The sequence below is a fragment of the Pseudomonas sp. BTN1 genome (assembly GCF_001907715.1).
Lineage (GTDB): Bacteria > Pseudomonadota > Gammaproteobacteria > Pseudomonadales > Pseudomonadaceae > Aquipseudomonas > Aquipseudomonas paracarnis.
This window is the reverse complement of the sequence record NZ_MPBM01000006.1, coordinates 1-57502: the sequence shown is the minus strand read 5'-3', so window position 1 is coordinate 57502 and position 57502 is coordinate 1. Positions and strand designations below refer to the sequence as shown.

Sequence of the window (57502 nt, the reverse complement as noted above, 5' to 3'; positions counted from 1 at the left end):
GCCCCTATGCCAGCAGACGCTTACTCGTGTTCAGCGCTGTTTCGAAAGCAGCCGTTGTGTTTCGCACCTTCACTAACAGTGAAGCCCCAAGCCACAGTTGATACAACGATTCAGCCAATGTCTCGGCGTTCTGGGTCGACGTGATGGACCCGTCAGCCATCCCCTGTTCAATACACCGGGTGATCCTCTGGATAATCAGCGCGGTGCCCGCTTCAAGTACGCTGCGCATGTCCTCCGAGAGGTCGCACACTTCTGCGCCGAGTTTCACCACCAGGCATTTCTCCTCGGGATGATCGAACGCCTGTGTCTTCGCCCAGTAACTCAGGTAGCCAATCAGCCGCTCGGCGCCAGTCCCTTGCGCTGCCATGACGATGTCTACCCGACCGATATACTCTTGGAAATACTCTTCCAGTAGTGCCTGGCCGAACTCCTCCTTGGAGCGGAAGTAGTGATAAAACGAGCCCTTGGGCACGCCCGCCGTCGTCAATACTTCCATAAGACCGACGGCGGTATAGCCCTTGTGGGTCATCAGTGTCTTCGCTACATCGATGATGTGCTGTCGCATGTCCAGATTAGATTTTTTCATAATGACGAGAGTCTATCCAAAACTAGACCGGTCGTCTACAAAACATTAGCAATACCTGACGAATGACCTCCTGCGTTCTCGCCTATCGTTGCTCCTGCAAACGACTAGACCCGTGCGGCTGGATAATCCGTTGAAGGTCTGAGCTCGACCTTTTCCCACTTGGCGATGACTAACGGCGCAATGGCATTGCCCAACACGTTCAACGTAGTGGTACCACTGTCGATGATTCTGAAAATGCCAGCGATCAACGCGACGCCTTCCAGTGGAAGACCTGCTGAGGCCAATGTCGCTGACAAGATGATGATGGCGAAACCTGGCACCCCTGCTGCGCCCTTGGAAGTCAGCACCATGGTCACCACCAACAGGATCTGCTGGGATAACGACAGGTCGATGTCATGGAGTTGCGCGACAAAGATCGTCGCCACCCCAAGAAAAATCGACGCACCATCGAGGTTGAACGCATACCCCACCGGCACCACGAAACTGACGATCCGACGCGGCACGCCGTAACTTTCCATTTTTGTCATCAACTGCGGCATCACTGCGGCTGAGGCGGCACTTGAGAATGCGAGCATCAACTCATCGCGCAAGTACCGGATCAACTTGAAAATGTTTTCGCCTATCAAGTAACAGATACCGCCAAGTACCACCAACGCGAAAACAATCAGCGCCAGGTACACAACACCAATCAACTTGAGCAATGGCAACAAGGAAGCGAAACCAAACGTCGCCACGGTCGCGCCGATCATGCCGAACACACCCACAGGCGCATAAGCCATAACCATGGAGACAACCTTGAACATCGCATCGCAAACACTTTGAAGCAGTGCGATGACCGGTGCGTTTTTCTCTTTCGGTAAGGCGTTCAATGCCAGGCCGAACAGCACGGCAAAAAACAACACCGACAGCAACTTCCCCTCCGACATCGCAGCCAATACGTTATCGGGCACGATGTTCTGCAATATTACCAGCGCTCCTTTCGGCGGCTCCAGCGTGATGGATGCGGCACCGTGCGAAACACCGGAAATATCGGTACCTGTTCCCGGTTCGAAGAGATTTGCGAAACACAAGCCTATGACGACGGCCAGCGCGGTAATCGCAAAGAAATAACCGAGCGAGCGCACACCCATGCGGCCAAATGACTTGCTGTCTGGGCCACCTGCAATGCCCAGAATCATGCAGCAGAACACGATTGGCACAACGACCATCTTCATCATCTTGATAAAGATGTCACCAAGCGGTTTCAGAACCTGCACGCTGACCCATGCCTGATAGAGCGGATGGGTATTGAAGTACCAACCGACAAGCACGCCAAGCAACAGCCCGGCAACGATTTGCCACACCAAGGGAATACGTTTCATGTCTAGCCTTCTTGTTGGAATGAAAGGTCTGCGTTATCAGCAGTTGCTAGAGTCATGAGCTTGCAGCTCACGTGAGCCCCCATGGCACAGCTCAGCTGTGCCATGGGTGTTCTTATTTCGCGAAGAGCTGGCCCATATCCTTGAACGCCTTGAATTCAAGAGCATTGCCGCAAGGATCAAACAGGAACATGGTGGCTTGCTCGCCAACCTGACCTTTGAAACGAATGTACGGTTCGATCACAAATTCGGTACCAAACGACTTCAGTCGCTCGGCCAGCGCTTCCCATTGCTCCCAACCCAGAATGATGCCGAAGTGCGGAACAGGAACATCATGACCATCGACCGGATTGCTATGAACACTTTCTTGAGAGGCGGTTTTGGGATGCTCGTGAATCACCAGTTGATGACCATAGAAATTGAAATCGACCCATTGAGTGCTGGACCGCCCTTCTTCTAAACCAAAAACCTCACCGTAGAAGGTCCGTGTTGAAGCCAGGTCGTAAACAGGTATTGCGAGGTGGAATGGCGAGAGGCTCATCAGATCTCCAGTGCTTTTTTTGTGGGTTTGGCGAACATTCCCCCGTCATTGCCTCGCTTGGCTCAGCCGTTGCCGGGAATGGAAAACATCGTAGGACGGAAAACCCAACATAAAAATCAATATATATTTCTTAGAAACACAATTAATATTTATGAATGATCAAAGAACTCAAGACACTCATCGCTGTTGCGCGGGAAGGCACTTTTGCCGCTGCCGGCAACAGAATCGGCCTGACCCAGGCCGCTGTGAGCGCGCAAATCCAGCGCCTCGAAGCTGAACTGGGCGTTGAAATTTTCGACAGAAAAGGACGCTCTGCGCATCTCAATAGAATGGGCCACCAGGTACTCTTGCAAGCTCAGGAGTTGCTCAATCTTTACGACAACCTGGGTTCCTCGACGATGGGACAACCCACCAACGAGCGGGTGACTATCGGCGCAATCGCGTCGGTGCAGCGCTCATATTTGCCCGAATCGCTGGCCAGGTTTCACCAGCAATGCCCGCAATGTCGCACGCGAGTCATTCCAGGGCTGTCGATGGAATTGGTCAACCTCGTCGACGCTGGCGAGATCGACATGGCCACCATCATTCGCCCGCCCTTCTCGCTCCAGAGTGACCTGCACTGGACGACGCTGGCGCGGGAGCCCTACCGGCTAATAGTACCGAGCGAAGTGCCGGGTGAAGACTGGTCGGCGCTGCTGTCCAGCCATCCTTTCATTCGCTATGACCGCTCATCGTTCGGCGGCAGGCAGGTTGATCGTTTTGTGCGGCAGATGCATTTCACGCTGCATGAGGTGTGCGAACTGGATGAGCTGGAGGCCATCCTTCAATTAGTCAAAAAGGGCGTAGGCGTCGCATTGGTGCCGCAAACGTGCAGAGATCCGGAGTGGCCTATGGGTGTTCGAGCACTCGATCTGGGCATACACACCTTTCACCGGGATATCGGACTCATACACCGTTCTCGCCAAAGCCTTACCGAACCCGTGCGGATGCTGGCTGACCTGATCAGTGACCAGTTCATGCGTGGCTTGAACTAACCACCCTCTCGCTCATGGCCATCACTGCGCCACGCCAATGAAATAACTTCTGTAAACGGGACAAGGTGAAACGTATCAGCTGAATGAAAAACTCAAAAAATGCATAAATGCATTTTTATCCTTGACCCACAGATCCGAGTCTTTTAAATTCGAATCACTGTATATAAATACAGTGACTTGAATCCCTACATGGACGAGGTTTCCTATGAAAAACACCCCTTCGAAATTTGGAAAAACACCCCATCAACCCAGCCTGTGGACCCGAGCCGATGCGCTTAAAGTGCGTGCGGACGACCCCACCACCACCCAGCCACTGGTCAGTGCGAACTTCCCGGTATTGAGTGACGAGGTTTTTATCTGGGACACCATGCCGCTGCGTGATATCGACGGCAACATCACCTCCGTTGACGGCTGGTCGGTGATCTTCACCCTCACTGCGGATCGCCACCCGAACGACCCGCAATACCTCGATCAGAATGGCAACTACGACGTCATCCGCGACTGGAACGATCGCCATGGCCGGGCAAAGATGTACTACTGGTTTTCTCGCACTGGCAAAGACTGGAAGCTCGGCGGCCGAGTGATGGCTGAAGGGGTTTCACCCACCGTGCGCGAATGGGCTGGCACACCGATCCTGCTGAACGAACAAGGCGAAGTGGACCTGTACTACACCGCCGTCACGCCCGGCGCGACCATCGTCAAGGTGCGTGGCCGCGTGGTGACCACCGAGCATGGCGTCAGCCTGGTGGGCTTCGAAAAGGTCAAGCCGCTGTTCGAGGCGGACGGCAAGATGTACCAGACCGAAGCGCAAAACGCCTTCTGGGGCTTTCGCGATCCATGGCCGTTTCGCGACCCGAAAGACGGCAAGCTGTACATGCTGTTCGAAGGCAACGTGGCCGGCGAACGCGGCTCGCACAAGGTCGGTAACGCCGAAATCGGCGACGTACCACCCGGCTATGAAGAGGTCGGCAACTCGCGCTTCCAGACCGCCTGCGTCGGGATCGCCGTGGCCCGCGACGAAGACGGTGACGACTGGGAAATGCTGCCACCGCTGCTGACCGCGGTCGGCGTCAACGACCAGACCGAACGCCCGCACTTTGTGTTCCAGGACGGCAAGTACTACCTGTTCACCATCAGCCACACCTTCACCTACGCCGACGGTGTAACCGGCCCGGACGGGGTATACGGCTTCGTCGCCGATTCGCTGTTCGGCCCGTATGTGCCGTTGAACGGCTCTGGCCTGGTACTGGGCAACCCGTCCTCCCAACCGTTTCAGACCTACTCGCACTGCGTCATGCCCAACGGCCTGGTGACCTCCTTCATCGACAGCGTACCGACCGACGACACCGGCACGCAGATCCGTATCGGCGGCACCGAAGCACCGACGGTGGGCATCAAGATCAAAGGGCAGCAAACGTTCGTGGTCGCCGAGTATGACTACGGTTACATCCCGCCGATGCTCGACGTTACGCTCAAGTAACGGAGGCTATGAGGTAGCGGGTTTGAGCTCGATGACAAACCCGCGGTAGATATCCGCTGCTCCCGTAGCGGTCTGACAGCCGCCATCGCAGGCAAGCCAGCTCCCACATTTTGGTCCGTGGGGCGTCAGGTAGGTATGTGTCGGCTGAGGGGCCGTCACGGGAGCAAGCTCACTCGCCACAGGTTCAACAGCCCATTGTGTGGGTATTCAGGAAATATAAATGCCTGCACCATTGAGTTGAGTAATGTTCACGCCAACCAACGTCACCGAGTTGTCGCCAAAGGACAACAGCGCATTGTCCTCGAACATCGAGACATGGGAACGGTAATCGTATTGCTGGCCCAGGTCAGGAATCCCCATGAATACCAGCTTATCGCTGGCCTGGTAGCCCTCGACCCGATCATTGCCAAAGAGGCCGTTGAACAGGAAAGTGTTGCTGCCCCCGCCCGACACCATCAGGTCATTGCCCGCCCCGCCGACGAACACATTATTACCCTGCCCACCGATCAAATAATCGTCGCCGCCCAGACCGAACAACCATTCCCCCGCAGCATGAGCGGTGAGGACATTGTCCTGCGCATCGCCGTTGGCAGAGGCCGTGTAGGGCGTCAAGGCTGTGCCGGCCAGCAGGCCTTGGCCGGTTACGTTATAGGTTACATCGTGGGTACCCCAGGGGATTGAATTCCACATGATGTAGGACTGCTCTTGGCTCACCAATGCACCGATATCGCGGGTCATACTGATGCCGCCATAGGCGTCGTTGATATAGAGCGTGCCATCGCCATCATTGGCAAAGCCGAAGCTGGCCAGTGGCTTGTGCAGTTCGAAGACGTTATCGCCCTGCCCGCCCAGCAGGATGTTGTAGCCGCCATCATCGCGAAAACGATCATGACCGGCGCCGCCTTCCAGGAAGTCGTTGCCGACACCGCCCTTGAGCAGGTCGTTGCCCTCGGTGCCGAGGATGAAGGTATTGCCAGTGTGTTTTTCAGCGTAACGGTTCAGGTCTTGTACCCAGGTGGTTTCACGCGCAGCCTCGGTCAGGCTGGAGACCACGATGGTCGAATCCTTGCTGGTCAGGTCGTAGAACTCGGAGGACGCGATACGCCCCAAACCTTGGATGTAACCGTCCAGGGAGTGAGCCTTGGCCACGCCCCAATTCAGACTATTAGGTAAATGTGCCGAGAACGACGCGTAATTATCGGTAAAACTGACGAGGTTGTTGGCGGCCGCATCCCAGCCCCGGTCGTTGCCCCAGAAGAGTGCCGAGGTATTGATGCCTTTGCCATCAATGGCTTTGAACACCGGGTCATTTTCATAGCCAATATTCAACACCGGGGTATCACCCGAGCGTTGAGCGGGTGAGGCAAAGGTTACGTAGTTGGCATCCTGATAAAAGCCGCCCCAGTGATCGTGGCTCAAGGTCGCCAGGCTGTTGGCGCCCAGTGCGCCGAGGCTATGGCCGGTGACCAGGATATCCTTGCCGCTCAAGCCCTGGCTCGCGGCGTAACGAGCGACGTTTTCGAGCAAGGCGCTGAAGGCGAACTTGGCGTAATTGGCGGCGTATCCAGGCAGTGCTGCGGCCGCCAGGTCGCTGGCCACGTCGCCCGCGCCATCCCAGGTCAAGCCAAAGGACGTGCCACGAAAGGCAATCCCCATGGCGATCAGCCTGCCAAGCCCATCGTACTGCCCCAGAATCTCGACGTTGGCCGAAGGGGCCAAGGCTGTCTCGCCCCAGAAGGTGCCTTGCTTGTCCACATGCTGCGTCACGCCCAGGGCCTGCGCACCGATAGGCGCCCAGCCACCGGTTGCCAGGGGTTGGCCGGTGGAGTCATACGCGTACTCGGATAAAGCCAAGGCGTTGCTCAGCAGCGCCTTGGCGGGGTCGCCCTTCATGCCCTTGTAATCGAAAACGCCCATGCCCTTGGTCCCTTTTCAGATGACGTGCCAGATGGCCTCGATTCGGATGGCCGGGGTCGATTGAGTGCGGGTCACGGGGGACTGTCAAGGGTTACCTAGAAACTCAATAGTCCTCATTTTATTGAGCGCTAGCCCTCCCAGCATTGACGACATGGACAGAAGGCACCCGGACACGCAGCGCAATCAGCAACGCAGCCAGCAACATCAGCACCGCCGCCGCTATAAATACGCCCGCGCTGCCACCGAGGCTGAACACTGCACCGCCAGCGGCGGCGCCCATGGCGATGGCGGACTGCACAGAGGCCACCACCATACCCCCGGCGCTTTCCGCCTGGTCAGGTACCGCGCTGGCGACCCAGTTCGACCACGCCACCGGCACACCGCCAAAGGCCAAGCCCCAGATTGCCAGCAGTACCGCCTGCCCCGGCAACGAGGGTGGCAACAGCACCAACGCCAGTGCTGCAACCCCGACCAGCGCAGGCATTAACACCAGAGTCGCCAGCGGGCGGTGCTCCAGCAGCCTGCCAGCCAACAGCGTGCCGAAGAAGTTCGCCACACCGAACCCCAACAACATCAGCGACAGCCCTTGCGAGCCGATGCCGGTAGTACCTTCAAGAAATGGCCGAACGTAGGTGAACATCGCGAAGTGACCGCTATGCACCAGCACACAACCGAACATCCCCATGGCGATGCCTGGGCGCTGCAACACGTCGAAAACCGTGCGCAGACGTGCTGGCCGGCGCGGCGCGAGGCGCGGTAAAGTCAATGACTGAAACGTCAGGGTCACCATGCCTACCGCCGCCGCTGCAAAGAACGCGCTGCGCCAGCCGTATAGCCCGCCCAGATAACTGCCCAGTGGCACGGCAACGACCGTCCCGATGGCAATCCCACTGAAAATGATCGACAGCGCCCGAGGCAACAAAGCACTCGGCACCAAGCGCATCGCCACCGCCGCAGCCATGCTCCAGAACCCGCCCAGGGCAATCCCCAGCAAGATGCGCATCAACAGCAGCACCGCGAAGCTGGAAGAAACGGCGACCAACAGATTGGAGGCAACCATCAACGTTGAAAACCCCAACAACACCCAACGTCGGTCGATGCCGCGGGTCAGGCCTGGCACCAACAAACCGGCGAACAACGCTACCACTGCTGTCACCGTTACCGCCTGGCCAGCCAGCGCTTCGGACACGCCCAGATCAGTCGCCATCAGTGTTAACAAACTGGCCGGAAGGTACTCCGCAGTCAGTAATCCGAACACTCCCATTGCCAGTGAGAAGACGGCCATCCACGCGGGGGCCGCAGGCTCTGCATCCGAGAAGGCGCCGGGATGGCGGTTGGATACGGCGTCACATACACAGTCAGTCATTACAGCGATCTCCCAATCATCATTGCGACCCGCAGTCTAGGCGCGCGAATCTGGATGATCTATGATCCAAGATCTCTCATTTTTGACTAAAACACCTGAACAATGTCTGCAGAACAGTTTGCTCTTTCCTCGGATCTCATCAACGAACTGTTGCGCGGTATGCGCCTGCGTGGCGTCGAATACCGGCGTATACAAACGAGTCCGAGTTTCGGTTTGGGCTTCGCTGAAAAACCTGGGCATGCCTGGTTCCATTTCATGGCCGTCGGCAATGCGGTACTGCGAATGGAGGACGGCACCACCTACGCGCTGTCTGCCGGCAACGCCGTGTTCATCTCCCACGGCGCGGCCCATCAACTGTATTCCCATGCGGACGTACCCGTTCAGGACATCGACCGCCTAGACGGCGTCCCCCTCGGTGACACCGTGAGCGCGGTGCACACCGGAACCGATGCCAGCCCAACGCCGAGCACCATTTTGTTCAGTGGTTGTATGGAGTTTGAACTGGGCAGCATCCATGGCCTCGGCAAACTGATGCCGGGCCTGATGTTGATTGATGCCGACGGCCAGCGCTACCCTGGACTGGTGCCTATCCTGACCACCATGGAACGCGAGGTCAGCGCCGCACGTGTGGGCTTCGCCGGTATCCTCGCGCGGTTGGCCGACGTGGTGGCCGCCATGGTCGTTCGCGGCTGGGTAGAGTGTGCCTGCGGTAATGCCTCTGGCCTGGTCGCCGCCTTGCGCGATCCACGCTTGGCCGGTGCACTGCTCGCGCTCCATCAACAACCGGGCCGCGACTGGACCGTTGCGCAATTGGCAGAGCAATGCAATACCTCACGCTCAGCCTTCGCGGATCGCTTCCAGGTGACGATTGGCATGACGCCGCTGCGCTATGTCACCGAACTGCGAATGCGGCTCGCAAGCCAGTGGCTGACCCTGGAAAGGCTGCCGATCGAAGAGGTAGCACAACGCTTGGGCTATACATCCCAGGCCGCTTTCAGTCGCGCGTTCAAACGTGTTACGGGCAAGACACCGGGGTTAAGTCGCAAGGTGAGGCAGCCCATTGTTACTTGACGCTGAGCGCACGTACTCGACGGTCTGTGCCTCTGAATCATTTAATGAAACCGCTCGTGCTACCTGATCGAAAGCCAGCACTGGGACCTCTCAGGCACCGCATAGGACCCGATCCGCGGTAGCGTCCCCCTATCGCGTGTTTTCCACCGCCTTTGAAAGATCGCTCCTACACCTTCTCCAAACACTTCCGACGGCCCCATCTGAAATACCCAACAGTCACGAAAAACGACAAGCCCTTTTCTAAAATAAACGTTATGTATTCAGTTGTTCCGGGCAAGAAGCCCACGTCTCCATTCACCTCATGAAGAACTTGGATCATGCTAAATACCTCATTTTTTCCCTCATTGCGTACCGCCGTCAGTACAGCCCTGCGGTCCCGACAACTCAATCGAGAAGAAGAGCGCCTGGTCCACTACTACCGTTGCTTGTCGGAACAGGATCGTGAAGCGATGCGCTGCCTAATGTTTGCGGTCAGGGAAACCAGCGAGGCGAACACCCTCCCCCATAAAAAGTGATGCCGTCATGGGTCAGCGAACGATGGAAGTACCTGCGGGTTTGACATCTAGCCGGCAGCCTGTCACTAACACCCTCGCGATGGATTTTTCTACCCAGCTAGAGCATGCCTGCGAAAGCCCCATCGCCGTGGAGGATCTGCATATCCCCATGCCCACCTTCGTCACCCTTCAGCCTCGATTTTCCCTCGGTGGCCTGACCCTCTCCCGCTCGATTTCCGTCAGCTCCAACACGCTCCACCGTAGCCTCCGTCTCGATTTCCTCCAAGTGATTGTGGGGGTCTTTTACGCGCTCCTAGACTCCGCCGCCGTAGGGCAAATCCCTGTTCCCTCATGATTCCCACAGGCGGCACGCGCGCAATTTTCCTGCCGCCGCCACTCGCAAGGAGCCTCAACGATGACCAAGACCTCAACCGCCCTCCTCCTGCTTGCACTGGCCAGCCTGCTGGCGGGCTGCACCACCAACCCCAACGTACTGCAGATACACAAAGTCACCGCAGAGGCGATTGGCTTGGCCTCTACGGATGAGCTGACCATGGGCCCGGTCACCAAGAGCAAGGAGGACTTCCTGGGCGGCGCTGAACTGAACTTCAAAGCCACGACCGCCAAGGGCCGTGTGTTCAACTGCTCGACGGTCATGACTCCAGGCATCCTGCTTGAGCCGCCGAAGTACTCGCGCCTGACCTGCACGAAGTAACCCTGACAGCCGGTGCGGGCATCGCGCGCACCGGCCTATGGGAACGGCCGTCGGCGTGCCGGGCGCGCCACATGGCGGCGTTGCCGGCAAAGATGGTGTTCATGCTCAGCACGCTAAACCTGCGTCAGCGCTCAGCATTCGATAGATGGCCGTTTGAGGCATAAGAGTGCGCGCAGTCGGCTGCCGAGGGTGAAGGGCGCCCCCAACACTTAGACACCCATTCAATTTCTGGGGCGTTTTCAATGCTTGGATAAGTCACGCACAACGCTATTGAAAGACACCTCCTACAGACCCAGCGCATGGGTTCGCAGGACGCGTCCTGATTGCGCCCACATTATTGAATGGCACGGGCGACGCTGCCTAGGATGTGCCCGCTCGCTCATTTCGTTGAGCTCTAGCCCTCCCCGCGTCCACGACAGGAGTCGATTGACCATGTACAACAACATCCCCCTCGGTTTGCGAAAGCGCCTGCTCGCAGGTTCGACCTTCGCCCTCTTATCGCTAAGCGCAGCCCCCGCGCTGGCCACCGACTGGTGGATGATCTTTGGCACCGGCGACACGCCCAACAGAGACCTGTTCTTCGCCGATGCACAGTCGGTAAAAGCCACACAACAACACCCGCAAAACACACAGCTGACGGTCGTGCAGGGTATTCGAAAGCCCCAACAGCCCCAACTACGTGAGCTACGCGCTGGAGCTGCAATGCCCGGAGCGACAGCTCAGGGTGAACTCGGCCACCGCCTACCTGCGCGCCGGGGCCACCACGGTGCTGCCGGCGCCTGAACGCTGGGTGCCGGTGCCCAAGAGCTGGCTGGAGCGTGGCTATGACTTCGCCTGCGCACCAGGCAAACGCAAGTCCAACGCCATGATGCCAATGGGCGTCGGCTCCATCGACAACGCACAACTGGTAGCGATCACGCAGCAAGGCCTCTTCAATCAGTTGCCGGGTAATCAGCCGATCCGCATTGAATCCAGGAAGAGCAGCACCGAGGACGTGATGCGCGACCTCAACTTCCTCTTGGGCGCACCTGAGAAAAAATGACCTCCGGCGCCAACCGGCACGCTTGAATAATGAGTGATCAACATGAAATACACAGGTGCATTGGCCTTGGCCCTCGCGCTGCTGCAGACCGGCTGCGTCAGTTTTGACACCGTCCCGGAAATGTACGCGCGCAGCCAATGGAAAGGCCGCCCGGCGCAGGACGCCATCAATTTCTTTGGTCCACCCCAAAAAATGGATCGCACCGCGGACGACCAGCATGTGGTGATGCAGTGGTACCGCGACACGTCTTACAACAGCAATGAGGTGGTGGCACAAAGCGCGGAAAGGCAGGGCAATGTGATGGTGCACACCAACTATTGGGCAACCGTCAATAACCCGAATCGCTGCATCCTTTCCATCACCGTCGACCAGGACAGGAAGGTCGTCGGGTTTGAGGCCGATGAAGGCGAATTGCTGCTGTCCAGTGGCTGCCAGTCGGTCAAGTTTGGGCCGCCTTAGGCAACCGACGTTGAGACAGGCTAGTGGAAACACCTCCTACAAACGTCATGTTTTACTCTTGAAGGACCGCCCTCGACAATGAAATCCGTCATCGTCGCCATCGCCCTACCGCTCATTGCAGGCTGCGCAACGCCGAAATATTGGGGGGCCACCGGCGGCAACCCGTCCGACGGGCTTGTGCAACTCTTCTACGTCCATACGCCGTTTGAGTACGGCCAAATCCGGGCATCCCAAGGGTTGGCGATTGCCACGGGGCGTTGCCAATTTTGGAACTACGCGCGCGCTGAGCGCGCAGGCGCACAAAAATCCGTGTGCCGCACGATGGGGCAATTCCACTGCCTGGAAACCACCGTCACTTAGGATTATCGGTGCCAGAAGTGACGCCCTCCCCAAGCGTCGAGGCGCGTCGGGAAGTTGAGCGAACAGTAGTTCGCCTGGCGACCCAGGCGAACTGAGCGGATCTAGTAACAATACGAATTTGAGCGCGCGCCCTACGGTTGTGCGCACAAACAAAAAAAGACGCCTAAGCGTCCATTCCGTAAATCACACAGGCAAAAAAAAGCCACTCGTTAGAGTGGCTTTTTCATTAATGCTTGGAGCGGGAAACGAGACTCGAACTCGCGACCCCGACCTTGGCAAGGTCGTGCTCTACCAACTGAGCTATTCCCGCTTGGTGATGCGCATTCTATAGAATCCTCAGCACCCGTCAACCCCTTGATTCAAAAAAGTTTTATTTCTTTTCAACGGTGGTTCGCAGATGGGGCCAGGCCGCACGCAGATATTGCAGCATGGACCACAGGGTCAGGCCGGCCGCGACCAGCAGCAAGGCGTAGCCCGTGAGGACCCAGAACGAGAAGTCCGACGGGTTGGCCAGCAGGATCACCAGCGCGAGCATTTGCGCGGCGGTTTTCCATTTGCCCATGTTGGAGACGGCGACGTGGGCGCGGGCGCCGATTTCGGCCATCCATTCGCGCAGGGCCGAGACGACGATCTCGCGGCCGATGATGACGGCGGCCGGCAGGGTCAGCCACAGGTTGCCGTGTTCCTGTACCAGCAGGACCAGGGCGACGGCCACCATGAGTTTGTCGGCCACGGGGTCGAGGAACGCGCCGAAGGGCGTGCTCTGTTCCAGGCGGCGGGCCAGGTAGCCGTCGAGCCAGTCGGTGGCGGCTGCGAAGGCAAATACCGAACTGGACGCGACGTAGCTCCATTCATACGGCAAATAGAACAACAAAATGAAAATCGGGATAAGCAGGACGCGTAGTACGGTGATCAGATTAGGGATATTCATCGGCACAACTGGCTACGAGGTGAGAAGGCATTCTATTCGCTGTGCAGATTGGCATAAATCAATTCAGCGAGCTTTTTACTGATACCGGGTGCTTTGGCTATCTCGTCAATGCTGGCACGGGAGAGCTCCTGCAAGCCACCAAAATGTTTAAGCAAGTCGCGACGCCGCGTCGGGCCAACCCCTGCCACCCCTTCCAGGGTTGAAGTTCGCCGGGTTTTGCCACGGCGGGCGCGGTGGCCGGTAATGGCGAAACGGTGGGCTTCGTCGCGGATTTGTTGAATCAGGTGCAGTGCGGGTGAGTCGCCCTTCAACGTGAACTCATGGGCGGCATCATTTAAGTACAACGTCTCGAAGCCGGCCTTGCGCGTGGTGCCCTTGGCCACACCGAGCAGGATCAGGTCGGGCACCGCCAGTTCGTTGAGCACGTCACGGGCCATGGATAACTGGCCCTTGCCGCCGTCTACCAGCAGGATATCGGGGAGCTTGCCCTCCCCGTCCTTCAACTTGCTGAATCGCCGCGTGAGCGCCTGGTGCATGGCGGCGTAGTCATCGCCGGCGGTAACGCCTTCGATGTTGTAGCGCCGGTAGTCGGCCTTGATCGGCCCTTCCGGCCCGAATACCACGCAAGAGGCCACTGTGGCCTCGCCGCTGGAGTGGCTGATGTCGTAGCACTCCAGGCGCTGGGGCGGCTCGTCCAGGTTGAGGACCTCGGCCAAGGCGTCGAAGCGTGCAGCGACGTGCTGTCGGTTCGCCAGCCGCGCGCCCAGGGCCTGTTCGGCGTTAGTCACGGCCAACTGCTGCCAGCGAGCACGGGTGCCGCGTACGCGGTGGCTGATGTCCAGCTCGCGGCCGCGCAGCTCGTGGATGGCCTCGATCAAGGTGGGGAAGTCTTCGTGCACCACGTTGACGATCAGTTCAGACGGCAGGTCGCGCTCAGGGCTGCTGACGTAGTATTGGCCAAGGAATGCGGCCATGACCTCCGCCACGTCTTCGTCGATACCGGTCTGCGGGAAGAAGTTCTTGCTGCCTAATACCCGCCCGCCTCGTACGCTGATCAGGTGCACACAGGCGCCGCCCGGGTTGACGAACGCGGCGATCACGTCAACGTCACCGGTGCCGCCTTCCATGCTTTGCTGGTCCTGGACACGGCGCAGCAGGGAGATCTGGTCGCGCAGTTCGGCGGCCTTTTCGAAATCCAGGGTGCTGGCGGCCTGCTCCATGGCCCCGGACAACTCATCGGTGAGTGCGTTGCTGCGCCCTTCGAGGAACATCACCGAATGGCGCACATCCTCGGCGTACTCCGAAGGTTCCACCAGCCCCACGCAGGGCGCCTTGCAGCGCTTGATCTGGTATTGCAGGCACGGCCGGGTGCGGTTCTTGTAGAAGCTGTCTTCGCACTGACGCACAAAAAAGGTTTTTTGCAGCAGGCTCAGGCTTTCACGAATCGCCCCGGCGCTGGGGTAAGGCCCGAAGTACTTGCCCTTTTGCTTCTTTGCCCCGCGGTGAATGCTCAGGCGCGGAAAGTTGCCGTCGGATAAAAACACGTAAGGGTAGGATTTATCATCACGCAACAGGATGTTGTAAGGCGGCCGCCATTCCTTGATCAGCGTCTGCTCAAGCAGCAGCGCCTCGGTTTCATTGGCGGTGATGGTGGTTTCGACCTGGGCGATACGCGCCACCAGGGCGGCGGTTTTCGGCGCAAGGCCGGTCTTGCGAAAGTAGCTCGCCAGACGGTTCTTCAGGTTCTTGGCTTTGCCCACGTAAAGCAGGCGCGCCTCGCTGTCGAACATGCGGTACACGCCGGGGCGGCCACTGCAGGTGGAGAGAAAGGCACTCGGATCAAACGGTGTGGTCATGTCAGGCGCTGGCGTCCACCATGCCGTGGCGCACTGCGAGCAGGGTCAATTCAACATCACTGCTGATGGCAAGCTTCTCGAAGATACGATAACGGTAGGTATTGACGGTCTTGGGCGACAGGCACAGCTTGTCAGAGATGGTCTGCACCTTCTGGCAACCGACGATCATCAGGGCGATCTGGATTTCCCGCTCCGACAGCGCATCAAATGGCGAATCGCTGGTGGGCTGGAACGACTTGATCGCCAATTGCTGGGCAATCTGCGGGCTGATGTAACGCTGGCCGGCAAATACCAGGCGAATGGCTTGCACCATCTCGGCCAGGCCTGCGCCCTTGGTGAGGTAGCCGGCGGCACCGGCTTGCAGCAAACGGGTGGGAAACGGGTCTTCCTCGCACACCGTGACCACCACGACCTTGATGTCCGGATGGCTGCGCAATAACTTGGTCGTGGCACCAAGACCGCCAATCCCAGGCATCTTGACGTCCATCAGTACCACATCGGGCTTCAACTCCCGGGCCTTGATCAGGGATTCCTCCCCCGACTCCGCCTGGCCGACTACTTGCAGGCCGTCGATGTCAGCCAGCATTCGTGTAATGCCTGTACGAACGAGATCATGGTCATCGACTACTAGCACCCTAATCAAGCAGACACCTCGCGATATGGTCTTATAGGTTGCTGAACACCTTAGCAAAAAACCAAGGCGCAGACCTAGTTGCAAGTGTCATATATATAGAGATTAAACGTGCTGCGGCTGTTCGCCGGCTGGCGAACAGCCCTGTTTCCTGGGCTAAAGGTCAGGATTCCTGGGGGGGCGACTTGGCTTTTCCGTTCACCACGGATGAATGCTCAGCCAAGGTACTGGTCAAGCGACGGATTGCGTCCTGGTCTTCCTTGAACATCGCTCGGTAATTGCCCAGCACTTTCTCTTCGATCTTGCTCAGGTTATCCAGCTGGATCGGCGTTGGGCTGCCGGTCAACACGTACAGGATATCCACACCTTTTTCGGCGACGCGAGACAAATAGTCGGCCTTGGGTGCACGACCACCGCTTTCATATTTGCCTTGGGCGTTCGCTTCAACGCCTCCAATTTCTCCAAAAACTTTCTGCGACAGGCCAAGTCGCTCTCTTTCTTGCCTTAAGCGCGAACCGATTCCACTCATTTGGATGTATGATCCTAAATTGGCACACCCCAAGAGGTGTCACACCATCACTTCGTTAAACAAACTTGAACGGTTTTGAACTATGCCCGGAATCCGTACTGCTGCACAAGCCAAGGCCTGGCTGGAACATCAAGGAAAGTCAGTTCAAGCGTTCGCCCGGGAGCATGGCGTAGACCCGGCAACCACGTATCAAGTGCTCTCCGGGCGCAAAAAGGGACGGCGTGGAGAAGCCCATAAAGTGGCGGTACTTCTGGGCATGAAAGAGGGCGTTATCGTGGATGAGCCAAGAGCTCAATCCCACAACGAACAAAGCACTAACTGACAGCAGTATGCGCCTATTTGTAGGACGTGCATGTTTTAGTCCGATGTGAGTGCGCGACACTCACGCTCCATCCGCCAGAAGCCATCCTCTTCACCGACAATGCTCAACCCCAAGCGCTGATACAGCCTTCTTGCCGGGTTGGTCTTGAACACCGTCAAACGTAGAAACCCCAGGCCCTCGACGCGTGCCTTGAGCGCCATTTGCTCCAGCACCCATGTGCCCGCGCCCTGCTTGCGGCAGCATTCCAGCAGGTGCAGCTCGCGGATATACAGGGCCTTGCCATCGCGGCTCAGGCTGATAAAGCCCATGACGACGTCATCGTTGCAGATCAGCCAGTTCTCGCGGCCCGCCCAGGCCACGTCGAAGCCGTCGCTGGACCACAACAAGCCGTTCTGACGGTAGTAATGGCTCATGGCCTGCTGGGTCAGGGTGCGGGCAAACGGCAGGTCCTGCTCGATGGCCCGGCGCAAATGAAACCTCATTCAGAGGGCGACCACTTGGCCGGTCCACTGCCCGCCGTCGCGACGGGCGATCACCAACGCGTCGCCGACACTGGGGGCGGCAACAAGCAAGTTGCCATCGGCGGTCCAGATCGCACTGCGACCGGCACAAGCCCAGCCTCCAGATGGGCCACCGTGGTTAGCCATCAGTACCAACAGGCCATGCTCGGCCGCATAGCCTTCAAGCAAAGCACTGTCCGCCGCGTAGCCTGCCTCGCTGATCAGTACACTTGCGGCATAGACTGTGGCGCCCGCTGCCGCCGCTTGGCGTGGATGGCTGGCCTGGGAAAAGTCCGCACACACCGCCAGCGCGATGCGCTCCTCTGCCAATTCCAAGGGCTCGCCGCCCTGCCCCGCAGCAAATGCCAGCTCTTCGCCGGGGTGCAGATGCTGCTTGGTGTAGACGCCTACTGAACCGTCCGCCTCAAGCACCAGCGCGCCGATCAGCACACCTGTTTTTGGCGTCAAGCGCACCGGCATGCCCACCACGGCCGTCAACTGCAGCTCCCGCGCCAACTCACGCAACGGCGTCAACACGGCGTCTTGCGGGTCGATGGCCAAATCGGCCGCCAGGAACGGCTCGTAGCCTGTCAGTGACAGTTCTGGAAACACCAGGCATTGCACGCCCTGTTCAGCCGCGGCCCGCATCAACGCCAGGTGCCGCTGGATATTGGCAGCGATATCGCCCGGGATGGAAACGGTTTGCGCCGCAGCAAGGGTCAAGGCAGTCATGGTCGCGTCCTGGCAATCATTGTTTGAGAGCCGTCAGCATATCCACACTTGCCCCATAGCGGCATAGGTATCGCCGTTACCGCAGGAATGAATATGTACACGGTCCAACTGTGTTGACGGTCCGGCCGTCTTCGCAGGCAAGCCAGCTCCCACATTTGGATCGCGCTGCCTCAGCCAGATCAGCGCCGGCTGTCAGGCCGTCACGGGAGCAGGCTCCCTCGCCACAGGTCCAGCGTCGCAGCAAAGTTGTGTAGATACCTACGCCCATAGCGGTAAGTACTGCCACGCAATAGAAATTACTGATTGAATCCACCCGCACGCCTCTAGTAAGCTCCCCCCATCATTTGGAGAGCCCCATGTTGCCACTCACCCACACTCAGGTTTGCCCTGCTGCCAGCGCCTTGCGCTCGGTGTCGGCTACCAATGTGAATGGTTCGAGCGCACTGGCCGGCTTTTATTTTGGGTATTGGTTTAGCCACTGGCGCGCCTGATACCTGAAATCGGCGCCCACTACTCAAGGGGTCGCCTACCAGAGAAATCTAAACCCCCGGTCGGCTCCCCGACCGGGGGTTTTGTTTTTTCAGCGCCTGACAATTTGTTTTTCACGCTCACTTAAAGGAATCACACCATGAACTACGCCACCTATTACCGCTACGACACTTGCACTGCATGGCGATTTAGCCAGCTCCGTTCGGGACAGCCTGCCGCCTCCGACCGGTCACCCCGTGGTGGCAAGCCAACACACGTAGCCGATACGGCCAATTGTCGAACACCCCAGTAGGCCAAGCGTGCGGGAATCGCCCGCCGCTTGCCCAGGAAGCCTTGAATATGAACTCCTCCGTCGCCGCTTTGCCCGTCTCTTCCCTCAACAGCGCCAATGAAGCCCTGACCCAGCGTTTGCCCAGCGCTCTTGAACTCAAGCACCAACTCCCGCTCAGCCCGTTCCTCAACGAACAAGTCCACGCCCATCGCCAAGCCGTGCGCGCCATCCTCAATGGCGAAGATTCACGCTTGCTGGTGATTGTCGGCCCGTGCTCGATCCACGACCCGGAATCGGCCATGGAATACGCGCGCAATCTGAAGAAGCTTGCGCTTGAAGTCAGCGACCAGATGCTGCTGGTGATCCGTGCCTACGTCGAGAAACCGCGCACCACTGTGGGCTGGAAAGGCTTGGCCTACGATCCGCACTTGGACGGCAGCGATGACATGGCCGCCGGCCTGACCCTGTCCCGCCAACTGATGCGTGAAATGCTGCGCCTGGGCCTGCCGGTGGCCACCGAGTTGCTACAACCCATGGCCGCCGGCTACTTCGATGACCTGCTCACTTGGGTCGCCATTGGCGCACGCACGACCGAGTCGCAGATTCACCGCGAAATGGCCAGCGGCCTGGGCATGCCCGTGGGCTTCAAGAACGGCACCGACGGTGGCGTCGCCATTGCCTGCGATGCAATGCGCTCAGCCTCTCACCCGCATCGTCATTTCGGCGTCGACAGCCAGGGCCACCCGGCGATCATCCAGACGCCCGGCAACCCCGACACTCATTTGGTGCTGCGCGGCGGCCATCGTGGGCCCAACTACGATGCGCAAAGCGTGGCCGACGTAAAGCATGACCTGGCCAAGTCCAAAGTAGCGCCACGAATCATGGTCGATTGCAGCCATGCCAACAGCGGCAAGAACCCGCTGCGCCAACCGGCGGTATTCAATGACGTGCTGGAGCAGCGTTTGCAAGGTGATACCTCGCTGGTCGGCATGATGCTTGAGAGTCACCTGTTCGAAGGCTGCCAGCCGCTGAGCGCGTCGATGAAATACGGCGTTTCGGTGACCGATGGTTGCCTGGGTTGGGACGGGACCGAGCAGTTGTTACGCAGTGCCGCCGAGCGTTTGCGGGAACACGGCAAAGCCGACTGATCGGTGAAAAACATTAGATCGGCCTGGAATTTCTGTTTGGCAAACTCCTGCAGTGGGCGGGCATGGGCCGGTAGTGGCGTGTGCTCGATGCCTTCTCTTGCCTGCTTCTGCGAAGATTGAACTGGCCCGTAGATTTCGTGGCATACGGTAAACACGATGCACCCTTGAATCGCCTTCGTGCAGGAGCGAGCTTGCTCGCAAAAAAACGTCAACGATAACGCGTGCTTCCTGAATAAACGCAGCGCCTGCGAGTTTTTCGCGAGCGAGCTCCTACAAACAATGGCTGTGGACTAGGCCCGGGCCACCGGCATGCGGGACAGCTCTCGAAGCCACGGCAACACCCGCAGGCCGTTGGCAGTCTCGCAGGGGTCGACGATGTCCATGAAGTGTTCGAGGTTGACGTGGTCCGGCACACCCGGCAATCGCACTCGCACAGCCGGCGTTACGCCGCAAGGGGCGCCCAGGTCCAGATGCTCGTAGACGAGTACATGACGCACCTGGGGCAGAGGCTCATGGGCTTGGGCCATCAGCCCCGCATTGATTATCAGCACGTCGAAGGGTTCGGCAGGAATGGCAGTGAGAATCCGCACCTCTTCGAATGTTTGCACCGGCACGATCCGGTAATAACCCAACTGGTTGAGCATTTTCTCGATGTACAAGCGTTGCAGATGCTGTTCATCGGCAATCAGGATGGTCAGTGCTTTGTTCGGCATGGCAAACCCCTGGGCAGGCAGTGCTCGGCAGTGAGCGCAGCCCATTCTCCAGACATATGCCGACGACAAAATCAGGCATGTTCCCGGTTTGTGTAAGAGTTTTCCCAAATTTCCCGAATGGCGATCAACCGCAGTCAGGGCTGATTGCAATAAGCTTTCAAGCCACGATGCAAAACATCAAGCGCTTCGTTCACGCCGTCAACCGCGGGCCCCAATGCCTGACGGTCGCGCTGTTCACATGCGGCCTCCAATGCTTCACACCCACTGATCAATAGGTTTGCCTTGACCATTCGCGCGCCGCCCTTGGCACGGTGGGCCAGGTCGTGCAGCTTGGCAAAATCTGCCTGGCTTGCCAGGCGTGGCAGCAAGGCACGGTCCTCCCCCAGGCTTTTAAGCAACGGCGCCAACAATCCGACAAGCGCTGCGTGATCATCGCCGGTCAGCGCGACGAGTGTGCTCAAATCGAATGTCGGCACAGGCTGCGGGCCCGCGTCTGCCAAACGCGAGGCCAGCGCCGACCGCAAGTCGTCAAGCCCGGTTGGCTTGAACAGGCACCCATCCATGCCCGCCTGCCGGCAGCGCTCAGCTTCCTCCGGCTGGGCGTTGGCGGTGAACCCCAGCAACAGGCAGGGTTCAAGACCCTGCTCACGCTCTTGCGCGCGAATGTCCTGTGCTAGTTGATAGCCGTTCTTGAAGGGCATGTTGCAATCGGTAATGACGCCATCGAACTGCCCCGCTCGCCACTGCTCCAGCCCCTGCACACCGTCTTCGGCCGTGACGATACGGTGGCCCAGAAAGCTCAACTGTCGAGCCAGCAGCAAGCGATTGGCCGGGTAGTCGTCCACCACCAGAATGCTCAGCGCACGGCCCTCAGGCGCCGCCTCTTGCACAGGCTCAATCGGGGCCGGCAGCGTGGCGGTCATGGCCAGGGCCAACGTCACGTCCACCCGAGTGCCATGCCCCAGCACACTACTCAAGTGCAATTGGCCGCCCATCATTTCGCACAAGCTGCGGCTGATCACCAACCCCAGCCCAGACCCGCTGCGTGCCGACTGCTGATTGTTGCTGCCCTGGATAAACACGCTGAACAGCCGCTGCTGGTCGGCGACGCTAATTCCAATGCCGGTGTCTTGCACCCATAATTGCACGGCCAAGCGATCGCCCTCGACCACCGCCCGTGCAACCAGGCTGACCTGCCCATGGGGAGTGAACTTGATGGCATTGCTCAGCAGGTTCGACACCACTTGCTTGAATCGCAGCGGGTCGACCAGCACTGCCTGGTCAATCAGCGGGTCCAATTCAACCTGCAGCGCCAACCCCTTGGCTCGGGCCAGCCCCTCGAACACCCGTGCGACCGACGCCAACAGCTCATGCAGGTTGGCGGGCTCCAGGGTCAGCGACAAGTGCCCGGACTCGATCCGCACGATATCGAGAATATCGCCGATCAACTCCAGCATCCCCCGCGAAGCCACCGAGGCCACCTCCAGGGCGTCGCGGTCGACCCGCCCCTGTTCGGCATTTTTCAACGCCAGCTCAATCATGCCGATCACGGCATTCATGGGCGTGCGGATCTCGTGGCTCATGGTCGCCAGGAAGGTAGTCTTGGCGCGATTGGCGGCGTCGGCATCGTCCTTGGCTTCCTGTAGCTGGCCGAGCAAGCGGTGCCGCTCGCTCACGTCGACCCAACCGGCAATCATACCCACCACCTTGTCGTCGCCGTCGCGGTACGGCAGCATCCACTGGTAAATGGTCAGCACATCGCCGTTGGGCACCTTGAGTATTCGATCATGAATCTGCGGCTCGCCCCCAGCCATCAAGCGCAGGTAATCCTCATGAAACGACTGGGCCTGTGGCGGGTTTTCGACGTCGGTTTCCACCACCGTCCTGCCGATCACGTCTTCAAGCTTGTAGCCAAACACGTCGAGGTAGGCGTTATTGCAGGCCATCAGCCTCCCTTGGCGATCACGCACGTAAATCGGGTGCGGCGTGCCATCAATCAATACACTCATGAACCGCATCTGATCGCTCAGCGCCCGCTCGGCCTGCAGGCGCTTGCGAATCAGGCTGCGCAGGTAAATGGCCCAGCCCAGCGTGACGGCCAACAACAGCGCCGCCAACCCAAAGCCTTGAAGAATCACGTTGCGATAGCGCAACCAGTAACTGTCCTCGATGATGACCTCGCTGCGCCACTGGCCAATCAACTCGTCCATTTCCTGCGGGGTGATACTCAGCAGTGCCTTGTCGAGGATCGAATACAACTCCAATTGACTGCGGTTGACCCCAAAGGTCACGCGTGCAGGCTCGGTGCCGACCGTACTGGTGACACGCAAGCGGTCGCGGTAATACCGGTTGATCAGATAGCGTGCGCTGATCAATGAGTTGACCGCGCCATCGGCGTCACCATTGGCCACCAGCGCCATGGCTTGCTGGGGGGTCTCCACGTCGACAAAGATCACGCCTGGAAAATTCTGCGCTATCTCATCGTGCAGCCCATTGCCAACCACCATGGCCAGGCGTTTGCCGACCATGTCCTCCAGCGTGAGCGGGCTGTGCGGACCGTCGCGGGTAACCAGCACAAAGGGGTTGGTCAAGTAGGGCCGGGTAAAGCGCACTTTATCAGCCCGCTCCACGCTAGGCGTGACGACCGCCAGCATGTCCGCCGTGCCCGCGCTGACAATGTTGATCTGGCGCGGCAACGAACTGCCTGGCACCACATCGAACTTCAAGCCGGTACGCAAACTGATGCGCGACAGCACTTCGGCACTCAGCCCTTCGAATTGGCCTTGATCGCCGATAAACGATAAGGGAAGGAAATCATTGAGCACCGCGACCCTGACCCGTGGATTTTTCTGCACCCAGCGTTGTTCACTGGCGCTCAAGTGCAGCCGGTCAACGCCGATTATGCCCAGGTTACCCCCGCTCCAGCGGCGTAGAATTTCCATCTGCTCGCTGGCGGGAATCGCCTCCAGCGCAGCATTGAGGATGGGCAGTAAACGCGTATTTTCCCGGGTGACGGCAAACGCAAACGGATTGACTTCCAGGCCGGAAAAATCCGCCATGCGTACATTGTTGAGGTGGTTGCGATTGATCAGGTAGTTGCTACTGATGGCATCCCCCAGGTAGACGTCGGCACGACCAAACGCCACGGCACCAATGGCTTCGAAGGTCGAGGCAAACAGTTCCAGCTGGGCCTGGGGGTAAAACGCCCGTACGGCGTCGGGCTGCATATAGTGATACAGCATCGCCACGCGCTTGCCGGCCAGGTCATCATTCAACACCTGGCTGTCACCGCTGCGGGTCACCAGGGTCGGTTGATCGTTGGCATAAGAGCGAGACAACAGCAGTTGCGGATCGGCCGCTTCATAGCCATTGGCGGAACCGAGGAAATCCACCGCTCCCTGCTTCAGGGCCTCGATCACTTCATCGCGTGTGTCGTAACGCCGAACCTCGATGGAGATATGCAGGGCCTGGCCGACCAATGCGGCAAAATCGGCCGTGATACCTTCGAGCTCGTCGTTGTTGTTAGTCAAGTCAAAAGGTACGTAATCGGGCGCCGAGACGCCCATCAGTAATGAGCCCCGCTCACGCAGCCAACGCCAGTCGGCCTCGTCCAGCGTCACTTGCGGGGTTTCGATATGAGAGTGCCCCAACAGCCGCAAAGCGTGAGGCTCTTCGAGGGCCACCGCGATCAGGGGTAACAGGCTCATCCAAAGGACCGTGGCGAACCTCATCAACGCGGTGGTGACCATTTCAGTTCGGATCAGATCAGATGGTTGCGCTGGGCAAACTTGGATAAGTGCACTACCGAGGACATTCGTAACTTCTCCTTGAGTCGAGTCTTGTAGGTACTGATGGTCTTGTGGCTCAGCAGCATTTGCTCGGCGATTTCCTTGTTACCCAGCCCCAGGGCCAGCATCTGCAACACGGTCAATTCACGATCCGACAGGCAGTCGATCATCTGCCGTTCCGTTTCTTGCAGATCGTCGCGACGCACCGAACTGGTCGGCAAACTGGGGAAGCAACTGTAGCCCGACATGATGGCTTTGATAGCCTTTTGCAGCTCATCCAGTTCACCGGTCTTGGCGACGAACCCCATGGCACCGGAACGCATGCAGCGGGTAGAAAAAAACACCGCCAGGTAGGAGGTCAGTACCAGAATCTTGCATGGCAGGCCCAACGCCTTGATGCGGCTGATAACCTCCAACCCGCCTAATTTAGGCATTGCCAGGTCGAGGATAATCAGCTCGGGACGTTGCTCCCTCGCCAACTGCATGGCATCTGCGCCATCCCCTGCCTGAAAAATCTCATCAAACCCCTCCGCTTGCAGGAGGTATTTGACCGTCGCCCGGATAAACGGATGGTCATCCACAATTAATGCTTTGCTCATAAAACTTCCCTATGTGGACAAAATACCCTTACACATCACACCGGACCTGGGTACCTGTGAGAACTGACAGTTCCGACGAGCGGCGCTGCCCTCTGAGGACGGTAACGAGGCGGTGTCTGGCCCCTTCAATTAACTCAGCATAACCACGGACGCCGGACCTCAACGACCCAACAGCCGCAAGTGCCCAACCTTAGCAACGCAATGATGTTTCAACTGAAGGGATAATCCGGACTACATGTAGGATTTTTCCACAAACAAGCTTAGCCAATCCTGGCCAGCCCAAAGGGGATCAATCGGTGGTACTCGGGCTCCAGAAAGCCTGTACCACCAGGGTTGATGTTGAGAGGCGCGCCACCAGTGCATCCAGTTCATCGCCATCCACCGACGTGGCGGCCAGGATGGCCTCGATTTCCACTTCGTCGCTGCCGAACGGCCGCACATCGACATCACTGGCCGGGTAGTTGCAGCGGGCCAACTCGGCTTCCAGCAATGCCATCACCGCCTGTTGCTGACTGCGGCGCGCAATGACATAGAGGATATTGGTGACCTCTGCCGACACCACGTCCAAGGGTTGGCGGTTGATGTTATTGACGATCGGCCGCAGCAAGGTGTTGGCCGCCAGCACAAACAGCGTGCCCAGCAAAGCCTCGAGGATCAGGTCGGCCCCGGCGCAGGCGCCCACCGCCGCCGAAGCCCAGAGGGTGGCGGCAGTGTTAAGCCCGCGTACATTGCCCTCCTCCCGCATGATCACACCCGCCCCCAAAAAGCCGATGCCCGACACCACGTAAGCGACCACGCGCACCGCGCCTTCCGCACCGCCCAGGCGGTTGGCCATGTCGACAAAGATCGCCGCGCCTACCGCCACTAGCACATTGGTACGTAAGCCGGCGGTGCGTTGGCGGTACTGGCGCTCGAACCCGATCAGGCCACCGAGAATAAACGCAGCGCTGAGGCTGACCACGGTGTCGACCAGGGAGTTGAGGTTGATGTTGTTGATTGCCTGCATAAAAAATCTCCATGAATGCAGCGACAAATTGAAAAACACCGCAGGTCCCTGTGGGAGCTGGCTTGCCTGCGATAGCGGTACACCGACCCATGAGTCTGGCGACTGATACACCGCCATCACGGGCAAGCCCGGCTCCCACAGGGTTTGGCAATGTTGCATGGGACCTGTTACTGCCAGCCAAACCTGCGGATGTAGTAGCCCTTCACCGCCTGGGTCAGCGCCATGTACGCCAGCAAAATCACCGGCAGGAACACGAAGTACAGCGACGGCAGCGCCTGCAATTTGAAGTAGTGCGCCAAAGGCCCCATCGGCAGGAATATCCCCACGGCCATGATCACGCCGGTCATCAGCATCAACGGCAGCGCTGCACGGCTTTGCAGGAACGGGATTTTCGGCGTGCGGATCATGTGCACGATCAGGGTCTGGGTCAGCAGCCCCACCACGAACCAGCCGGACTGGAACAGCGTCTGGTGGTCTGGAGTGTTGGCATCGAACACATACCACATGAGTGCGAACGTGGTGATGTCGAAGATCGAACTGATCGGCCCGAAGAACAACATGAAACGTCCCACTTCCCCGGGCTGCCAGCGTTGCGGCGTGGCAAGCATCTCGTCATCGACGTTGTCGAACGGAATCGCAATTTGCGAGATGTCATACAGCAGGTTTTGCACCAGCAGGTGCATCGGCAGCATCGGCAGAAACGGAATGAAGGCACTGGCTACCAACACCGAAAACACGTTGCCGAAGTTGGAACTGGCGGTCATCTTGATGTACTTGAGCATGTTGGCGAAGGTGCGCCGGCCTTCCAGCACGCCCTCCTCCAGGATCATCAGGCTCTTCTCCAGCAGGATGATGTCAGCCGCTTCCTTGGCGATGTCCACCGCACTGTCCACCGAAATCCCGATATCCGCCGTGCGCAACGCCGGAGCGTCGTTGATGCCATCGCCCATAAAGCCCACCACATGTCCGTTGGCCTTGAGCAGCCGTACGATGCGTTCCTTGTGGCTGGGGGTGAGCTTGGCAAACACATTGGTGGTTTCCACCGCCAGGGCCAGTTCGGCGTCGCTCATCGCCTCGATGTCGTTACCCATCAGCAAGCCTTGTTGCGCAAGACCCACTTCGCGGCAGATCTTCGCCGTGACCAGTTCGTTGTCGCCGGTCAACACTTTCACCGCCACGCCGTGGGCCTTCAGGGCCTTGAGGGCGGGGGCGGTGCTTTCCTTGGGTGGGTCGAGAAATGCCACATAGCCGATCAGCGTCAGGTTGTTTTCATCGGCCAGGGTGTAGGTGTCGCGCCCCGCCGGCATCGGCTGCGCCGCTACCGCCACTACCCGCAACCCTTCTTCGTTAAAGGCCGCCGTCACCTGGCGAATGCGCGCCAGCAGTTCGTCGGTCAGCGCTTCATCGACGTCGCCATGGCGCACGCGGTTGCACACCGACAAAATTTCCTCCACCGCCCCTTTGCAGATCAACAAGTGCGGTTGATGCTGCTCGGCCACCACTACCGACATGCGGCGGCGGTTGAAGTCGAAGGGAATCTCGTCAATCTTGTTGAACGCGGTGCCGACTTTCAACTCGCGATGGATGTCCACATGCTCGAGCACGGCCACATCCAACAGGTTTTTCAAGCCGGTCTGGTAGTAGCTGTTGAGGTAGGCCATTTCCAGTACGTCGTCCGACTCCTGGCCCCACACGTCCACATGGCGCGCCAGGAAAATCTTGTCCTGGGTGAGCGTGCCGGTCTTGTCGGTGCACAGCACGTCCATGGCGCCAAAGTTCTGGATCGCGTCCAGGCGCTTGACGATGACCTTTTTGCGCGACAGAAACACCGCGCCCTTGGCCAAGGTCGAGGTGACGATCATGGGCAGCATTTCCGGGGTCAGGCCAACCGCAATCGACAGCGCGAACAGCAACGCCTCGGTCCAGTCGCCCTTGGTGAAGCCGTTGATGAACAGCACCAGCGGCGCCATCACGAACATAAAGCGAATCAGCAACCAACTGACCTTGTTGACCCCCTGCTGGAACGAGGTGGTCGCACGGTCCGTCGCCGTGACGCGTTGCGCCAATGCACCAAAATACGTGCTGTTGCCGGTGGCCAGGACCACCGCCGTGGCGGCGCCGGACACCACGTTGGTGCCCATGAACAGAATATTTTCCAGCTCCAGCGGGTTGCGCGTGTGGGCGTCCTGCTGGTGGGCAAACTTCTCCACCGGCATGGATTCACCGGTCATCGCCGCCTGGCTGACGAACAGGTCCTTGGCGCTGAGCACGCGGCAGTCCGCGGGGATCATGTCGCCGGCCGACAATACAATCAGATCGCCTGGCACCAGTTGTTTGATCGGCAGTTCAATGCGCTTGGCAGCATCGCGGCGCAGCACCGTCGCGGTGTTGCTCACCATGGCCTTCAAGGCGTCGGCGGCCTTGTTCGACTTGGCCTCCTGCCAGAAGCGCAACAAGGTCGAGAGCACCACCATGGAGAAAATCACCGTGGCGGCCTTCATGTCTTCGGTCAGCCAAGAGATCACCGCCAACAGAGTCAGCAGCAGGTTGAACGGGTTCTTGTAGCAATGCCACAGGTGCACCCACCACGGCAGCGGCTGCTCGTGTTCGACTTCATTGAGGCCGTACTGCACGCGCAGGGCGTCGGCCTCCTGAGTGTTCAGGCCCTCGGTGTGGCTGCCCAGCACGCCCAGCAATTGCACAGTGCTGCGGTTGGCAGACGCCACCAGTGTCTGCGCCAGGCTGGGCGGTACTTCGCGGCTGACACTGGCATCGGTCACGGTCTCCAGCATCGCCAGGCGGCGAAAATGCCGGGCGATATGCCGGGTCCGCAGGAAACCGGCGAAGAACTCTTTGAGCAAAGTGAGGTTCATGGTGTAACTCCTGCGCGAGGAAAAACCGTCGTGCAGGTACTGCCCGTCCACACCGCGCCCGTCACACAGGCACAGCCGAACCTGGCCCGCCCGCCGTAACAGGCAGGCGCGTCCGTAGCATCCAGGCGTTACCCAGGTGCTGGTCAGCGTCGATGAGAGGGAATCAGGCGGGTGCCAGGACTGGTCACCGCCGGGATGCCGCTTCTCGCTTTGTGAGGCGAGACAACGGCATCTGGAAAATGCGCGTTACCTTGCCAAGAGGCCGGTTACCGAAACCGGCCGACGACTGTCACTCGAACAAGTACCCACTGAGGGTCTCCGCTATTGATGAAAACGCGCGAAGCTTACGCCCCGATGTTGGCGGAGTAAACCGTAGGAAAGTGCCTGCATGGTGAATAAGAAAATTCTTCAGGATGGGTTCAGGTAACAACCGTAGGAGCGAGCTTGCTCGCGAAAAACGCCAACGATAACGCGTGCTTGCTGTGTGAACGCGGCGCCTGCGAGTTTTTCGCGAGCAAGCTCGCTCCTACAGAGGCGGAGTGCTGCTTTCACTCATGAGCCTGCCTGCTATCGGTCGGCGCTTGAACACGATCCTCGAGACTGTAATCGCGCACTACCTGGGCAATGCGCAGGTGGTAGTCAGCGAAAACCTGCCGACGGCCTGTTGATTGAGCGGCTCGATGTAGCTCAAGGCTGCGCCACTGCTGGATGGCTTCCTCGTCACGCCAGAATGATAGGGAGAGCAGCTTTCCAGGCTCACTCAGGCTCTGGAAACGCTCAACTGAAATGAATCCATCGATTTGAGCGAGCAAGGGCTTGAGTTCGGCAGCGAGGTCGAGATAACGCTGGTAGTGCTCCTCGTGTGGCCAGGCTTCAAAAATAACAGCGATCACTGTTGAGTCTCCTCATCACGGTAGAACCGCGGGATGCGGCCATTAAGGGAAGGCAAATAATCCCAGCGATAAGCACGGGCAAATAAGTCTGGCCGTCGATGCAAGAATGCCGAAATCACCTCTGAGGCAATAGCCAATGCCAATGGCTGGCCTGGGCATTGATGCCTGCCTGCGCCGAAGCTGAAGGTTCGTCGTTGAGTTCGGTTGATCAGGAAACTGTCGGGGTCTGGGTTGGCGCAGGGATCTCGGTTGGCAGCAGCAAGCAACAGTAAAACGGTATCGCCTGCCTCTAGAACGCTGCCGCCAATCGTGCAGCGTTGTGCAACGAAGCGTCGCGTGTTTTGTACCGGTGAGTCGTGGCGTGCCACCTCTGCCACCCACTCAGCGACGTACATAGGTGTGGCGTGCATGCCGTCAAACAGGTCAGGGTTTCGTTGGAGCGCTATGAGGGCGTTGCCGATCAGGCCTGCAGTGGCTTCGCAGGTCTGTGACAACAGGCCAATCAGATTCGCTATCAACGCATCATCGTCTTTCCAGGCTGAGGCTTGGTATTCGCCATAAAGACGGTCCAACAAGCCGCTACGCTTATCGTCGTTATTCAGCAGCGCTTGGAACATCTGCCTCAGCCGAGCCGCCCCGCAATGGGCTTCACTGAGTTGAGCTTCGTCGCTCAGTGGCGATAGACAGGCGACAAAATCTTGTGTCAGTTGCGCGACTTCCTGACACTGGCTGGGTGCGAAACCTATCAAAGTCGCAATGACCGAAACCGGTAACCTGAACATCCACTCGTTCGGGTTACCGACCGGGTCATCCAGTGTCTCGACAACCCGCGCCACGATACCTGCGATATTTTCGGTTCCCAGCGAGCCCAAGGCGGGTTCGATAACCCTCCGGGGACACCGGTGTTGCACGCCCTCGTTCATACGCATCAAACGACCAAAGATATCGCCTGCCGCGCCTTGTGCAATGGCCGCTGGAATCGGCTCGTGCGGTGGACGTACAAGGCAGTCGGGATGCTCCAGAATGGCCTCGACAACACTGGCGCCACTGGCAATCCATAAACCAAGATCTGCATCGAAGACCAGTTCACTTTGTCGCCTGAGGCGTGCGTAATAATCGTATGGGTCGGCATGGGTGGCGGCTTCAAACGGCGTCATGGTGGCAGTCCTTTTCGCTAAGAACAGCTACTATCGAACAATCGTCACTCCGACAATTCGTTCAGGAACGAAATATGGATTCCCAAAGCAATGACACTGCCATTTCGCGTGTCGCCGGCGCCATTGCCGAGCCCGCAAGGACGAAAATGCTATGTTCGCTGATGGACGGTCACGCCCGTACCAGTACTGAACTGGCCGTCATCGCCGACGTCAGTGCTTCTACGGCGAGCGCACACTTGGCAAGGCTTAAAGAGGACGGTTTGATAAAACTGCACACCCAGGGCAGGCACCGCTACTTCAGCCTGACAGATGCGCATGTGGCCCAAGCGATTGAAGCCCTTATGGTGATCAGCCGAAACGCTCAGACCTCGTTTGTTTCGACAACCCCCAGTCGGTTGCAGCTTGCGCGAACCTGTTATGACCACATGGCGGGGTCCTTGGCGGTACAACTGCACGACTATTTCCTCGACTCCGGCTGGCTGAGCATGTCGGACGCGAGTGACGGTACGTATCAGCTCAGCGTGGCGGGCGAAAAAGCGATGGCAGGGCTCGGTATCGAGGTAGATATCTTAAGGGTACAGAGGCGTCGTTTCGCTTGCGCATGCCTGGACTGGAGCATGCGCCGTCCTCACCTCGCCGGCGCACTGGGGGCCGCTGTGCTACAGGCCGTCATCAGCCGCAAATGGGTTATCCAGGACCTTGATAGTCGGGCGCTGGCCGTGACGCCCAAGGGGCGAAAGGAGCTGTCGGGCAAGTTTGGGATAAGGGTTGAAGAGCCAGAACTGAAGCGATCAGGCAGCGCCTGCGCATAAGGCCAAGCACCGTCCATGTTCAGCCACCTCAATCATCCCGCGTCAGCACTTCCAGCAATTCAATCTCGAAGCGCAGGTTACTGTTGGGTTTGATATGCGCGCCCATCGAGCGCTCGCCATAGGCCAGGTGCGCGGGTACATACAACGTGCGCACGCCGCCAACCTGCATGCCCATCAAGCCCTGGTCCCAACCCTTGATCACGCGGCCAGTGCCGATCACGCACTGAAACGGTTTGCCCCGTTCCCAGGAGGAATCGAACACCGTGCCATCTTCCAGGGTGCCTGTGTATTGGGTGGTGATCAGCGCGCCCTTGACCACGGCTTTGCCGTCGCCCAGGCGGATGTCTGTGACCTGCAGTTCATCGTGACTCATAGGGTTCTCATTGAAGGCGTGAAAAGGCTGGGGTTTTCCCAGAATCGGATGGGTTTGGCAAGTGCAGGGAAATGGCGAACGTGATGGTGGACCGTTCGCTGGAATGCATACAGCCGCGTCAGAATCCAATGTGGGAGCTGGCTTGCCTGCGAAGGCGGTGTGTCAGTCAATGCCCCTGTGACTGCACGACCGCTTTCGCAGGCAAGCCAGCTCCCACATTAAATCTGCATGCATTCAGAGGTCGCTGTGTCGACCCTTTACAACCAATGCCAGAACCGGCTCCAGAACCCGCGCCCCAACTCATCCTTGCACCCGGCATATTGGCGCGCATACATCTGCGAACGCGCCTGTACCTTGCTCGCTACCGGCGGCAGCCAGGCTTTGCTGGCGTAGGTGCGCTGGCGGTAGCCGCCCCAGCCTTCGTGGTAGTTCAGGTATTGGCCATAGGCGTCGTACTTGTAGACGCCATTGATGGTGTAGGTCTTGTCCATGTACCAGCCGATAAAGTCGATCGCGTCGTCGAAGTCTTCGCGATCAGCGCCGCTGCGGCCGGTGGCTTTGCGGTAGTCGTTCCATACTTCATCCTTGGCCTGGGCATAGCCGGAAGCGGTGGAGACGCGACCCCAAGGGATGATCCACAGCAGGTATTTACGCGGGGTCTTGGCGTCGTGGCGAAAGCCCGACTCCTGATACATGATGGCGAACGGCACCTGGATCGGTACGCCCCAGCGCTTTTGCGTGACCTTGGCGGCGTCGTACCAGTCGTCTTTTTCGCGCAAGATACCGCAGAGGTCGTTGGGCGTGCGTGGCGGCGAGGTGCCGCACGCCGCCAACAGGGAAGTGAGTAATAACAGTCCGACGGCTTTGCCTGCGCTCAAGGGTCACCTTTGTGGGATAAGGGTAAAATGCCAGCATTTTACCCCTTCACACAGGCGGCGTCCTTGCCGCAGACATCTTTAAGCCAAAGGCACGCGACGGGTAGTCAGCGCGATACGACCAATAAAGAAGCTCAACGCCGCACCCAACAGCAGCATGGCCAAGGTGCTCCAGGCGGCGCGGGACAGTTGCTTGGCAGCGACTTCACCGGCTTCACGGGCTTTCTGTTCAGCCTGTTTTTTCAGCTCATCGACTTTTTGCATGGCTTGCTGATAAGCCTGGGCATAGTTGTCGACGATCTGGGTGGCTTCTTCTTTGCTCTTGCCAGTGCGGGCCGCGACGATGTTGACCAGCGCCTCTTTATCCGCTGCATTCAATGCTGGCTCGCCGGACGCTTTCACACGTTCGAACCATTGCTTGAGCTCATCACCGGCCTGGGCAGGATTGGTCGCTGCATCGGTAGCCGACTGCTTGCCATCGGCAGCTGCCTGATCGGCTTTCTGCTCGACATTGGCAGGGTCCAGTTCAGCCTTGCCGCTCTGCTTGAGCAACGTATCCAGTTGGCCTTGCAGGCTGTTCCAGTCCAGCTCGATGCCCTGCTCATTCAACTGTTGCTTGATGCTATTGCCAATCCCCGGCGCGGCGGCAGCAATGCCACTGCCCGCAGCAGACAGACCTTTACCCACCACGTTGCCGGCCGTACCGACTACGCTGGAAGCCAGGCCCGCCAACAGCCAAGTGGTGAGCAAGGTGGTCAAGGTCCAGGTCAGCACCCCATGCAGACCGCCACGATCCGGCGCGGTGCGGCCGGCCACGAAGGCGCCCAACGCGATGGCGACCAGTGTCGATACAAACAGCCAGATACCCGCACCCGTGCCAAAACCGCTCAACGGGTTGCCCGCTTCCATCGGGTCAACGGCACTGGCGCCAATGGCGGTGCCCAACACGCTCAAAACCAGGTAGGTGACCAGTGCGATTGCACTACCGGCCAATACCGAGCTCCACGACACTCGAAACAGCGATCGATTGGTTTCATAGACAGTGGTCATACAAAGGTCCTTTTCAAATTGAGGAGCAAGGCAATGCGCCTTGATGGGTGTGAGTGTGGCGAAACGACATACGTTCAGTCCTGGCCCATATGCACCAGGCGCCCTGGTGCATTCGCACTGCCCCGTGGGCAATTACTCTGCACTATCCTGACGCCAGGATGTCGTAACCCAATGTGCCTTGCCCTGCCCTAATCGGAGACGTTATGACCCAGGATGTTCTCGCCAAAGAAACCAACCGCCGCCAACTGCAGACCATCATCTCGGGACTGTCCGACGGTGTGATTCTGGCCGAGGTCGACCAGACCATTCTGTGGGCCAATGAAGCGGCGTTGACCATGCATGGGGTCAGCGAGGTCAAGGAACTGGGCGCCAATACCGAGGCGTACGCCAAGCGCTTTGCCCTGCGCTATCGCAACAACCATCCCTTGCCACTGGACAGCTACCCCCTCAGCCGCGTGGCTGCCGGTGAAGAGTTCAGCGATGTTGTGGTGGAAGTCACGCCCGCCGACGACGAACACCGCAGTTGGGTACATCGCCTGCGCAGCCTGGTGCTGACCGATGCCCAGGGTGAGCCGGAGTTGCTGGTGCTGATCCTCAGCGACGCCACCGAATGGGCCAGCGCCGAGCAACGTTTTGAGAAAACCTTCAACGCCAACCCGGCGCCCGCCGTGATCTGTCGCCTCAGCGACCTGCGCTACATCAAGGTCAACCAGGGTTTTTTGGAGATGACCGGCTACAACCGCGACCAGGTCATCGGCAAATCCGTGTATGAACTGGATGTGCTGGAACAGGCCGAGCGCAAGGACCTGGCGATCCAGCGCCTGGGCGAAGGCGCGACCATCCCGCAGATGCAGGCCGAACTGAGACTGCCCGAAGGTGGCAGCAAACTGGTGATCGTCGCCGGCCAACCGTTGGACATGAACGAGGAAGACTGCATGCTGTTTTCCTTCACCGACCTGGAGCCACGGCGTAAAGCCGAGATCGCCCTGCGCCAGAGCGAAGAACGCTTCGCCAAATCCTTCCGCCTGACGCCCGTGCCGACCCTGGTATGCAGTGCCGACAACCGCCAGGTGGTAGACATCAACGAAGCCTTCATGAGCATCACCGGCTATATCAGCGAGGAACTGATCGGCAAATCCATCGAAGACATCAACTTCATCGACAGCCCCCAGGCCGGCGCGCAGTTGTTCGCCACCCTGGAAAAAGCCGGCAACCTTGAAGGCCAGGACCTCAAGGTGCGCAAGAAAGGCAACGAGGTGATCGACTGCGTGGTATCCGCCGACACCGTGATTATCCAGGACGTGCCCTGCTACCTGATGGTGCTGATGAACATCACCGAGCGCAAACGCTCGGAGCTGGAACTGGTGGCGGCCATCGAGGAAGTCATGCAGGACGCGTCCTGGTTCAGCCAGACCCTGATCGAGAAGCTGGCCAACGCCAAGAGCGTCAACAGCCCCAACCTGCCGAATGTTTCCTTCACCGACCTCACCGCCCGCGAGCGCGATGTATTGGGCCTGATCTGCGAGGGCCTGGCGGACAAAGAGATCGCCTCGCGCCTGAAACTGGCGCCCAACACCGTGCGTAACCATGTGGCCACGGTGTATTCCAAGCTGGGGGTGCACAGCCGTAGTGCAGCGATCGTCTGGGCTCGTGAACGCGGGCTGTTTGCCGGTGATTTGCGCCTGAAAAACAAGCCCTGACCCTGCAAATGCACTAGTGCGTCTAGTGCGAATTCGCCTTATTGAGCGGCGGTGCAAGCAATAACCTTCAAGGGATCGTATTTATGCCTAGAAGGAACCCGCATGTTTACCCTCTCTCAGCTGCGCAACTGCATCGAAGAAGGCCTGTCACCGCTGACGTGCGAATTCACCCTGTGCCGGGACGCGTCCTTGACCCTCAAGGTCTACGATGCCGAGACCGGCCGCGTCGACCTGGTGGTCACTGGCATCAGCACCAACCGCCTGCAGACCCCGCAGGAAGTAGCGAAAATGGTGGATGAATTGCGCTACGAGCTGCAAAGCAACAACGTCGGCAAGCTCACGCTGGATGATTTGCCTTTATCGCCGCTCCCATGAAATAAAACACCCCACCTGCGACGATAAACGCCCCCAGCATGTAGAACATGTAATGGGCCGGCAGGCTGGCCAACACCAGCCCACACAGCACCGGCCCCAGCGCGGCACCGAGGTTGGACAGGTTTTGCGCCCCGTAATACATGCCCCGCAGGTGGTCCGGGGCAATTCGGTCGATAAACATGTACTCGGCCGGGAACACGATGATCTCCCCGACGGTGAACACCGCCATCGCCAGCACCCAGCCCACCACGCTGGTGGACAGCCCGAAGCCGATCAACCCCAGCATGAACATGCTCAAACCAGCGCTCAGCCACTGGCTCAGGTAACGGTGCGAGATGCGCCGGCCAATCAAGTACTGCAAGGCAATCACTAGCACGGCGTTGGTGGTCAGCACCGCGCTGATCACCGTGTAGGTGTATTCGGCGGTCGTGGTGGTCACCAGGTACTGCGACAGGTAGGCCGTGAACTGGCCGAACACCACCGCGCTGAGTAAACCGCCGAGGGTGAAGCACACCAGGCGACGGTCCTGCAGCAGCACGCGGGCGACGGCGAGAAACGGCACCGGCTTTTGCGCAGTGTCCACAGTGGCCAGGTTACGGTCACCCCAGCGCCCATACAGCAGAAAAAACCCCAGCCCCAACAGCGCTGACAGAATAAACGGCAGGCTGATATCCAGCTTGGCCACCATCGCGCCAAAGAACGGCCCTACGGCATAGCCGATATTGGTGAGGGTGTACTTGATGGAAAATACTTCGCTGCGCGCGTCTTCGGGCAGCAGGCTGGCGAAGCCGGCTTTCACCGCAATATCAATGACGGCGTAGGCCAGGTTAATCAGGATCAGGCAGCCATAGAACGCCCAGATATTCTGCGCCAGCACCGTGCCGATAAACCCCAGCACAAACACCAGGCTCAAGCCGAGCAACAGGCGATAGCTGTTGATGCGGTCGACCAGGAAACCGCCGTAGACACTGAGTAGCGAACCGACGATCAACGAACTGCCGATCACCAGGCCGACCTGGGTAATGTCCAGGGCGAAATGGCTGGTGAGGTAGATCACGAGGTAGGGAAAGGTGATGGCCTTGGCCAACGTCAGCAACAACGTGGCGCACAGCAACAGGTTCACGGTGCGGGGGTAGTTTCTGATGATGGTAAGCATCCTGCTCTCTTTTTGTAAAGGTAACGCGACCATTGCGGTCGGTTACCTTAACGCAAGAAACATGAAACGAGCAGGTGCCCCGGCGGGATTATTTCTTGACTGGCGTAATCTCGAGGATGGTGCCGTTCGTGGTCTTGAGCAGGACGTACTTGTCACCTACACGCGCCCATTGGCTTTCTTCTTCGGGCTGTTTGAGCCCGCGTTTTTTCCAGTCTTTAATCGCTGATTCCTCGCGCATCAAAATGTCCGGGGCGCGATCACCCTCTTTCAAGTCACGGGCGTTGATGTTTGAAGGTTGCACGGTTTCCTGAGGGGTATCGCCGGCCTGCACGACAGCGCTGACGGAGGAAAAGCTGGCAGCGACCAGCAGGCAAGCGGCTAAGGTTTTCGACTTCATGGGTGCTCCTTCAATTAATGGTGCGTACCCAGGTTCCGACCGCGGCGGCGCGCAATCATTCAGCCGGGTTTCCCTGTGGCCAAAGATTGCCTTCGTGAAATTTATCGTGTAATTTTTCATGAAATTATTCGATATAAATTTCATGACCCCACAAGAAGAACTCGCCACCCTCGCGGCGCTGATCCACGACCTGCGCAAGCACAAGAAGCTCACCCTGGCCCAACTTGCGCAAAAAATCGAAAGGTCGGTGGGATTTCTGTCCCAGGTCGAACGTGGCCTGTCGCGCCCGACCGTGGCCGATTTAACCGCCATCAGCCACGCCCTCGATGTGCCCACCACCTATTTCTACAGCCTGCCCAAACCCAAGGCGGTGGATTGGGTCACACGCCCCAACGAGCGGCGCACGGTGTATTACGCCAACGGCATCACCGACATCCTGGTGTCGCCGAGCATGAACGGTGCGTTCTCGATGCTTGACAGCCTGTTGGCCCCCGGTGCCAACAGCGGCGAACAGAGCATGAGCGACCGTGCCGAACAGGCCGGATTTGTGCTCGAAGGCGAGTTGACCCTGTGGGTGGATGACGAAGCCGAGCCAGTCACCCTCGGCCCCGGCGACAGCTTCCACCTCGCCAGTTTCGCCCACTGCCGCTACGCCAACCTGACCGACCTGCCCGCCCGCGTCTTGTGGGTTTACAACTAGGAGCTGCACCCGTGAAAAGCCATTCCTCCACGTTGCTGGCCGAAGTACGGAGCTTTCGCCAGAACCACCCCGACGTGCGCTATGTCGACCTGATCGCCCTGGACATTCCCGGGCATTTCTACGGCAAGCGCTACCCAGTGGAGATGCTTGAAAAAATCGCCGCCGGCAGCCCGCTGAAGCTGCCGCAGAATGCGGTGCTACTGGGAGCCCAGGGTGGGCTGTTCAAGATTGGCGACTACTGCTTCAACGATGGCGACCCGGACGCCAATCGCCGATTGGTGCCCGGCACGCTCAAACCGGTGAACTGGGAGTCGCAGCCATTGGGGCAAATGCTCATCACCTCGGACGGCACCGAAGCGCCCATCGAGTTCGAACCCCGCGAAGTCCTGGCCAAGGTGCTGGAACGCTTGCAGCATCAGGGCATTCATCCCGTGGTGGCGTTTGAGCTGGAGTTCTACCTGTTTGATAAACAGCTGGAAAACGGCCTGCCGCAATTTGCCCGCGACCCGCTCAGTGGGGATGCCGACGACCAGCCCAACCTGCATATCGAACGGCTGTCGCGTTTCAGCGACGTGCTCGACGACATGGCGCAAACCGCCAAGGACCAAGGCATCGACATCACGGTGATCACCGCCGAGATCGGCCCCGGCCAGTTCGAGATCAACTTCGGCCACTGCGATGACGGCCTGCGCGCCGCCGACTGGGCCGCCCTGTTCTGCCGTAGCACCCGTGGCGTCGCGCTCAAGCATGGTTACCGCGCCAGCTTCATGGCCAAACCCTACCTGCAATTTCCCGGCAGCGGCATGCACGTGCATGTCAGCCTTTACGACGCAGCGGGCAATAACTTGCTAGCGGCCCATCAGCAGCAGCCATTGCGCCACGCCGTAGCCGGTTGCCTGGAGTTACTGCCCCACTGCATGCCGATTTTCTCGCCCAACCACAATGCCTTCCGCCGCCTGGGCGGCACGGTTAACGCTGCGACGCGGGCGAGCTGGGGCTTTGAAGACCGCGATGCCTGTGTGCGCATCCCCGAGTCCGACCCGCGCAACCTGCGGATCGAGCACCGCCTGGCCAGCGCCGATGCCAACCCTTACCTGGTGCTGGCGGCGATCCTGGTGGGCCTGGAGCACGGGCTTGAGGCCAAGCGCGAACCCATCGCGCCACTGAACGAGGACCGCAACAGCGGCGCCGATTTCCCGGTGGAAATGCTCGACGCCGTGCGTGCCATGCAGCAACAACCAGTACTGCGCGACAAGCTGGGCGCGGAATTTGTCGAGGTGTATTGCGAGAACAAACGCCAGGACCACCTGGCTTTCCAGCAGGAGATCCAGGCGCGGGAATATCGCTGGTTCCTCTAAGCGCGTGACGCGCTCGCGGCATAAAAACCTTGATCAAAATCAAAGAAAGGCTCTAGCACGGGCCTTTCAGCCCGATAAATTGTCGAACAATCCTGGCCTTTGCCGTTGAGATCCATTATCATCCGGCGCCTTCTCGCTACCCGCCGGGTAGCTGTTTCAATGTGTCACCCGAGGCGCCCATGTACCGTTTTCCGTTCCACCGCCCTTTGATTTTGATCAGTCTGGGGCTGGTTTCCCATTCCGTCAGCGCGGCCCTGCAACCCATAGCCGAAGCCCCGCTGGCCAGTGACACCGAGCTGCACTGCCACTTCAACCGCGACGCCAGCACTGACTGCACCACCACCTACCATTACACAATTCTCAAGGCCAACGGCCGCGAAATGCTCTCGCGCATCGACTTCGACTACTCCGAAGCCGACACCTTTGAAGTGGTCAGTGCACAGTCCACTCAGCCTGGCGCCAAGCCGGTCGCCCTGGCTGCCACGCAAATCGATACCCGCAGCGCACCCAACCCGGACCAAGGCTTCAGCCGCGACAAGCAAACCTCCCTGGCCTTCCCCAACCTGCGCGTGGGCACGCAGATCCGCTACACGGTACGCCAGCATTACCCGGCCAAACCGCTGATGACTCAGTTCCACTATGTGCTCAAATTCGGGCCCAGCTCAGCCCGCCGCGATCGCTTCAAGGCGCGCTTTACCGCCGAACGGCCGATCCAGTGGCGAAGTGAATTGTTCGACGGTTTCAAGGTAACGCCTTCGAGCAACGGCAAGACCCTGGACGTGGTGCAAAAAGCCCCGACCTACCTCAACTACATCAATGAATCCTCCGCCGCCGCACTGCTGCGCGTCCCACGCCTGGAAGTGGGCAGCGCCGTGGACCGCCAGGCGTACTTCGGTGATTTCGCCCAGCGTTACAACCAGATCCTCGGCGCCACCCTGCCGGCGCAAGCCGCCACCGCGGTGGCCGCCGCACGCAGCCTGGCGCCGGCTGAGCAAGTGGCCGCGCTGATGCAGCACATCAATGATCACTACCGCTACCTGGGTGACTGGCGCGCGACCGAGCGCGGCTATGTGCCGTTCAGCCTGGCGGAAATCGAGCAGCACGGCTACGGCGACTGCAAGGACCTGGCGACCCTGCTGACGGCCATGCTCAAGGCCAGCGGCATCAAGGCTGAGACCGCGTGGGTCAGCCGTGGCGACGTGGTCGATGCCTTGCTGATCCCCGGCACCCAGGCGCCGAACCATGCCATCGTGCGTGCCGAAGTGAATGGACAGGTGTGGTGGCTTGACCCGACCAACCCGGTCTTCGCCCCTGGCCAAACCATGCCCGACATTCAGGACCGCTGGGTATTGGTCAACGATGCCCAGGGCCAGGTGCGCGAAGAACACATCCCACTGGAGCGCCCCGAAGTCTCGATACGCCTGGACAAACAGGTGCAGTACGGCAAAGAGGGAGATGGGGCGGTCAAGGCGACTATTACCTTCAGCCGCCTGCCGCTGATGCAACTGAGCGTCGCAGACCGCCAGCAAGGCACCACCGCCACCGACCAGAACATCTGCGCCAACTTCGGCAACGATATCAGCGACTGCCAGATCACCCGCGAACCCACCCGCTTTGTGGTACATGACGGCTACAGCGTCACCGCCCGCATGAACGATCAGCGCGCCCTGGAAAAACTGGCCAATGACTATGTCTACACCGACCCGTCCTTGAAAGACCGCTGGGAGGGCTACATCAACTATCGCCGCCAGGGGCAACAGGCTGACCTCTACCTGGGCAACCCAGAGACCTACGACTACACCTACACCCTGGCTGGCGGGAAGATGGAAAAAGCCATCCCCGGCTGCAAGGTGCGCTCGCCCTGGTACGACCTCGACCTGGACGGCAAACTCGAGGACGGCTCGCTGCGCTACCACTATCGCCTGAGCCAGAAAAAGCGCTGGCTGACCCATGCCGAAGTCACCAGCGATGCGTTCGGAAAGATGATTGAAGAGGCTCGGGCCTGTGCCGAGCAGGTGCATCAGGTGGTGAAGCTCTAGACCATCCCTGACACAACACAGTCCAAATGTGGGAGCTGGCTTGCCTGCGATGGCGGTGTATCAGCCACTCATGTGCAAGCTGACACGCCGCCATCGCAGGCAAGCCAGCTCCCACCGTTTAATCCGTGTGCGTCAGCGGGATTCACCGAGCAACAAGCCCTGCTCCCGCGCGCACAACCCCACTACATAATCCCACAACACCCGCAACCGCACCGACTTGTGCAGCTCCCGGCGCGAGCTGATCCAATAGCTGCGCTGAATGCCCTCTGCCGGCAACAACGGCACCAACGCCTCATCGCCAGCTGCCATGAAACACGGCAACACCGCAATCCCCAACCCCGAACGCGCCGCCTGGTGCTGGGCGATCACGCTGGTGCTGTGGAACACCACCTTGGGGCTACGGCAGAAGCTGTTGAGGAACTTCAGTTCCTGGCTGAACAGCAAGTCATCGACATAATCGATCCAGGCATGGGCAGCGAGGTCTTCACGTTTTTCGATGGGCGGGTTGCGTGCCAGATACGCACGGCTGGCGTAGAGCGCCAGGCGGTAGTCGGTGAGTTTGCGCGTCACCAGTTGGTCGGCGCTGGGGCGCTCCAGGTGAATGCTGATCTCCGCTTCGCGATTGAGGATGCTGACAAAGCGCGGCACCGCGACCAGCTCCACCTCCAACCCTGGGTAGCGTTCAAATAGCCCGCCCATGCGTGCGGCCAGAAACATCACGCCCAGGCCTTCGGCTACGCCGAGGCGGATCTTGCCCAGGGGCGCAGCAGAATGGGTGAGTTCATCTTCAGCCAGCAGTGCCACATTTTCCATAGCCTCGGCATGCTTGAGCAGCGCTTCGCCGGCGGGCGTCAGTTCATAGCCCTGGGCGTGCTGCACAAACAGCGCCGTGCCGAGGCTTTTCTCGATGGCGTCGATGTGCCGCGCCACGGTGGCATGCGTGGTTTTCAGGCGTTGGGCGGCGGTGAGCAGGCGGCCACTGCGCTGCAACTCGAGAAAAAACCGCAGGTCATTCCAGTCGAACATATCGCCTCCAGAGCCTGGGCCAGCCGGCGTTGTTTAAAAACGCACAGCGGGTGGGTAAAAACTAACATTTTTAAGACGAAAACTAACAACTAGGATGGGCCCAATAAGAAAAACAAGCGAGACCCCAGATGCCCAATGCAACTGCTGAATACGATTACATCGTCGTCGGCGCCGGCCCTGCCGGATGCCTGCTGGCCAATCGTCTGTCCGCCAACCCGGCTCACCGTGTCCTGCTGCTGGAAGCCGGTGGTCGCGACAACTACCCCTGGATCCATATCCCCGTCGGCTACCTGTTCTGCATCGGCAACCCACGCACCGATTGGTGCTTCAAGACCCAACCCCAAGCCGGCCTGCAGGGACGCGCCTTGAGTTACCCTCGGGGCAAAGTGCTGGGCGGCTGCTCGTCCATCAACGGCATGATCTACATGCGCGGCCAGGCCCAGGACTACGATGGCTGGGCGGCGGCGGGCAACGCGGGCTGGGCTTGGAAAGACGTACTGCCGCTGTTCAAACAGAGCGAAAACCATTTTGCCGGCGGCTCTGAATTCCACAGCGAGGGCGGCGAGTGGCGCGTCGAGCAACAGCGCCTGTCGTGGCCGATCCTCGATGCGTTTCGTGAGGCGGCGGCTCAAAGCGGCATCGCCAATATCAATGACTTCAACCAGGGCGACAACGAGGGCTGTGGCTATTTCCAGGTCAACCAGAAAGCCGGTGTGCGCTGGAATGCGGCCAAGGCGTTTCTCAAGCCGATCCGCCAGCGCCCTAACCTCACCGTGCTGACTGAGGTAGAGGTTGAGCGTGTGCTACTGGAGAACGGGCGTGCTTGCCAGGTACTGGGGCGTCAACACGGCCAGTCGATGAGCTGGAAGGCGCGCAAGGAGATTGTGCTGTGCGCCGGCTCCGTGGGTTCACCGGGGATTCTGCAACGCTCAGGGATCGGCCCTTCCCATGTGCTCAAGCCGCTGGGTATCAACGTGGTGCACGAGCTGCCAGGGGTTGGTGGCAACCTGCAAGATCACCTGCAACTGCGCCTGATCTACAAGCTGGAAAATGCCCGCACCCTGAACCAGATCGCCGGTACCTTGTGGGGCAAGATGGGCATGGGCCTGCGCTACCTGTACGACCGCAGCGGCCCGCTGTCGATGGCGCCCAGCCAGCTTGGCGCGTTTGCCCGCTCCGGCCCGGAGCAGACCTCGGCCAACCTGCAATACCATGTGCAGCCACTGTCCCTGGAACGCTTTGGCGAACCGTTGCACGGCTTCCCGGCATTTACCGCGTCGGTCTGCGACCTGCGCCCGCAAAGTCGCGGCCGGGTGGATATCCGTTCGACCAACCCGGCGGATGCGCCGCTGATACAGCCTAATTACCTCAGCCACCCCGAAGACTTGCGTGTAGCGGCCGACGCTATTCGCCTGACCCGGCGCATCGTCGCCGCTCCGGCCCTGAGCCAGTTCAAACCGGTGGAATACCTGCCCGGCGAAGCCCTGCAAACTGAAGAACAACTGCACGAGGCCGCTGCACGGATCGGCACCACGATTTTCCATCCGGTGGGCACCTGCCGCATGGGCGATGACAAAGACGCCGTGGTCGACAGCCAACTGCGCGTACACGGCATTCCCGGCCTGCGCATTGCCGATGCGTCGATCATGCCGCGCATCACCTCCGGCAATACCTGCTCACCCACGCTGATGATCGCGGAGAAGGCCGCACAACTGATCCTGTCACCCAACACTGCAGGAGCGAGCTTGCTCGCGAAAAGCCCACCAGCACCGCGCACCACAGGGCACCCCGCGTAATCATTAACGCTATATGAAGTTGAAAAACACCGGCGCCGAGGTTGGCGCCGACAGTGGAAAAACAATAAATAATCACTGTGAGGGACACCCGATGTCAGAACATGCTCAACCCCTGGGCTCGGCGGCCAGTGCAAGTACCGCCAACGAATCAAGAAAGGTCATCTTCGCCTCCTCTTTGGGGACGGTGTTCGAGTGGTATGACTTTTTCCTCTACGGCGCCCTGGCGGCGGTGATCAGCAAGCAGTTCTTCGCCGGGGTCAACGACACCACGGCGTTTATCTTTGCCTTGATGGCTTTCGCCGCAGGCTTTGTGGTGCGGCCATTCGGAGCGCTGGTGTTCGGCCGGCTGGGCGATATGATCGGGCGCAAGTACACCTTCCTCGTGACCATCATCCTGATGGGCGTGGCAACCTTCTGCGTCGGGTTGCTGCCGACCTACGCCAGCATCGGCATTGCCGCACCGATCATCCTCATTGTGCTGCGCATGCTGCAGGGCCTGGCGCTGGGCGGTGAGTACGGCGGCGCCGCTACCTACGTGGCCGAGCATGCGCCACCGGGCAAGCGCGGCCTGCACACCAGCTGGATTCAGTCCACCGCCACCCTCGGCCTGCTGCTGTCGCTGCTGGTGGTGCTGGCCTGCCGTTACTTCACCGGCGATCAGTTCGAGGTGTGGGGCTGGCGCATTCCGTTCCTGTTTTCCATCGTGCTGCTGGGCATCTCGACCTGGATCCGCATGAGCCTGCACGAATCGCCCGCCTTCTTGAAGATGAAAGAGGAAGGCAAGGCCTGCAAGGCGCCGATTCGCGAGTCCTTCGGCAAGTGGGAAAACCTCAAGGTGGTGCTGATCGCGCTGTTCAGCATCAACGGCGGGCAGGCGGTGACCTTCTACGCAGCGCAGTTTTATGTGCTGTTCTTCCTCACCCAGTTCCTGCGCATGGACCCAGCCCTGGCCAATATGCTGTTGATCATCAGCGTGGTGATCGGCGCACCGTTCTTTATCCTGTTTGGCTGGCTATCGGACAAGGTCGGGCGCAAGCCGGTGCTGATGCTCGGCCTGCTGTTGGCGACCGCGCTGTACTTCCCGATCTTCAAGGGCCTGGCGCACTACACCAACCCCGCAATGGACCAGGCCAGCCAACAGGCGCCGATCACCGTACTGGCCGACCCGGCCACCTGCACCTTCCAGTTCGACCCGGTGGGCAAGGCACGTTTTGACAGCCCCTGCGACAAGGTCAAGACCTTCCTGGTCAAACAGGGGCTGCCCTACAGCAGCGCCGCCGCCCCTGCGGGCAGCCCGGTGCAAGTGAGCGTCGGCGATGTGCGTATCGACGGTTTTGATGAAGCGGCCCTGCGTGGCGCCGTGGCCCTGGCCGGTTACCCGTCATCGGCGGATGTGGCCCAGGTCAACAAGCTGATGGTGGTGGTGCTGATCGTGGTGCTGATCTTCATCGCCGCCATGTGCTACGGGCCCTTGGCGGCGTTGATGGTGGAGCTGTTTCCGACGCGCATCCGCTACACCTCGATGTCCCTGCCCTACCACATCGGTAACGGCTGGTTTGGCGGGTTCCTGCCCACTGTGTCGTTCGCCCTGGTGGTGTACACCGGCGATATCTTCTATGGGTTGTGGTACCCGGTGGTGGTGACGGGCGTGAGCCTGATCGTCGGGTTGTTCTGCCTCAAGGAAACCCGGCATGTAGATATCGAAAAAAACTGATACCTCTCCCTTGTAGGAGCTCGCTCGCGAAGAACCTGAGAGCAACGCGGGGCACCAGGCGCCCCGCGGCATCGTTAACGACCTTCGCGAGCAAGCTCGCTCCTACAGCGACGTATGGCACCCACACAAATTGCTGTACATCCATACAGATAATGGTTGCTCAAACCCCTTCAAATAAGCATCCTGCAAGGCATCAACCCGATCTGATGTGATGACCATGCGGCTGTACCTCTGTGAAAAACCCTCCCAGGCCAAGGATATCGCGGCTGTGCTTGGCGCCAGCCGCCGTGGCGATGGGTGCTGGCTGGGTAATGGAGTCACGGTCACCTGGTGCATCGGCCACCTGCTGGAAACCGCCCCGCCCGACGCCTACGACGCCAAATACAAACGCTGGGTGCTGGCCGACCTGCCGATCGTCCCGGAAAAATGGAAGATGCTGGTCAAGCCCAAGACCGCCAGCCAATACAAGGCCGTCAAGCGCTTGCTGGGCGAAGCCCAGGAACTGGTGATCGCCACCGACGCCGACCGTGAAGGCGAGATGATCGCCCGTGAACTGGTAGAACACTGCCGCTACCGCGGGCCGATCCAGCGGCTGTGGTTGTCGGCGCTCGACGACGCCTCCATTCGCAAGGCCCTGGCGGCGCTCAAACCCGGTGCAGAAACCTTCAGCCTGTATCATTCGGCACTGGGGCGCTCGCGTGCCGACTGGCTGATCGGCATGAACATGAGTCGCCTGTTTACCCTGCTGGGGCGCCAATCCGGTTACCAGGGCGTGCTGCCGGTAGGCCGGGTGCAAACCCCGACCCTGCGCCTGGTGGTGGACCGTGACCGCAGCATTGCCGACTTCGTGCCGGTGGCCTATTGGGCCATTGATGTCGACCTGCGTCACAAGCACATGACCTTCACCGCCCAATGGCGCGCCCCTGACGATGCCTGTGACGACCAGGGCCGTTGCCTCAACCCGCAACTGGCGCGGGACGCCGCCGACGCCATGCTCAACGCCGCCACGGCGCGACTGGTGAAACTGCGTACCGAGCGCATGCGCGAAGTGGCGCCCCTGCCCTTCGACCTCGGCACCTTGCAGGAGATCTGTTCGAAGAAGCTCGGCCTGGGCGCCCAGGAAACCCTGGACATCGCTCAATCCCTGTACGAAACCCACAAGGCCATCACCTACCCGCGCAGCGATTGCGGCTACCTGCCGTTGAGCCAGCAAAGTGAAGCGCCGAAGATTCTTGCGGCGCTGGGCCGTGCGGACACGGCGGTCAACGAGCTGATGTCGCACATCGACCCTCGGCGCCGTTCGCGGGCCTGGAACGACGCGAAAGTCAGCGCCCACCACGGCATCATCCCCACCGGAGCCGGCAAGGAGGTCAGCCAACTGACCGGCAAGCACCGTGCGGTCTATACGCTGATTCGTGCGCGCTACCTGGCGCAGTTCCTGCCCAACCATGAATACGACCGCACCCAGGCCGATTTCGACTGTGCCGGCCAAGCGTTGCGCGCGGTGGGCAAAGTCATTATTGAACCGGGCTGGAAACGCGCCTTGCCCGAAGCGCTGGCACCCGCCAAAGGTCGCGAAGCCCCTGCGCCCCAAGCGTTGCCGACGCTGGTGCAGGGCCACGACTACGCCGTGGCCAAGGTCAACCTCAAGGACCTGTGGACCCAGCCGCCCAAGCCCTTTACCGAAGGCGACCTGATCAAGGCCATGAAAAACGTCGCCAAGCTGGTGGAGGACCCGTTGCTCAAGCAAAAACTCAAGGACACCACTGGCATCGGCACCGAGGCCACCCGCGCCGGGATCATCCAGGGCTTGCTGGACCGCGGTTATCTGGTGAAAAACGGCAAGGCCCTGTCGGCAACCCCCGCCGCGTTCAGCCTGATTGACGCAGTGCCCCGCGCCATCGCCGACCCCGGCACCACCGCCATCTGGGAACAGGCGCTGGACATGGTGCAAAGCGGCGAAATGAGCCTGGAGGAATTCGTCGCCAAGCAAGCGGCGTGGATGAGCAAGCAGGTGGCACGCTGTAACGGCATGCGCATGACTATCACTGGCCCCGCCAGCCCGGCTGGACGAGGTGCAACGCCCTGGAAAAAGAAACGCAAGGCCGCCCCGCGCAAGGCCGGCGCCAGCCCCAAACGCGGGAAAAAGCCGGTAAATGCGGGATAGATACCAAAAAAAACCGGCACATGACGTTTTTCGACAGGTTTAACGCCGCATTGGCCCTTGCTCCGGCGAGTTCGGTCTAGGATTCTGTAGGGGATCTGGACTACCAACAACAACACCGGAGTGGCCGCCATGAAGACCGTTGCACAACTGCTGAAAGCCAAGGATCAGAAAAACCAGGACGTCCACACGATCAAATGGGACCACACCGTGTTTGAAGCGCTGGTGCGGATGTCCGAGAAAAACGTCGGTGCCTTGCCAGTGGTCAAGGATGACGTGGTGGTCGGCATCATCAGTGAACGGGATTACGCGCGCAAAATCATGCTCAAGGGCCTCTCGTCGGTCACCACCAAGGTCCATGAGGTGATGAGCTCGCCGGTGATCACGGTGGATACTCACAAGAGTGTCGAGGCATGCATGAACATCATGACCGACAGTCACCTGCGCCACCTGCCGGTGGTCGAAGACGGCAAACTGCTGGGCCTGCTGTCCATCGGTGACCTGGTCAAGGAAGCGATTGCCGAACAAGCGGCCTTGATCCAGCAGCTGGAACAGTACATCCGCGGCGAATAGGGGGAACCCATGCTCGACACGCTGGACCATCAGGAAGATCACCTCGACACCCTGCACCGGGCCATGACCGGCCGGCGTTTCCTGGTGCTGACCGGCGCAGGGATCAGTACATCTTCAGGTATCCCGGATTACCGGGACGGGGAAGGTGTACGCCGGGGCAAGCCACCGATGATGTACCAGGAATTCCTCGCCACTCCCGAGGCGCGGCGCCGCTACTGGGCGCGGGCGATGCTGGGGTGGCCACGGGTGCGCATTGCCCAGCCGAACAAGGCCCACCTGGCGCTCGCGACGCTGCAGCACCGTGGCCACATCAGCGGGCTGATTACGCAGAACGTCGACACCCTGCATGACCAGGCCGGCAGCCAGGGTGTGATCGAGCTGCATGGCAGCTTGCATCGGGTGCTGTGCCTGGATTGCCAATTGCGTAGCGAGCGCGACGTGATCCAGCGGCAGATGGAGGTCGATAACCCGCACATGGCACAGGTTCATGCGGTGCAAGCGCCGGATGGCGACACCTTGCTCGATCCGGCCTTTGAACAGCGCTTCCAGGTACCCCGCTGCCCACATTGCAATGGCGAACGGCTGAAACCGGATGTGGTGTTCTTTGGCGAGAACGTCGCACCAGCGACGGCGCTCAAGGCAATGACGGCGGTAGAGCATGCCGAAGGACTGTTGGTGGTGGGGTCATCGCTGATGGCCTATTCGGCGTTTCGCCTGTGCAAGGCGATGGTCGATCAGGGTAAGCCGGTGATCGCCATCAACCTGGGCAAGACTCGGGGTGATGAGCTGTTGCAGGTGAAGATCCAGGCCTCGTGCGAGCGGCTATTACCCTTACTGTCCGAGAGATTGAGATAGCGACGCATCAACATGTGGGAGCTGGCCTGCGTAAACTCGCCACCAAAACCCTGCGACCCACCGCACAGAAAATGACGCCCAAGTCACGTTTTCGCGCATTCCCCCGTCCCCGCGGCAATTTATGTAGTGAGCAAAAATAATCACTACATAACCGTTGACGTAACCTTTTTGTCCTTGCATGATCTAGACGTCTCTCGGATCGAGAGCGTTGGTAACAAGCGTTTTGAACAGGCTCGTCTGACCGCCGAGCTGTTTTTCCGGATGTGCACTGCCCACAAGGCAGATTGATGAAGCTGACCGGCCCCGGAAGGGACAGGTACAAGGCGCTCAAACGCAGCTTGTCTTCGTGATCAGAGCATTGCGTAGCAGTCCATCAGCAAGACTACATGCATCAGCTTCAAGACCCTGCCCGTATTCGGCAGCCCGTCGCTGACGCCCGGTTTTAGTGACCGGAGACAACTTACTGGTATTAACGAATCAACTGATAGATCGCCAACTGGTCAAGGGGCTTACACATGAATCTGAACAACCAACCCACTATCGATGAATTGGCTGAGATGTTCGCAGCGCAGAAAGACACACTCGACGACCATATTCTGTGGATTGGCAAATCCGGCGAAGTGCAAATTGACTGCCTGGCGCCCCATACCGAAGAAGCCGAGTTTGACCGTAACAACCGTGAGCTGGCGGCACGCCTGAAGATGTACCGCCGTGGCCAGGGTTATGTCGGCAAGAAGGCCGCCGCTGATCGCAACTTTATCGAGCAAGTGTTCGACACACTTAACAATGCCTGGGCGTCTTTCAAAGACAGCTCGCAAGTTAAAGTGATCGACCGTTACTACTAAGTAGTACTCAATCAATGTGGGAGTTGGCTTGCCAGCTCCCACATGTGTATTTACTGATTTAAAAAGTTGGAAACCTGCCCTTCCCCGCCTCATCCCGAAAGATATCAAACAACACCTGCGCCGCCGCCGACAGTTCATGCCCCGGCTTGGTCAGCACCCCAATCGGCCGCTCGATCACCGGGCCAGTCAAGGTAATGCAATGGGCTCCCGCCTCCTCCATCTGCCTGGCGCATAACGCTGGCACTGCACTAACCCCCAAACCGCTGGCAACCATCTTGCCCACCGTCGCCAGTTGATGGCTTTCCAAGGCAACGGGCAATTTCATCTGCAAGGCGCCGAGGTGTTCTTCCAGCATCACCCGCACAGTGGAAGGCCGCTGCAGGGTGATGAACGGCTGCTCCAACAAGGCTTTCCAGTCGATTTCAGCACGCTGTGCCAAGGCTGAATCTCCTGGGACCACGGCGACAAAGCGATCCAGGTACAACGGTGTGAACGCCAATGACGAACCATCGGACGGCTCGAACGCCACCCCCAGCTCCACCTGACGGTCGCGCACCATCTCCAGCACCTGCTCATTGATCAGGTCATGCACCGTCACGTTCACCTGAGGGTAACGGGCGCGGAATATCTTCAGGATCGGCGGCAACAGGTTGCCGGCGAACGACGGCATAGCGGCCACCGTGACGCGCCCGCGTTGCAAGGTAAAACGCTGGCGCAGCTCGTCTTCGGCGTTGTCCCAATCGGCAATCAGCCGGCGGGCCAGGGGCAGCAGGGACTCGCCTTCAGGGGTCAACGCGACGTTACGGGTATTACGGCTGAACAGGCGCCCGCCCAAGCCTTCTTCGAGGCCCTTGATGGTCAAGCTCAACGCCGACTGGGAGAGGTGCAAACGCTCGCAGGCAGCGGCAAAACTCAGACTCTGAGCAACAGCGAGAAAGGCACGCATCTGTTTAACGGTCATGACGCAGCTCCGGACGACGACTGGACTATGCTGTTTTCTAAATCAATCAACCTTAAAAAACAACTTAACAAATCAATCCGCTGGCGCAACACTCAACTCACTGGCTGGACCACAAACAATAAAAGAGGTGCATATGGCAGGTTTCGATAAACGCGTGGCGTCCTATGAAGAAGCGCTGGCAGGCCTGGAAGACGGCATGACCGTGCTCTCCGGTGGTTTTGGTCTGTGTGGCATTCCGGAAAACCTCATTGCCGAAATCAAGCGCAAAGGTACCCGCGACCTGACGGTGGTCTCCAACAACTGTGGCGTCGATGGCTTCGGCCTGGGTGTGCTGCTGGAACAGAAGCAGATCAGCAAAGTGATCGCTTCCTACGTGGGTGAAAACGCCCTCTTCGAGAAACAACTGCTCAGCGGCGAGATTGAGGTGGTGCTTACCCCTCAAGGCACCCTGGCAGAAAAAATGCGCGCAGGCGGTGCCGGCATTCCGGCCTTCTTTACCGCCACTGGCGTCGGCACCCCCGTTGCCGAAGGCAAGGAAACCCGCGAATTCAAGGGCCGCCCGTATCTGATGGAAGAGTCCATCACCGGCGACTTTGCCATCGTCAAAGGCTGGAAAGCCGACCACTTCGGTAACGTTATCTACCGTCACACCGCCCAGAACTTCAACCCGCTGGCCGCCACCGCCGGCAAGATCACCGTGGTCGAAGTCGAGGAAATCGTCGAACCGGGCGAGCTGGACCCGGCGCAGATCCACACCCCTGGCATCTACGTCGACCGGATCATCTGCGGCACCTTCGAAAAGCGCATTGAACAGCGCACCGTCCGCAAATAATCCCCGTCCAGAACAATAAGAGGAAACAATCATGGCGCTTACCCGCGAACAAATGGCTCAACGCGTTGCCCGCGAGATGCAGGACGGTTACTACGTCAACCTCGGTATCGGCATTCCGACCCTGGTGGCCAACTACATCCCCGACGGCATGGAAGTGATGCTGCAATCGGAAAACGGCCTGCTTGGCATGGGCCCGTTCCCGACCGAAGAAACCATCGACGCCGACATGATCAACGCCGGCAAGCAGACCGTCACCGCACGCATCGGCGCTTCGATCTTCTCCTCCGCCGAGTCGTTCGCGATGATTCGCGGTGGGCATGTCGACCTCACCGTACTGGGCGCATTCGAAGTGGACGTACAGGGCAACATCGCTTCGTGGATGATCCCCGGCAAACTGGTCAAGGGCATGGGCGGTGCCATGGACCTGGTGGCCGGCGCAGAAAACATCATTGTGATCATGACTCACGCATCCAAAGACGGTGAGTCCAAGTTGCTCAGCCAATGCAGCCTGCCGCTGACCGGTGCCAACTGCATCAAGCGTGTGCTCACGGACCTGGCGTACCTGGAAATCGAAAATGGCGCTTTTGTCCTCAAGGAACGCGCACCTGGCGTCAGCGTTGAAGAGATTGTGAGCAAGACCGCCGGTAAACTGATCGTCCCGGACCACGTTCCAGAAATGCACTTCCAGTGAGGACAGATTCCATGCAAGACGTCGTGATTGTTGCTGCCACCCGCACCGCCGTGGGCAGCTTCCAAGGTTCGCTGGCGAACATTCCGGCCCCGGAACTGGGTGCCGCCGTGATCCGTCGCCTGCTGCAGCAGACCGGCCTGGACCCGGCGCAAGTGGATGAAGTGATCCTCGGCCAGGTGCTCACCGCAGGCAGCGGCCAGAACCCGGCACGCCAGGCTTCGATCCTTGCCGGCCTGCCCCACGCGGTGCCGAGCCTGACCCTGAACAAGGTCTGCGGTTCGGGCCTCAAGGCTTTGCACCTGGGCGCACAGGCCATTCGTTGCGGCGACGCCGAGGTGATCATTGCCGGTGGCATGGAGAACATGAGCCTGGCCCCGTACGTATTACCTGCCGCACGCACCGGGTTGCGCATGGGCCACGCGAAGATGATCGACAGCATGATCACCGACGGCCTGTGGGATGCGTTCAACGATTACCACATGGGCATCACCGCCGAGAACCTGGTGGACAAGTACGGCATCAGCCGCGAAGCCCAGGACGCCTTTGCCGCCGCCTCCCAGCAAAAAGCCGCGGCCGCTATCGAAGCCGGGCGCTTTGCCGATGAGATCACGCCAATCCTGATTCCCCAGCGCAAAGGCGACCCGGTGGCCTTCGCGGTGGACGAACAACCCCGCGCCGGCACCACCGCCGAATCCCTGGCCAAGCTCAAGCCTGCGTTCAAGAAAGACGGCAGCGTCACCGCCGGCAACGCCTCCAGCCTGAACGACGGCGCTGCGGCCGTGCTGCTGATGAGCGCCGACAAAGCCAAGGCTCTCGGCCTGCCCGTACTGGCGCGTATCGCCAGCTACGCCAACGCGGGCGTCGACCCGGCCATAATGGGCATCGGCCCGGTCTCGGCCACCCGCCGCTGCCTGGACAAGGCCGGCTGGCAGTTGGCTGATCTAGACCTGATCGAAGCCAACGAAGCCTTCGCCGCGCAATCCCTGGCGGTGGGCAAAGAGCTGGAATGGGACGCGCAGAAGGTCAACGTCAACGGCGGCGCCATCGCCATCGGCCACCCGATCGGTGCTTCAGGCTGCCGCGTACTGGTGACCCTGCTGCACGAAATGATCAAGCGCGATGCCAAGAAAGGCTTGGCAACGCTGTGCATCGGCGGCGGCCAAGGCGTGGCCCTGGCGCTCGAACGCAACTGAACCGGATCGCGGTTGTGGCGAGGGAGCTTGCTCCCGTTGGGCTGCGTAGCGGCCCCCATGCCAATAAGAGCAACACAGAAAAGGCCCGGCTCCACGAAAAGCCAGGCCTTTTCTTTTATCGATATCCCCTGAATGAACTCGATAAAAATGTGGGAGCTGGCTTGCCTGCGATAGCGGTCTATCAGTCAGATCATTGCTAACTGACACACCCCTATCGCAGGCAAGCCAGCTCCCACATTTGATCTCACTGCCTGTCAGCTTGCGGCACCGCAAACACCGCGCTCGCCCGCAGCACCACGCGCTCCTCCACTTGCAAACTCAGCGTGGCGAACGCCATCTGCCGTCCGCGCTTATGGCTTTCCAGACGCACCACCATCCACTCCCCTACCTGCACGGCGCCCAGGTAATCCACGGTCATGCTGGCGGTAATCAACGGCAACGGCGGCTCACTGGAAAACGCCATGGCGTACCCCATGCCGATATCGGCCAGCGTCGCCAGCACCCCGCCGTGCACCGTACCTCGCCCATTGGCGTGGCGATGATCGGCGCGCAGGCCGACTTCCAATTGCAAACCTTCGCCACGGCAATACGCCGGGCCGAGCAGTTCCAGCAACGGGCTGCTGCGCGGCAATGGGACAAAGCCTTGGGGGACGGTCTGAGCGTTCATGGCGGATGCTTCCCTGGTGTGAGGCTTGAGGTGTACGCCAGCCTCGACCCGGCAGCCACCACCATCAGCCGGGCAAATCCCGGGCAATGCTTTGCGTTAATGGGCCAGACCCGCTTTAATCTCGGCCAATTTCTCCTGCACATTTCAAGGAAACGCCATGCGCCACCTGGACGGCAACTCCCACCCGCTACGCGCGCCGCTGTTGATCTTGCTTGCTGGCCTGGCCTTGGCCGGTTGTTCCCCCAAGGACCACTCTCGCGCCACGGTCATCAATGGCGAACAGGGCAAGGCCGGGGCGCAACTGGCCTATGAGCATGAATTGACCCTGGCCCTGCCCGGCGGCCTGCTTGCGCCGCGTATGCAGGCCACTCGTGAGGCGTGTGAAACGGCGCGCTTTGGTGCCTGCAATATCCTTGGCATTACCGAAGACGGCCAAGGTGGCCAGATCATCCTGCGGATCGCGCCCACGGGTGTGGAGCCGATGGTCGCCCTGGCGGCCGAAGGCGGTAAGCTCGGCCAGCGCATCACCACTGCCGAAGACCTGGCCGATGCCGTGGCGGATGTGCGCCGCCGCCAGGACCGCCTGCAAGCTCAGCAGCAACGCCTCGATGAACTGGCCAAGCGCGAGGACATCACCGTCAGCGACCTGATCGTCCTGAGCAAAGAGCAAGCCGGCATTGAAAACGAGCTGCAGGAACTGGCTCAGGTTGCCGCCGGCCAGCAACGCCGCCTCGACACCAACCGCGTGACCTTGAACTTCCGCTCCTCCGACGGCGCCAACCAGGTGTCAAGGTTCACCCGGATGTTCAGCAACCTGGGAGACAACCTGGTGAACGGCACCGCAGACGCCCTGGAACGTGCCAGCTATGTGCTGCCCTTCGTGATCCTGGCGTTCCCGGTGGTGTGGTTGTGGGTGGGCTTGTGGCGCCGGTTCGTCAAGCGTCGCGGTTGATCAGCGCTTCATGCAGCGCTGGTAACGCTCATCCACGCGCTTGGCAAACCAGGCCGTGGTCAGGTTGCGGGTGATCTTCGGGCTCTTGAGCACAATACCCGGCAGGATCGCCCGAGGCAGCGGCTTGCCGGCCGCCTGGTCGGCCAGGCTGAAAACGCGCTTGTACAAGGTGGTGTCCTCGAAATCCAACTGCTCGCCCTGCTCCAGTTGGCTGCGGATGCTCGGGTTGCGCATATCCAATTTCGCCCCCAGTGAACGCACCGCCAGCTCGGTGGTGCCGGGCAGCAATGAGCCATAGCGGATCAAATCCCCATCCAGCGCCAGCTCTTTGCCTGAAACACGACTGACTGCAGCCTGGAACGCGGCATTGCGGCTGGCGTACCAACCGGCGTTGAAATCGGCAAAGCGGTACAGCGGCTGGTCGTAGCTCACCGGGTAGCCGAGCAAGTGGGCGATGCCGAAGTACATGCCGCCGCGACGGGTAAACACTTCGCGGCGAATCGTACCGTCCACCGTGTAGGGATAACCCCGCGCCTGTTTCTGCGCAAAGTCGATACTGACCTGCATGGGGCCTGCAGTGTGTACCGGGTTGAACCCGCCAAACAGGGTGTTGCCCAGGGGCACCATGCTGATGAAGTCGTCGAAGATGCCGCTCAAATCCCTTTCCGTACGGGCGGCATTCAAACGATCGGCGTAGGTTTTGCCGGTGGGCGAGCGCAGTTGCAAGGTGCTGCGCACCACGAATGCCGGCACATGCACCTTGGCGGCGCGGCGCAGGATTTCATCCTGGGCGATCTTGCCCATGCCCGGCACCGGCGGGTCGACCTGATAGGTGGACTCCTGCTCGGTCACCGCCAATACCGCACAGATGTTTTCGGTGCTTGGGTAGATTTTCTGGGTGTCGAAGGCGGTGTAGATGTCCTGGGCCCAACCGTTGCGGTCCGACACCTTGGCCGGCAGCAGGCGCACGATCTGCGCCTTGACCTCGGCTTCACTGCGCTCGGGCTGCTGGGGGCCACGGGAGGTGGAGCAACCGGCCAGTACCCACAACGGAATAAGGCAGAACAGCAGACGGGTTGAATACATGAGGCTTCCTTGGTTAACGACAGGCCGGGCAGTGCTGATATCGACAGGTAAGTCTAACCGGGGTTCGTCGGCATGCCGAACCCAGTGCCTGGCAGTAACTGAAACATCCCACACCACTGCCGGATAAGCTCTACTCCTCACCCCGGCAAACCTCTGCAAAGTCCCTCGCCTGATCAAACAGTGCGAGGGAATGCAGATGGTGGTGTTCGTTAGAGCCCTGATGAATGGGGCTGTCTCTTGATCTCGGTGCTGGCCAACCTGGTGCTAGTGCCCATGGATCCCGAAGCGCCGAAGGTTGAGCGCGTATTCGCGGATTTCCGCACCTGCCTGAATACCTTTGATACGTGGGCCGACAGCTTTTTAAGTGGTTCGGCACTTAGCGTGGAGCAGGTGTTCAAGGTGGGAGAACAGGTCGCACTGGTCGCGCCGGTTTCTTCCAAAAAACCCAGTC

The 57502-nt window shown here is 59.7% G+C and carries 53 protein-coding genes and 1 tRNA gene; 26 read left to right on the top strand and 28 right to left on the bottom strand.

What is annotated here, in order from left to right; translation table 11 throughout:
- Nucleotides 1-4: 4 nt before the first annotated feature.
- The 3 genes from BMH52_RS02310 to BMH52_RS02300 form a co-directional block, all read right to left on the bottom strand.
- Nucleotides 5-586: a TetR/AcrR family transcriptional regulator gene (locus tag BMH52_RS02310; protein WP_072435642.1), complete on the bottom strand. Its 582-nt coding sequence runs from the start codon at nucleotides 584-586 to the stop codon at nucleotides 5-7.
- Nucleotides 587-690: 104 nt separating this feature from the next.
- Entirely contained in the window at nucleotides 691-1947 is a 1257-nt protein-coding gene (locus tag BMH52_RS02305; protein ID WP_072435643.1) for a cation:dicarboxylate symporter family transporter, read from the bottom strand.
- Nucleotides 1948-2059: 112 nt separating this feature from the next.
- Nucleotides 2060-2485 carry a VOC family protein gene (locus tag BMH52_RS02300; protein WP_014718007.1) on the bottom strand — a complete coding sequence of 142 codons (426 nt, stop codon included), beginning with the start codon at nucleotides 2483-2485 and terminating at the stop codon, nucleotides 2060-2062.
- A gap of 155 nt (nucleotides 2486-2640) precedes the next feature.
- Here BMH52_RS02300 and BMH52_RS02295 point away from each other — a divergent pair, with 155 nt between their 5' ends.
- Together BMH52_RS02295 and BMH52_RS02290 are read left to right on the top strand one after the other, a co-directional pair.
- Complete coding sequence (locus tag BMH52_RS02295; RefSeq protein ID WP_072435644.1) at nucleotides 2641-3519, top strand: LysR family transcriptional regulator; 879 nt, start codon at nucleotides 2641-2643, stop codon at nucleotides 3517-3519.
- 205 nt (nucleotides 3520-3724) lie between these two features.
- Nucleotides 3725-4999: a glycoside hydrolase family 68 protein gene (locus tag BMH52_RS02290; protein ID WP_014718005.1), complete on the top strand. Its 1275-nt coding sequence runs from the start codon at nucleotides 3725-3727 to the stop codon at nucleotides 4997-4999.
- Nucleotides 5000-5206: 207 nt separating this feature from the next.
- Here the strand turns inward: BMH52_RS02290 and BMH52_RS02285 are convergent, their stop codons facing one another.
- Nucleotides 5207-6916, bottom strand: a complete 1710-nt coding sequence (locus tag BMH52_RS02285) for a polyurethanase (protein WP_073842813.1) — start codon at nucleotides 6914-6916, stop codon at nucleotides 5207-5209.
- Nucleotides 6917-7034: 118 nt separating this feature from the next.
- Nucleotides 7035-8282, bottom strand: coding sequence for an MFS transporter (locus BMH52_RS02280; RefSeq protein WP_072435646.1), 1248 nt, complete (start codon nucleotides 8280-8282; stop codon nucleotides 7035-7037).
- 102 nt (nucleotides 8283-8384) lie between these two features.
- On the opposite strand from BMH52_RS02280, the gene BMH52_RS02275 reads away from it, so the two are divergent.
- The 5 genes from BMH52_RS02275 (at nucleotide 8385) to yecR (ending at nucleotide 12423) form a co-directional block, all read left to right on the top strand.
- Nucleotides 8385-9353 (top strand): AraC family transcriptional regulator, encoded by a 969-nt coding sequence (locus BMH52_RS02275; protein WP_058410182.1) that lies wholly within the window; start codon nucleotides 8385-8387, stop codon nucleotides 9351-9353.
- A 909-nt stretch (nucleotides 9354-10262) separates the two neighbouring features.
- Nucleotides 10263-10562 (top strand): hypothetical protein, encoded by a 300-nt coding sequence (locus BMH52_RS02265; RefSeq protein WP_014718001.1) that lies wholly within the window; start codon nucleotides 10263-10265, stop codon nucleotides 10560-10562.
- A 679-nt stretch (nucleotides 10563-11241) separates the two neighbouring features.
- Nucleotides 11242-11604, top strand: a complete 363-nt coding sequence (locus BMH52_RS29245; RefSeq protein ID WP_177345071.1) for a hypothetical protein — start codon at nucleotides 11242-11244, stop codon at nucleotides 11602-11604.
- Nucleotides 11605-11646: 42 nt separating this feature from the next.
- Nucleotides 11647-12063 (top strand): hypothetical protein, encoded by a 417-nt coding sequence (locus BMH52_RS02255; RefSeq protein ID WP_020303194.1) that lies wholly within the window; start codon nucleotides 11647-11649, stop codon nucleotides 12061-12063.
- Nucleotides 12064-12141: 78 nt separating this feature from the next.
- A complete protein-coding gene (gene yecR, locus BMH52_RS02250; protein ID WP_019821447.1) occupies nucleotides 12142-12423 on the top strand; it encodes a YecR family lipoprotein in 282 nt (93 codons plus the stop codon).
- A 234-nt stretch (nucleotides 12424-12657) separates the two neighbouring features.
- Here the strand turns inward: yecR and BMH52_RS02245 are convergent.
- From BMH52_RS02245 to BMH52_RS02225, 5 genes are all read right to left on the bottom strand, one after another.
- Nucleotides 12658-12733 (bottom strand) — tRNA-Gly (locus tag BMH52_RS02245).
- Between the two features lie 60 nt (nucleotides 12734-12793).
- Nucleotides 12794-13354, bottom strand: a complete 561-nt coding sequence (gene pgsA / locus BMH52_RS02240) for a CDP-diacylglycerol--glycerol-3-phosphate 3-phosphatidyltransferase (RefSeq protein ID WP_003190391.1) — start codon at nucleotides 13352-13354, stop codon at nucleotides 12794-12796.
- A 32-nt stretch (nucleotides 13355-13386) separates the two neighbouring features.
- Nucleotides 13387-15210: an excinuclease ABC subunit UvrC gene (gene uvrC / locus BMH52_RS02235; protein WP_019821446.1), complete on the bottom strand. Its 1824-nt coding sequence runs from the start codon at nucleotides 15208-15210 to the stop codon at nucleotides 13387-13389.
- A 1-nt stretch (nucleotide 15211) separates the two neighbouring features.
- Nucleotides 15212-15853, bottom strand: coding sequence for a UvrY/SirA/GacA family response regulator transcription factor (gene uvrY / locus BMH52_RS02230; RefSeq protein ID WP_003190387.1), 642 nt, complete (start codon nucleotides 15851-15853; stop codon nucleotides 15212-15214).
- A 151-nt stretch (nucleotides 15854-16004) separates the two neighbouring features.
- A complete protein-coding gene (locus BMH52_RS02225; RefSeq protein WP_003190384.1) occupies nucleotides 16005-16370 on the bottom strand; it encodes a helix-turn-helix domain-containing protein in 366 nt (121 codons plus the stop codon).
- 82 nt (nucleotides 16371-16452) lie between these two features.
- On the opposite strand from BMH52_RS02225, the gene BMH52_RS02220 reads away from it, so the two are divergent.
- Nucleotides 16453-16692, top strand: a complete 240-nt coding sequence (locus BMH52_RS02220) for a DNA-binding protein (RefSeq protein WP_073842811.1) — start codon at nucleotides 16453-16455, stop codon at nucleotides 16690-16692.
- A gap of 35 nt (nucleotides 16693-16727) precedes the next feature.
- Here BMH52_RS02220 and BMH52_RS02215 read toward each other — a convergent pair whose 3' ends face one another.
- Nucleotides 16728-17174 (bottom strand): GNAT family N-acetyltransferase, encoded by a 447-nt coding sequence (locus BMH52_RS02215; protein ID WP_032905025.1) that lies wholly within the window; start codon nucleotides 17172-17174, stop codon nucleotides 16728-16730.
- Nucleotides 17175-17924: a carbon-nitrogen hydrolase family protein gene (locus BMH52_RS02210; protein WP_073842809.1), complete on the bottom strand. Its 750-nt coding sequence runs from the start codon at nucleotides 17922-17924 to the stop codon at nucleotides 17175-17177.
- Nucleotides 17925-18752: 828 nt separating this feature from the next.
- Between BMH52_RS02210 and BMH52_RS02205 the strand changes: the two genes are divergently transcribed.
- Entirely contained in the window at nucleotides 18753-19832 is a 1080-nt protein-coding gene (locus BMH52_RS02205) for a 3-deoxy-7-phosphoheptulonate synthase (protein WP_073842807.1), read from the top strand.
- 290 nt (nucleotides 19833-20122) lie between these two features.
- Here BMH52_RS02205 and BMH52_RS02200 read toward each other — a convergent pair whose 3' ends face one another.
- From BMH52_RS02200 to BMH52_RS02170, 7 genes are all read right to left on the bottom strand, one after another.
- The gene (locus BMH52_RS02200) at nucleotides 20123-20545 is read right to left on the bottom strand and encodes a hypothetical protein (protein ID WP_032903477.1); all 423 of its coding nucleotides are present in this window, start codon (nucleotides 20543-20545) and stop codon (nucleotides 20123-20125) included.
- Nucleotides 20546-20679: 134 nt separating this feature from the next.
- Nucleotides 20680-24252, bottom strand: a complete 3573-nt coding sequence (locus BMH52_RS02195) for a transporter substrate-binding domain-containing protein (protein ID WP_371915694.1) — start codon at nucleotides 24250-24252, stop codon at nucleotides 20680-20682.
- Nucleotides 24253-24305: 53 nt separating this feature from the next.
- Entirely contained in the window at nucleotides 24306-24932 is a 627-nt protein-coding gene (locus tag BMH52_RS02190; protein WP_072435652.1) for a response regulator transcription factor, read from the bottom strand.
- 289 nt (nucleotides 24933-25221) lie between these two features.
- Nucleotides 25222-25938: an MgtC/SapB family protein gene (locus tag BMH52_RS02185; RefSeq protein WP_019821435.1), complete on the bottom strand. Its 717-nt coding sequence runs from the start codon at nucleotides 25936-25938 to the stop codon at nucleotides 25222-25224.
- 167 nt (nucleotides 25939-26105) lie between these two features.
- Nucleotides 26106-28811, bottom strand: a complete 2706-nt coding sequence (gene mgtA, locus BMH52_RS02180) for a magnesium-translocating P-type ATPase (protein ID WP_073842803.1) — start codon at nucleotides 28809-28811, stop codon at nucleotides 26106-26108.
- A gap of 548 nt (nucleotides 28812-29359) precedes the next feature.
- Nucleotides 29360-29704 carry an antibiotic biosynthesis monooxygenase gene (locus BMH52_RS02175; protein ID WP_014717987.1) on the bottom strand — a complete coding sequence of 115 codons (345 nt, stop codon included), beginning with the start codon at nucleotides 29702-29704 and terminating at the stop codon, nucleotides 29360-29362.
- A complete protein-coding gene (locus BMH52_RS02170) occupies nucleotides 29701-30861 on the bottom strand; it encodes a cytochrome P450 (protein ID WP_073842801.1) in 1161 nt (386 codons plus the stop codon). The genes BMH52_RS02175 and BMH52_RS02170 overlap by 4 nt, the downstream gene beginning before the upstream one ends.
- A gap of 74 nt (nucleotides 30862-30935) precedes the next feature.
- Between BMH52_RS02170 and BMH52_RS02165 the strand changes: the two genes are divergently transcribed.
- On the top strand, nucleotides 30936-31673 hold the full coding sequence (locus BMH52_RS02165) for a helix-turn-helix transcriptional regulator (protein ID WP_073842799.1): 738 nt from the start codon (nucleotides 30936-30938) through the stop codon (nucleotides 31671-31673).
- Nucleotides 31674-31701: 28 nt separating this feature from the next.
- On the opposite strand, the gene BMH52_RS02160 is transcribed toward BMH52_RS02165, so the two are convergent.
- The 3 genes from BMH52_RS02160 to BMH52_RS02150 all read right to left on the bottom strand — a co-directional run bounded on the left by BMH52_RS02160 (nucleotide 31702) and on the right by BMH52_RS02150 (nucleotide 33971).
- A complete protein-coding gene (locus BMH52_RS02160; RefSeq protein ID WP_014717985.1) occupies nucleotides 31702-32046 on the bottom strand; it encodes an FKBP-type peptidyl-prolyl cis-trans isomerase in 345 nt (114 codons plus the stop codon).
- 257 nt (nucleotides 32047-32303) lie between these two features.
- Entirely contained in the window at nucleotides 32304-32924 is a 621-nt protein-coding gene (locus BMH52_RS02155) for a hypothetical protein (protein WP_003190361.1), read from the bottom strand.
- Between the two features lie 78 nt (nucleotides 32925-33002).
- Entirely contained in the window at nucleotides 33003-33971 is a 969-nt protein-coding gene (locus BMH52_RS02150) for a hypothetical protein (protein ID WP_019821429.1), read from the bottom strand.
- Nucleotides 33972-34174: 203 nt separating this feature from the next.
- On the opposite strand from BMH52_RS02150, the gene BMH52_RS02145 reads away from it, so the two are divergent.
- Both BMH52_RS02145 and BMH52_RS02140 read left to right on the top strand, forming a co-directional pair.
- Entirely contained in the window at nucleotides 34175-35671 is a 1497-nt protein-coding gene (locus BMH52_RS02145; protein WP_014717983.1) for a PAS domain S-box protein, read from the top strand.
- Between the two features lie 102 nt (nucleotides 35672-35773).
- Nucleotides 35774-36046: a DUF1652 domain-containing protein gene (locus BMH52_RS02140; RefSeq protein WP_003190355.1), complete on the top strand. Its 273-nt coding sequence runs from the start codon at nucleotides 35774-35776 to the stop codon at nucleotides 36044-36046.
- On the opposite strand, the gene BMH52_RS02135 is transcribed toward BMH52_RS02140, so the two are convergent.
- Both BMH52_RS02135 and BMH52_RS02130 read right to left on the bottom strand, forming a co-directional pair.
- Nucleotides 36009-37202 carry an MFS transporter gene (locus tag BMH52_RS02135; RefSeq protein ID WP_073842796.1) on the bottom strand — a complete coding sequence of 398 codons (1194 nt, stop codon included), beginning with the start codon at nucleotides 37200-37202 and terminating at the stop codon, nucleotides 36009-36011. The two genes, BMH52_RS02140 and BMH52_RS02135, sit on opposite strands and share 38 nt — an antisense overlap.
- 88 nt (nucleotides 37203-37290) lie before the next feature.
- Nucleotides 37291-37599, bottom strand: a complete 309-nt coding sequence (locus BMH52_RS02130; protein ID WP_014717981.1) for an RcnB family protein — start codon at nucleotides 37597-37599, stop codon at nucleotides 37291-37293.
- Between the two features lie 142 nt (nucleotides 37600-37741).
- Between BMH52_RS02130 and BMH52_RS02125 the strand changes: the two genes are divergently transcribed.
- The 3 genes from BMH52_RS02125 to BMH52_RS02115 all read left to right on the top strand — a co-directional run bounded on the left by BMH52_RS02125 (nucleotide 37742) and on the right by BMH52_RS02115 (nucleotide 41696).
- Nucleotides 37742-38299, top strand: coding sequence for a helix-turn-helix domain-containing protein (locus BMH52_RS02125; protein ID WP_044483173.1), 558 nt, complete (start codon nucleotides 37742-37744; stop codon nucleotides 38297-38299).
- Nucleotides 38300-38310: 11 nt separating this feature from the next.
- Nucleotides 38311-39657, top strand: coding sequence for a glutamine synthetase family protein (locus BMH52_RS02120; protein ID WP_019821422.1), 1347 nt, complete (start codon nucleotides 38311-38313; stop codon nucleotides 39655-39657).
- A 179-nt stretch (nucleotides 39658-39836) separates the two neighbouring features.
- Nucleotides 39837-41696: a DUF3857 domain-containing transglutaminase family protein gene (locus BMH52_RS02115; protein WP_073842794.1), complete on the top strand. Its 1860-nt coding sequence runs from the start codon at nucleotides 39837-39839 to the stop codon at nucleotides 41694-41696.
- A 132-nt stretch (nucleotides 41697-41828) separates the two neighbouring features.
- Here BMH52_RS02115 and BMH52_RS02110 read toward each other — a convergent pair whose 3' ends face one another.
- A complete protein-coding gene (locus tag BMH52_RS02110) occupies nucleotides 41829-42722 on the bottom strand; it encodes a LysR family transcriptional regulator (protein ID WP_014717977.1) in 894 nt (297 codons plus the stop codon).
- A 128-nt stretch (nucleotides 42723-42850) separates the two neighbouring features.
- Here BMH52_RS02110 and BMH52_RS02105 point away from each other — a divergent pair, with 128 nt between their 5' ends.
- From BMH52_RS02105 to BMH52_RS02080, 6 genes are all read left to right on the top strand, one after another.
- Nucleotides 42851-44518 (top strand): GMC family oxidoreductase, encoded by a 1668-nt coding sequence (locus BMH52_RS02105; RefSeq protein WP_073842792.1) that lies wholly within the window; start codon nucleotides 42851-42853, stop codon nucleotides 44516-44518.
- Nucleotides 44519-44609: 91 nt separating this feature from the next.
- Nucleotides 44610-46232 carry an MFS transporter gene (locus BMH52_RS02100; protein ID WP_019821419.1) on the top strand — a complete coding sequence of 541 codons (1623 nt, stop codon included), beginning with the start codon at nucleotides 44610-44612 and terminating at the stop codon, nucleotides 46230-46232.
- 217 nt (nucleotides 46233-46449) lie between these two features.
- Entirely contained in the window at nucleotides 46450-48399 is a 1950-nt protein-coding gene (locus BMH52_RS02095) for a DNA topoisomerase III (RefSeq protein ID WP_073842845.1), read from the top strand.
- Nucleotides 48400-48528: 129 nt separating this feature from the next.
- Entirely contained in the window at nucleotides 48529-48969 is a 441-nt protein-coding gene (locus BMH52_RS02090; RefSeq protein ID WP_014717973.1) for a CBS domain-containing protein, read from the top strand.
- Nucleotides 48970-48978: 9 nt separating this feature from the next.
- Entirely contained in the window at nucleotides 48979-49824 is an 846-nt protein-coding gene (locus BMH52_RS02085; protein WP_020303181.1) for an NAD-dependent protein deacetylase, read from the top strand.
- A 515-nt stretch (nucleotides 49825-50339) separates the two neighbouring features.
- Nucleotides 50340-50669: a hypothetical protein gene (locus tag BMH52_RS02080; protein WP_003190335.1), complete on the top strand. Its 330-nt coding sequence runs from the start codon at nucleotides 50340-50342 to the stop codon at nucleotides 50667-50669.
- Nucleotides 50670-50727: 58 nt separating this feature from the next.
- On the opposite strand, the gene BMH52_RS02075 is transcribed toward BMH52_RS02080, so the two are convergent.
- Nucleotides 50728-51630 carry a LysR family transcriptional regulator gene (locus tag BMH52_RS02075; RefSeq protein WP_014717971.1) on the bottom strand — a complete coding sequence of 301 codons (903 nt, stop codon included), beginning with the start codon at nucleotides 51628-51630 and terminating at the stop codon, nucleotides 50728-50730.
- A 133-nt stretch (nucleotides 51631-51763) separates the two neighbouring features.
- On the opposite strand from BMH52_RS02075, the gene BMH52_RS02070 reads away from it, so the two are divergent.
- From BMH52_RS02070 to BMH52_RS02060, 3 genes are read left to right on the top strand one after another with little or no spacing between them, the layout of a single operon-like run.
- Nucleotides 51764-52462, top strand: a complete 699-nt coding sequence (locus tag BMH52_RS02070; RefSeq protein ID WP_003190329.1) for a CoA transferase subunit A — start codon at nucleotides 51764-51766, stop codon at nucleotides 52460-52462.
- Nucleotides 52463-52493: 31 nt separating this feature from the next.
- Nucleotides 52494-53153, top strand: coding sequence for a CoA transferase subunit B (locus BMH52_RS02065; protein ID WP_005786928.1), 660 nt, complete (start codon nucleotides 52494-52496; stop codon nucleotides 53151-53153).
- 11 nt (nucleotides 53154-53164) lie between these two features.
- The gene (locus BMH52_RS02060) at nucleotides 53165-54346 is read left to right on the top strand and encodes an acetyl-CoA C-acetyltransferase (RefSeq protein WP_019821410.1); all 1182 of its coding nucleotides are present in this window, start codon (nucleotides 53165-53167) and stop codon (nucleotides 54344-54346) included.
- A gap of 244 nt (nucleotides 54347-54590) precedes the next feature.
- On the opposite strand, the gene BMH52_RS02055 is transcribed toward BMH52_RS02060, so the two are convergent.
- The gene (locus BMH52_RS02055) at nucleotides 54591-55013 is read right to left on the bottom strand and encodes a PaaI family thioesterase (RefSeq protein WP_014717969.1); all 423 of its coding nucleotides are present in this window, start codon (nucleotides 55011-55013) and stop codon (nucleotides 54591-54593) included.
- Nucleotides 55014-55170: 157 nt separating this feature from the next.
- Here BMH52_RS02055 and BMH52_RS02050 point away from each other — a divergent pair, with 157 nt between their 5' ends.
- A complete protein-coding gene (locus BMH52_RS02050) occupies nucleotides 55171-55965 on the top strand; it encodes a DUF4349 domain-containing protein (protein WP_072435659.1) in 795 nt (264 codons plus the stop codon).
- Here BMH52_RS02050 and BMH52_RS02045 read toward each other — a convergent pair whose 3' ends face one another.
- Nucleotides 55966-57051 (bottom strand): DUF1615 domain-containing protein, encoded by a 1086-nt coding sequence (locus tag BMH52_RS02045; RefSeq protein WP_072435660.1) that lies wholly within the window; start codon nucleotides 57049-57051, stop codon nucleotides 55966-55968.
- A 237-nt stretch (nucleotides 57052-57288) separates the two neighbouring features.
- Between BMH52_RS02045 and BMH52_RS29900 the strand changes: the two genes are divergently transcribed.
- Nucleotides 57289-57502: hypothetical protein (locus tag BMH52_RS29900; protein WP_143192509.1), on the top strand; the 214-nt coding region annotated here is incomplete at its 3' end.

Coding starts and splice junctions, on each gene's coding strand:
- uvrC (WP_019821446.1), bottom strand. CDS start 15,210: ATGACCACACCGTTTGATCCGAGTGCCTTTCTCTCCACCTGCAGTGGC.
- BMH52_RS02190 (WP_072435652.1), bottom strand. CDS start 24,932: ATGAGCAAAGCATTAATTGTGGATGACCATCCGTTTATCCGGGCGACG.
- BMH52_RS02165 (WP_073842799.1), top strand. CDS start 30,936: ATGGATTCCCAAAGCAATGACACTGCCATTTCGCGTGTCGCCGGCGCC.
- BMH52_RS02280 (WP_072435646.1), bottom strand. CDS start 8,282: ATGACTGACTGTGTATGTGACGCCGTATCCAACCGCCATCCCGGCGCC.
- BMH52_RS02130 (WP_014717981.1), bottom strand. CDS start 37,599: ATGAAGTCGAAAACCTTAGCCGCTTGCCTGCTGGTCGCTGCCAGCTTT.
- BMH52_RS02135 (WP_073842796.1), bottom strand. CDS start 37,202: ATGCTTACCATCATCAGAAACTACCCCCGCACCGTGAACCTGTTGCTG.
- BMH52_RS02100 (WP_019821419.1), top strand. CDS start 44,610: ATGTCAGAACATGCTCAACCCCTGGGCTCGGCGGCCAGTGCAAGTACC.
- BMH52_RS02220 (WP_073842811.1), top strand. CDS start 16,453: ATGCCCGGAATCCGTACTGCTGCACAAGCCAAGGCCTGGCTGGAACAT.
- BMH52_RS02145 (WP_014717983.1), top strand. CDS start 34,175: ATGACCCAGGATGTTCTCGCCAAAGAAACCAACCGCCGCCAACTGCAG.
- BMH52_RS02290 (WP_014718005.1), top strand. CDS start 3,725: ATGAAAAACACCCCTTCGAAATTTGGAAAAACACCCCATCAACCCAGC.
- BMH52_RS02170 (WP_073842801.1), bottom strand. CDS start 30,861: ATGACGCCGTTTGAAGCCGCCACCCATGCCGACCCATACGATTATTAC.
- BMH52_RS02050 (WP_072435659.1), top strand. CDS start 55,171: ATGCGCCACCTGGACGGCAACTCCCACCCGCTACGCGCGCCGCTGTTG.
- BMH52_RS02185 (WP_019821435.1), bottom strand. CDS start 25,938: ATGCAGGCAATCAACAACATCAACCTCAACTCCCTGGTCGACACCGTG.
- BMH52_RS02215 (WP_032905025.1), bottom strand. CDS start 17,174: ATGAGGTTTCATTTGCGCCGGGCCATCGAGCAGGACCTGCCGTTTGCC.
- BMH52_RS02080 (WP_003190335.1), top strand. CDS start 50,340: ATGAATCTGAACAACCAACCCACTATCGATGAATTGGCTGAGATGTTC.
- yecR (WP_019821447.1), top strand. CDS start 12,142: ATGAAATCCGTCATCGTCGCCATCGCCCTACCGCTCATTGCAGGCTGC.
- BMH52_RS02210 (WP_073842809.1), bottom strand. CDS start 17,924: ATGACTGCCTTGACCCTTGCTGCGGCGCAAACCGTTTCCATCCCGGGC.
- BMH52_RS02105 (WP_073842792.1), top strand. CDS start 42,851: ATGCCCAATGCAACTGCTGAATACGATTACATCGTCGTCGGCGCCGGC.
- BMH52_RS02160 (WP_014717985.1), bottom strand. CDS start 32,046: ATGAGTCACGATGAACTGCAGGTCACAGACATCCGCCTGGGCGACGGC.
- pgsA (WP_003190391.1), bottom strand. CDS start 13,354: ATGAATATCCCTAATCTGATCACCGTACTACGCGTCCTGCTTATCCCG.
- BMH52_RS02095 (WP_073842845.1), top strand. CDS start 46,450: ATGCGGCTGTACCTCTGTGAAAAACCCTCCCAGGCCAAGGATATCGCG.
- BMH52_RS02265 (WP_014718001.1), top strand. CDS start 10,263: ATGACCAAGACCTCAACCGCCCTCCTCCTGCTTGCACTGGCCAGCCTG.
- BMH52_RS02075 (WP_014717971.1), bottom strand. CDS start 51,630: ATGACCGTTAAACAGATGCGTGCCTTTCTCGCTGTTGCTCAGAGTCTG.
- BMH52_RS02090 (WP_014717973.1), top strand. CDS start 48,529: ATGAAGACCGTTGCACAACTGCTGAAAGCCAAGGATCAGAAAAACCAG.
- BMH52_RS02205 (WP_073842807.1), top strand. CDS start 18,753: ATGAACTCCTCCGTCGCCGCTTTGCCCGTCTCTTCCCTCAACAGCGCC.
- BMH52_RS02150 (WP_019821429.1), bottom strand. CDS start 33,971: ATGACCACTGTCTATGAAACCAATCGATCGCTGTTTCGAGTGTCGTGG.
- BMH52_RS02285 (WP_073842813.1), bottom strand. CDS start 6,916: ATGGGCGTTTTCGATTACAAGGGCATGAAGGGCGACCCCGCCAAGGCG.
- BMH52_RS02255 (WP_020303194.1), top strand. CDS start 11,647: ATGAAATACACAGGTGCATTGGCCTTGGCCCTCGCGCTGCTGCAGACC.
- BMH52_RS02045 (WP_072435660.1), bottom strand. CDS start 57,051: ATGTATTCAACCCGTCTGCTGTTCTGCCTTATTCCGTTGTGGGTACTG.
- BMH52_RS02225 (WP_003190384.1), bottom strand. CDS start 16,370: ATGAGTGGAATCGGTTCGCGCTTAAGGCAAGAAAGAGAGCGACTTGGC.
- BMH52_RS02200 (WP_032903477.1), bottom strand. CDS start 20,545: ATGCCGAACAAAGCACTGACCATCCTGATTGCCGATGAACAGCATCTG.
- BMH52_RS02055 (WP_014717969.1), bottom strand. CDS start 55,013: ATGAACGCTCAGACCGTCCCCCAAGGCTTTGTCCCATTGCCGCGCAGC.
- BMH52_RS02060 (WP_019821410.1), top strand. CDS start 53,165: ATGCAAGACGTCGTGATTGTTGCTGCCACCCGCACCGCCGTGGGCAGC.
- BMH52_RS02065 (WP_005786928.1), top strand. CDS start 52,494: ATGGCGCTTACCCGCGAACAAATGGCTCAACGCGTTGCCCGCGAGATG.
- BMH52_RS02070 (WP_003190329.1), top strand. CDS start 51,764: ATGGCAGGTTTCGATAAACGCGTGGCGTCCTATGAAGAAGCGCTGGCA.
- BMH52_RS02305 (WP_072435643.1), bottom strand. CDS start 1,947: ATGAAACGTATTCCCTTGGTGTGGCAAATCGTTGCCGGGCTGTTGCTT.
- BMH52_RS02085 (WP_020303181.1), top strand. CDS start 48,979: ATGCTCGACACGCTGGACCATCAGGAAGATCACCTCGACACCCTGCAC.
- BMH52_RS02275 (WP_058410182.1), top strand. CDS start 8,385: ATGTCTGCAGAACAGTTTGCTCTTTCCTCGGATCTCATCAACGAACTG.
- BMH52_RS02310 (WP_072435642.1), bottom strand. CDS start 586: ATGAAAAAATCTAATCTGGACATGCGACAGCACATCATCGATGTAGCG.
- BMH52_RS02115 (WP_073842794.1), top strand. CDS start 39,837: ATGTACCGTTTTCCGTTCCACCGCCCTTTGATTTTGATCAGTCTGGGG.
- mgtA (WP_073842803.1), bottom strand. CDS start 28,811: ATGAACCTCACTTTGCTCAAAGAGTTCTTCGCCGGTTTCCTGCGGACC.
- BMH52_RS02125 (WP_044483173.1), top strand. CDS start 37,742: ATGACCCCACAAGAAGAACTCGCCACCCTCGCGGCGCTGATCCACGAC.
- BMH52_RS02300 (WP_014718007.1), bottom strand. CDS start 2,485: ATGAGCCTCTCGCCATTCCACCTCGCAATACCTGTTTACGACCTGGCT.
- BMH52_RS02195 (WP_371915694.1), bottom strand. CDS start 24,252: ATGAGCCTGTTACCCCTGATCGCGGTGGCCCTCGAAGAGCCTCACGCT.
- BMH52_RS02110 (WP_014717977.1), bottom strand. CDS start 42,722: ATGTTCGACTGGAATGACCTGCGGTTTTTTCTCGAGTTGCAGCGCAGT.
- BMH52_RS02140 (WP_003190355.1), top strand. CDS start 35,774: ATGTTTACCCTCTCTCAGCTGCGCAACTGCATCGAAGAAGGCCTGTCA.
- BMH52_RS02295 (WP_072435644.1), top strand. CDS start 2,641: ATGATCAAAGAACTCAAGACACTCATCGCTGTTGCGCGGGAAGGCACT.